The sequence below is a fragment of the Streptomyces sp. A2-16 genome, assembly GCF_018128905.1.
Taxonomy (GTDB): Bacteria; Actinomycetota; Actinomycetes; order Streptomycetales; family Streptomycetaceae; genus Streptomyces.
The window spans coordinates 1,310,781-1,368,092 of record NZ_CP063808.1 but is presented as its reverse complement, the minus strand read 5'-3'; the positions used below and the strand labels follow the sequence as shown (position 1 = coordinate 1,368,092).

Below are 57,312 nucleotides of genomic sequence, written 5' to 3'. Positions count from 1 at the left end.
ATCTGGACCAGCGGCGGCTCGTCCGTGGCGCACTTGTCCTGCGCCTTCCAGCACCGCGTGCGGAAGCGGCAGCCGGACGGCGGCAGGATCGGCGAGGGGACGTCACCGGAGAGCCGGATCCGCTCCCGGCTCGGCCCGACGCCCTCGATGTCGACCTCCGGGACCGCGGACAGCAGCGCGTGCGTGTACGGGTGCCGGGGCCGGTTGTAGATCGACTCCCGGTCGCCGACCTCGACCACCTTGCCGAGGTACATGACCGCGACCCGCTGCGAGAAGTGCCGTACGACGGCCAGGTCGTGGGCGATGAACAGGAACGCGATGCCCAGCTCGTCCTGGACCTTCTTGAGCAGGTTGACGACCTGCGCCTGGATCGACACGTCGAGCGCGGAGACCGGCTCGTCCGCCACGATCAGCTTCGGCTGGAGGGCCAGCGCACGGGCCACACCGATGCGCTGACGCTGACCGCCGGAGAACTCGTGCGGGAAGCGGTTGTAGTGCTCGGGGTTGAGGCCGACCAGCTCCAGGAGCTCGCGGACCCGCGTCTCCCGGCCGCCCGCGGGCTCGATCCCGTTGACCTCCATGGGCGACTTGATGATCGAGCCAACGGTCTGGCGCGGGTTCAGCGAGGAGTACGGGTCCTGGAAGATCATCTGGATCTCGGACCGCACCGGCGCCAGCTGACGGCGCGAGGCGTGCGTGATGTCCTGACCGGAGTACGTGATCTTGCCGGCGGTGGGCTCCAGGAGCCGCGTGATCAGCCGGCCCGTGGTCGACTTGCCGCAGCCGGACTCGCCGACCAGACCGACGCTCTCGCCGACGCCGACCGTCAGGTCGACCCCGTCGACGGCCTGGACGGCGCCGACCTTGCGTTTGATCGGGAAGCCGCCGTAGATCGGGAAGTGCTTGGTCAGGCCCTCGACCTTGAGGAGCTCCTCGGCCGACGTACCGGTGGAACCCTGCTGGGCGGGGAGTGTGAGGTTGTCGCTCATGTCTCGGATCTCCCTAGCGCAGCCGGGGCTGGATCTTGTCGATGAAGATGGACTGCTTCTGCTCGGCCGTCAGGTGGCACGCGGAGGCGCGCCCCTCGCCCAGCGGCGGACGGGAGTCGGTGCACAGCGTGCCCGGCACCTCGTCCTTGAAGGCGCACCGCGGGTGGAACGGGCAGCCGGAGGGCGGGTTGAGCAGCGAGGGCGGCGAGCCGGGGATCGGCTCGAGCGCCTCGTTGATGTCGCCGTCGAGGCGGGGCATGGAGCTCAGCAGACCCCAGGTGTAGGGGTGCTTGGGCGCGCCCAGGACCTCCCGGACGGAGCCGCGCTCCACGGCCCGGCCCGCGTACATCACCAGCAGGTCGTCGGCCATGTTGGAGATGACGCCGAGGTCGTGCGTGATGAAGATGATCGCGGAGCCGAACTCCTGCTGGAGGTCCTTGAGCAGGTCCAGGATCTGGGCCTGCACGGTGACGTCCAGCGCGGTGGTCGGCTCGTCGGCGATCAGCAGCTCGGGGTCGCACATCAGCGCCATGGCAATCATCGCGCGCTGGCGCATACCGCCGGAGAACTGGTGCGGGTAGTCGTCGAAGCGCGCCTTGGGCTGCGGGATGCCGACCTTCTCCAGAAGCTGGACGGCCCGGTCCTTGGCGTCCTTCTTGGAGGCGCCGCGGTGCTTCATGAACGGCTCGGACAGCTGGCGGCCCACCGTGTAGAACGGCGACAGCGCGGTCAGCGGGTCCTGGAAGATCATCGCCATCTTGTTGCCGCGGAGCTGCTCCAGCTCCCGCTCCGAGGCGGTGACGAGCTCCTTGCCGTCGAGGACGATCTCGCCGTCGACGGAGCTGCTGCGGGGGTTGTGCAGGCCCAGGATCGTCAGGTTGGTGACGGACTTGCCCGAGCCGGACTCGCCGACGATGCCCAGGGTCTTGCCGCGCTCGACGTCGAAGGAGAGGCCGTCGACCGCCTTGACGATGCCGTCCTCGGTGGAGAACTGCACCTTCAGATCACGCACCGAGAGGAAGCTCTCCGGACCGGTCGGGGCCGGCGCGTCCTCGGTCTTGGTCAGTGTGGTCACGGTGGTTCGTTCTTCCTAGGAGAGCCGGACGCGCGGGTCGATGTAGGCGTACGCGATGTCGGTGAGGATGTTGACGATCAGGATGAAGAAGGCACCGAACAGCATGACACCCATGGTGAGCGGCAGGTCCTTGTGGACCGCGCCGTCCACGGCGAGACGGCCGATCCCCTGGAGCGAGAAGGTCAGCTCGGTGACCACGGCGCCGCCGAGCATGGCGCTGATGTCGATACCGAGGACGGTGACGATGGGGATCATCGAACCGCGCCAGGCGTAGCGGAAGAAGACGTACCTGTTCGACATGCCCTTGGCGCGGGCGGTGCGGACGTGTTCCTCCGCGAGCTGCTCGATCATCGAGGAACGCGCCATACGCGTGTACTGCGCGGTGAAGATCGTGGCCATCACCAGCACCGGCAGCAGCATGCCGGTGAACCACTTCCAGGGGTCGTCGGTGATCGGGTGGTAGGCCGGGTTGTCCATCCAGCCCGTGCTGTAGACGAAGATCAGCAGGACGATGGGGCCGAGCACGTAGATCTGGAACGAACTGAGCACCATGGACACACCGGTGGCGACCTTGTCGATCAGGGTGCCGCGCCGGTAGGCGGCGATCATGCCGGCGCCCACACCGACGATGACGAAGACGACCGCACCGCCCGCGGTGAGCGTCAGGGTCGTCGGGAAGCGGTCCATGATGGTCGACCAGACCATGTCGCCCGAGTAGAACGACTGGCCGAGACAGGGCGCACTGCAGTGCCCGGTCGGGAAGTCACGGCCGACCACGATGCCGGACATGAAGTCCCAGAACTGCTGGTGGATCGGCAGGTTGAGGCCGAGTGCCTGCCGGATGTCCTCGAGTCTCGCGGGCGAGCAGTCCTTGCCACAGGCCAGGGAGGCGTAGTCGGAGGGCGCGGCGACGAACAGGAAGAACGTTGCGGCGCCGATGAGGAACAGGGTGACCAGGGCACCGACCGTGCGCCGGATGATGAACTGAAACATGGCGGGAGGGCTGCTCTCTGCGGAGACGGTGGAAGGTTTCACGGAGGTGCGGGGGTGCGCTCCGCCTGGTGCGCACCCCCGCGATCAGCCGTAGAGAGTTACGACTTCACGTACAGGCGGTTGATGTCGATGAGGCTGGACACCGAGCCGTAGCGGGCGCCACCGATGCTCGACCCGGAGAGCTGGAACTGCTTGGTGTACCAGAGCGGGGCGGCCGGGATGACCTTCTCCAGCAGGTAGTGCTGGGCTTCCTTCCAGGTCTTGGCAGCCGCGGTCGGGTCCTCGGCGAGCGCCTTCTTGATCAGGGCGTCGACCTTCGGGTCCTTGACGTGCGAGTAGTTCGGCGAACCGTCGGCCACCTGGGCACCGTCGTAGACGGGCGTGATGACCGTACCCGGCGACGGCCAGTCCTGGCCCCAGCCGGAGATGTACATGTCGTACGGGTTGTCGAGCTTGCCGATCTGCTCGTAGTAGCTCGCCGCGTCGATCTCCTTGGAGACGACGTTGAAGCCGACCTTGGTGAGGGCGTCCTCGATGGCGACCTTGCGCTTCTGGCCGTTCTCGCTGTTGGCGTAGGCGAAGACGACCTTCTTCTCGGCGGCCGGGACCGTCTTGAGGATCTCCTTGGCCTTCGCGATGTTGCCCTGCGGCGCCTTCAGGCGGCCGTACGGGTCGTAGCTCGCCTCGTAGCCCGGCAGGGTCGGGGCGAAGTAGTTCGGGGCCACGTCGCCGCCGTAGGCACCGCCCTCACCGGCGATGAGCGACTTCGAGTTGACCGCGTAGGTGATGGCCTGACGGACCTTGATGTCCTTCACGCGGTCCAGGTTGAACGTCAGCTGCATGACGTAGGGCTGGTAGCCCTTGACCGTGCGCTTGCTGACGGCCGCGTTGCCGATGACGTCCTGGATCTGCGTGGCCTCGACACCGCCGGTGAGCTGGATGGCGGTCTTGTCCTCGCCCTGGTCGGCGATCAGACGCTTGGTCTGGGTCGACTCGGTGATGCCGAACTGGAAGTCGAAGCCGTTCGGGTACTGGTGGCGGACGGAGTCCGTCTTCGGGTCCCAGTTCGTGTTCTTCTCGAGCACGAGCTCCTTGCCGACCTTGTACGAGGCGATCTTGTACGGGCCGGTGGCGACGGGAGCCTTGTCGTACTTCTCCTTGGTGTCCGTCTTCTCCGGGACGACGGCGTAGCCGGCCATGGCCAGCGTCTGCGGCAGGTCCGGGCGGGCCTGGTCGAAGTGGAAGATGACGGTCTTGTCGTCCGGGGTGTCCAGGACCGAGGCCGGCAGGTGCTTGCCGTCGAAACCGCCGCCCGGCAGGAGCTTGCGGTAGTCGGAGGCGTACTTGTCGCCGGCGAGCCACGTCTGGAGGTAGGGCGGGCCGTCGAAGATGAACTTCGCGAACTGGCGCTCGACGGTGTGGCGGATGTCGGCGGACGTGATCGCGGCGCCGTTGGCGTCCTTGATGCCGTCCTTCAGCTTGAAGGTCCAGGTCTTGCCGCCGTCGGAGGACTGACCGGAGTCGGTGGCGAGGTCACCGACGACCGAGACGTTGCCCTTGTCGTCCTCCTTGAACTGCGTCAGGCGACGGAAGAGCAGGTTGGCGACCTGGCCGGCGTCGGAGACGTAGATCTGGCCCGGGTCCAGGTGCGAGAGGCCCGCCTCCTGGTACACGTTGATCGTGCCACCGGCCTTGGCGCCGGGGACCTCCGCGGCAGGACCCGTCGAGCCCGCGGCGTCGGCGTACGTGACCGCCTTCGACTGGACCGAGGCCTGCTTCTGGTCCTTCTTCGAGTCGGCACCGGAGTCGCCGCCCTCGTTCTTGGAGCAGGCCGTGAGAGCCAGCGAACCGGCTGCGAGGGCGACGACGACTGCGCGCGCTCTGCGCGAGCTGATGGGCTTCATGAGGCGAATACCTACCTGTCGGTTGTTATCCATGAGTACTGCCTGACGCGGCTGGTAGGCCGACGCGGGGGCGGCAGCCACCCCCCACCAATGGACGAGTTACCGCCCGGACTTGGGGTCGAAGGCGTCCCGGACCGAGTCTCCGAGGAGGTTGAAGGCCAGAACGAAGATCACCAGCGCCGCACCGGGGAAGAAGAGGAACGCCGGGTCCTGCTCGGTGTACTGGGCAGCGGCGGCGAACAGTCGTCCCCAGTCCGGAGTCGGCTCGACGAACCCGACTCCGGCGAACGAAAGGAAGGCGATGGTGAGGATGGTGCTGGGCAGCGAGTACGTGAACTGCACCAGGATCGGCGTCACCACGTTCGGCAGGATCTCCTTGCGGACGATCCGCCACGGGGAGGCGCCGGAGACCTTGGCGGCCTCGACGAACTCCCGCTCCCGCAGGGACAGCACGGTGGAGCGCACGAGGCGCGCCATGCCCATCCAGCCCAGCAGCCACAGCACGATCAGCATCGCCAGTGCGCGGAAGTACGTGGGGGTCTCCTCCCGCGGGTCGACGAAGAACGCGGTGACCACGGGCATGAAGGCGATGAAGAACAGCTGCTGGGGGAAGGACAGGAAGAAGTCGGTGACGCGGCCGATCCAGTAGTCCGTACGACCGCCGAAGTAGCCGCCGATCAGACCGATGATCACGCCGGTGACCATCAGCAGGACCGTCACGCCGAGCGCCATGAACAACGACGTCCGCATGCCGTACACGAGCATGGCGAACAGGTCGCGGCCGTACTGCGGCTCCACACCGAACCAGTGGTCGCCCGAGACGCCGCCGAAGTAGCCGAGGGGGAGCCCGAACTCGTCCAGCACGGGCTTGTCGGCGTAGGTCGGGTCCTGTCCGTACAGCGTGTACGGGTCGGTCCCGCTGAGCTGGGTCAGCAGCGGCGCGGCCAGCGAGACCACGAAGTACAAAATCACTACCACGGCGCAGATGACACCGGTACGGTCACGCTTGAAGCGCTGCCACATCAACTGGCCGGGAGAACGACCCTCGAGCTTCTGCTCGGCCTTGACAGGCTCGGCGTTCGACTCGAGCTCGGGGTCCAAGGCGACTGGACTGGTCATGTGTGTACTTCCCCCGGGGGGTTGGAGAGTTGAGCGCAGCACAGATACCGGCAGGTTCTGTGGTTTGGGGGAACTTTCGCCAAAGTGTTCAACGCGCGTCAAGGGCGGAAGGCATAGGGATCTCCCTACCGACCATATTTTGAGGAAAAATTGCAAAGATTGACACCTGCGCGCGCTTGACACGTGAGATGACAGACCGTCAAAACGGACATATCGCAACGGATTTCTGTTCACATGTCCGAAACACGATGGACGGATTACCGATTACCGGACGGTATCGCATAGGTCACGGACAGGCTTCTTACCCGTCTGCCGAGGTCCCCTACACCGGCACGCCGAAGGCCCGGTTCTCCGTCACTCGGAGAACCGGGCTCACCGGCGTTCGGATCAGCCGTGCTTGGCGCGGCTCGCGGCGCGGGCGCGCTCGCGGGCGTCCAGGTTGACCTTGCGGATGCGCACGGCTTCCGGGGTCACCTCGACGCACTCGTCGTCGCGGCAGAACTCCAGGGACTGCTCCAGGGAGAGCTTGCGCGGCGGGACGATCGACTCGGACACATCGGCCGTGGACGACCGCATGTTGGTGAGCTTCTTCTCCTTGGTGATGTTGACGTCCATGTCGTCGGCACGGGAGTTCTCGCCGACGATCATGCCCTCGTACACCTCGGTGCCGGGCTCCACGAAGAGCACACCGCGCTCCTGGAGGTTGGTCATCGCGAAGGCGGTGACGGCACCGGAGCGGTCGGCGACCAGCGAGCCGTTGTTGCGGGTCTGCAGGGTGCCGAACCAGGGCTCGAAGCCCTCGTGGATGGAGTGCCCGATGCCGGTGCCGCGGGTCTGCGTCAGGAACTCGGTCCGGAAGCCGATGAGACCGCGGGACGGCACCACGAACTCCATGCGGACCCAGCCGGAGCCGTGGTTCGACATGTTGTCCATACGGCCCTTGCGGACACCCATGAGCTGCGTGACGGCGCCCATGTGCTCCTCGGGCACGTCGATGGTCATGCGCTCGACGGGCTCGTACACCTTGCCGTCGACGTCCTTGGTGACCACCTGGGGCTTGCCGATGGTCAGCTCGAAGCCCTCCCGGCGCATGGTCTCGACCAGGATGGCGAGCGCGAGCTCACCACGGCCCTGGACCTCCCAGGCGTCGGGGCGCTCGGTGTCCAGGACGCGCAGCGAGACGTTACCGATCAGCTCGCGGTCCAGACGGTCCTTGACCTGACGGGCCGTGACCTTGCGGTCCTTGACGGCCGCCTTGGCGTCGGCGCCCTTGCCGGTGCCGCCCCGGCCGACCAGCGGCGAGGTGTTGGTGCCGATGGTCATCGAGATCGCGGGCTCGTCGACCGTGATCAGCGGCAGCGGGATCGGGTTCTCGGTGTCCGCGAGGGTCTCGCCGATCATGATGTCGGGGATACCGGCGACCGCGCAGATGTCACCGGGGCCGGCCTTCTCGGCCGGCTTGCGGGTGAGCGCCTCGGTCATCATCAGCTCGGAGATCCGGACGTTGCTGATGGAGCCGTCACGCTTGATCCACGCGACCGTCTGGCCCTTGCGCAGCTCGCCCTGCTCGACGCGGAGCAGCGCGATGCGGCCGAGGAAGTTGTCGGCGTCCAGGTTGGTGACGTGCGCCTGGAGCGGGGCGGCCTCGTCGTAGGTCGGGGCCGGGATGTGCTCGAGGATCGTGGAGAAGAACGGCTCCAGGCTGGTGGAGTCCGCCGGGACCGTGCCGTTCTCCGGCTTGGTCAGCGAGGCGATGCCGTCACGGCCGCAGGCATAGACGATCGGGAACTCGATCTGCTCCTCGTCCGCGTCCAGGTCGAGGAAGAGGTCGTAGGTCTCGTTGACGACCTCGTCGATCCGGGAGTCCGGGCGGTCCGTCTTGTTGATGCACAGGATGACGGGCAGCCGCTGCTGGAGCGCCTTGCGCAGCACGAAGCGGGTCTGCGGGAGCGGGCCCTCGGAGGCGTCGACGAGGAGGACGACACCGTCCACCATCGACAGACCGCGCTCGACCTCGCCGCCGAAGTCGGCGTGACCGGGGGTGTCGATGATGTTGATGGTGATGACGTCCCCCCCGTCCTTGGGGTGGTACTTCACCGCCGTGTTCTTGGCGAGGATCGTGATGCCCTTCTCACGCTCCAGGTCGTTCGAGTCCATCATGCGGTCGTCGACGCCTTCGAGCTGGTGGGCGGCGAAGGCACCGGCCTGCTTCAGCATGCCGTCGACGATGGTCGTCTTGCCGTGGTCGACGTGGGCGACGATGGCTACGTTGCGGATGTCGTGGCGCGTGGCCATGAAGGCGTACTCCTGGAGTGTGAGGAAGGCCGACGCGTACGTCTGTGTTACGCGGACCCTGCCGGGCTGAACACGCCACGGCCTCACCCCATCGTACGGTGCCTCCCGGGCAGGGGCTCGCCGGGCTCAGTCGCGGGCGGGACGCGCGGGGGCCTTCTCGCCCTTCCTCAGGAAGCCCATGTCCTCGTAGAGGGGCGTCTGGAATCCGAAGGCACCGGCGTTCACCACGTCCTTCCTGACGGCCGTCAGCTGGGGCCGCTGGTACAGCGGGATGGACCCCGCGGCGGCCCAGATCCGGGAGTCCGCCTTGCGGATCAGGCTCCGGCTCCTGCCCTCGTCGAGCGTGCCGAGGGCCTGGTCGAAGAGCTGGTCCACCTGGTCCGTGCCGACCCGGGTGTAGTTCTGCTCGACGTTCAGCGACCCGTCGGCGGCCGGCACCGGCTTCGCGAAGATCGGTCGGGCGTCGGTGGCGGGGAACGCGGACGCGGGCCAGGAGTACAGCGCCAGGTCGTACTGCCCGGAGGCGATGTGGTCCTTGAAGTAGCTCTCGTCGGAGACCTTGGAGATCTCGGTCCGGATTCCGACCTTCTCCAGCATCGAGGAGATCCGCCCGGCCACCGTGTGCAGCGTCCGGGACCCCGGCCCCGAGGGCAGCACGAACCGCAGGGCGAGGGCCTTGCCGTTCTTGGCCAGCACCTTCGTCGCCGCCTCCGCCGGAGCCGCCGTGCCCTTGGGGGCGTAGGCCCCGGGCGCGCCGCCCTGCTTCAGCTTGTTCGCGTACTGCTTGCCGTCCTGGGCGAGATGGTGCGGGCCGTCCCGGCCCTCGCGGTGGTCCTTGGGGTCCTTGTCGTCGCTCTTGTCGTCGTCGCTCTTGTCGTCCTCGCCGACGACGTACGTCCCGTCGTCGCCGTTCTCCGACTCCCGGTCCCCGCGCTCGGAATCCCGCCCGGCCTTCTCGCCCTCGTCCTCACCCTCGTCGGAGTCCCGCCCGGCCTTCCGGCCCTCGGTCCCCGCCGCCTTCTCGCCCTTCTTCCGCTCCTTGTCGACCGGTCCGCCGGGCACCCAGCCGGCGTCCGCGAGGAGCGCCCGGGCCTCCTTGGCGTCCTGGCCGCCGAGCGCGCCGCTGTTGTCGGCGTAGGCGTCCTGGCCGGAGAGCGCGAGGTGGCTGCCGACGGGCACGGCGGGCAGACCGAGCGGGGAGAGGACCACGCCGGCCAGCGCCTTGCGGTCGATGGCGCGGGCCACGGCCCGGCGCACCCGCTCGTCGGCGAGCGGGCCCGAGGCACCGTTGAGGGCGAGCTGGGTGTAGACGGGCTCCAGGGACCTGCGGACCTCGAAGCCCTTCAGGGCCGTCTGCTCGCGCCGGTACGCGGCGACTGCTTTGCGCTCCTTCTCCCGGGCGCCGAGTTCCTCGTCGGCGGCCTCCTCGTCGTCCCCGTGGGCGACGGCCCAGGAGCGCAGCGCGTCGGCGGCGCCCAGGTTGCTGCCGGAGCCGTGGGCGGGGAGTCCGCCGGGGCCCGCGAGCGGGCTGCTGCCGGCCTTGGCGCCCGCGCGGGCGGCCGGACCGATGCGGTCGAGGGCCTCGGGGTCGATCTCGGCGAGCTCGATCTCGCCGGCGGCCAGCGCGGCGGTCCGCTCGTCGCGCGGTACGGCGCGCAGCACGATCTCGTTCAGCTTGGCGGGGTGGCCCCACCAGCGCGGATTGCGGTCGAGGACGACCTCCTCGTCCTTGCGGTCGACCTTCTTCAGCCGGAAGGGACCCGCCGTGACCTTGAGCTTCTTGCGCGCGGAGTCGTTGAAGGAGTCCGGGGTGCCCATGACGTCCTTCGGGTACAGCGGAGAGAACAGCGAGCGCCAGTCGGCGTACGGCTGCGCGAAGGTGACCCGGACCTCCAGGTCGTTGGCTCCGCGTTCGACCTTCTTGATGCGGTCGTAGCCGGCGTTGCGGGCGGTCCAGTACGCGGAGTCCTTGCCGGACAGGGCGCGCCACTGGGCGGCGAAGTCGGCGGCGCCGATCTCCCGGCCGTCGCTCCAGACGGCCTGCTGGTTCAGCTTGTACAGCACGACCTGCTCCGGCTCGGTCTCGACGACCTTGGCCGACTCCAGGTAGGCAGGGTTGACCTGCGGGCGTCCGTTCGCGTCGAGCCGGTACATCGACGGCAGGACCGCCTGGGCGACGGTCGTGGTGGTCGCGTCGGCGTCCGCCTGGAAGGTGTTCAGGGTCTCCGGTACGGCGTCCACGGCCCAGTGCAGGGTGCCGCCGTCGGCGATCCGGTCGCGGGCGGCGGGCGCGATGTCCTGCTCCGCGAGGGGCTTGCTCCTCTCGTCCCCGGAACTGCACCCGGCCAGCGCGGGCACCGCGAGTGCGCCCGCGGTGAGGAAGGCGACCGAGCGCATGACCGCGCGCAGTCCGACGCCGTCGTTGGACATCTCTGATTACCTCCGGGAGCCGCGGGCGTTATGATCACTTTTGGCGGTATATGGAGCTGATCACATGTATGCGGCCACTGAAGAGGAAAGGGTTCGGCAACGGACGGCGACACGGCGACAGCGGCCGGGAAGCCCACCCGTGCGGCGCAATCGACGGCGCACGAGGGGCGCGCACCGAGGCTCACGATCCGCCAATCGGTGCACGTCCCTTCACACCGGCAGGTGTGACGCGCAACACTCGCAGGCGCATGACCGTTCCCGTGCAGGGCAACCCGCCCACGGAAGTGAGGTCACGTCATGTCCGTGAACGACGAACTGGCATCGGCCCAGCGCGCGCTCGACGAAGTGCTCAGGTATGTCAAGCGCCTGGAGCAGCAGCTGGGCAGCGGCGGTCTGGAGATGCGCCGCGTCCGGATCGACGCCGACCGTCTGCGCGAGAGCCTCGCGCTGCTGAGGGAGACCGACCCGGCGCTCGCCAAGGCGCGCCGCCCGGACCTCGTCTCCATCTCCGACACCCCCTACGACAACACCCTGTGGACGGACTCGGACGACGAGGGCCTCGGCGCCCGCGACCGCAGGGCCCCCTGAACCCGACCGGAGTCAAGAGTTGGCCACTGGTACGGAACCCCCCGACACCGAATCCCATACCGCCCGCGGCGGCGTACGCACCGGTACGCGCGCCGCGATCGACGCCCCGCACCTGCGCACCGACCGCTGGTGGCTGGCACCGGCGGCCACCGCCGCCGGGCTGCTCGCCTTCATCGTGTACTCGACGTGGCGGGCCTTCGCCGACACGAACTACTACGCGGCCCCGTACGTCTCGCCGTTCTACTCCCCCTGTCTCGCCGAGCGCTGCGAGCCGATGCGGCACGGCCCGAACTGGGAGATCTTCGGCAGCTGGTGGGGCATCTCCCCCGCGATCATCATCCTGATCTTCCCGCTCGGCTTCCGCCTGACCTGCTACTACTACCGCAAGGCCTACTACCGGGGCTTCTGGGCGTCCCCGCCGGCCTGCGCGGTGGCCGAGCCGCACAAGAAGTACACCGGTGAGACCCGCTTCCCGCTGATCCTGCAGAACATCCACCGGTACTTCTTCTACGCCGCGATCGTGGTCGCCGGCATCCTGACCTATGACACCGTGCTCTCGTTCCGCGACGAGCACTACGAGTGGGGCCACATGGGCCTCGGCACCCTGGTGTTCCTGGTCAACATCGTGCTGATCTGGGCGTACACGATCTCGTGCCACTCCTGTCGGCACATCGTCGGCGGCAAGCTCAGGCACTTCTCCAAGCACCCCGTGCGCTACAAGGCCTGGCAGTTCGTCGGAAAGCTCAACGCCCGCCACATGCAGCTGGCCTGGGCGTCACTGGTGAGCGTGGCGCTCGCCGACTTCTACGTGTATCTGGTCGCCTCCGGCGCTTTCGACGATCCGCGCTTCTTCTAGAAAGGGAGGTGCCTTCTGATGTCCGTGGTCGACCGGCAGGAATGGGACGTCGTAGTAGTCGGCGCCGGAGGCGCCGGTCTGCGGGCCGCCATCGAGGCCCGCGAGCGCGGTGCCCGCACCGCCGTGATCTGCAAGTCCCTGTTCGGCAAGGCGCACACGGTGATGGCCGAGGGCGGCATCGCGGCCAGCATGGGCAACGCCAACTCGAACGACAACTGGCAGGTCCACTTCCGCGACACCATGCGCGGCGGGAAGTTCCTCAACCAGTGGCGGATGGCCGAACTGCACGCCCGGGAGGCCCCGGACCGGGTCTGGGAGCTGGAGACCTGGGGCGCCCTGTTCGACCGCACGAAGGACGGCCGGATCTCCCAGCGCAACTTCGGCGGCCACGAGTACCCGCGCCTCGCCCACGTCGGCGACCGCACCGGCCTCGAACTGATCCGCACCCTCCAGCAGAAGATCGTGTCCCTCCAGCAGGAGGACAAGAAGGAGACCGGTGACTACGAGTCGCGCCTGAAGGTCTATCAGGAGTGCACGGTCACCCGGGTGCTGAAGGACGGCTCGCGCGTGAGCGGCGTCTTCGCCTACGACCGTGAGACCGGCCGCTTCTTCGTCCTCGAAGCGCCTGCCGTGGTCATCGCGACCGGTGGCATCGGCAAGTCCTTCAAGGTCACGTCGAACTCGTGGGAGTACACCGGCGACGGCCACGCGCTGGCGCTGCTGGCCGGAGCTCCCCTGCTGAACATGGAGTTCGTGCAGTTCCATCCGACCGGCATGGTCTGGCCCCCGTCGGTGAAGGGCATCCTCGTCACCGAGTCGGTCCGCGGCGACGGCGGGGTGCTCAGGAACTCCGAGGGCAAGCGGTTCATGTTCGACTACATCCCCGACGTCTTCAAGGAGAAGTACGCCCAGTCGGAGGAGGAGGGCGACCGCTGGTACGAGGACCCGGACAACAACCGGCGTCCTCCCGAGCTGCTGCCGCGCGACGAGGTGGCCAGGGCCATCAACTCCGAGGTGAAGGCGGGCCGCGGCTCCCCGCACGGCGGAGTGTTCCTGGACGTGTCCACCCGTATGCCGGCGGAGGTCATCCGGCGCCGGCTCCCCTCCATGTACCACCAGTTCAAGGAGCTGGCCGACGTCGACATCACGGCCGAGCCGATGGAGGTCGGGCCGACCTGTCACTACGTGATGGGCGGTGTCGCGGTCGAGTCGGACACCGCCGAGGCACGCGGAGTGCCGGGACTGTTCGCGGCCGGTGAGGTCGCGGGCGGTATGCACGGCTCCAACCGGCTCGGCGGCAACTCTCTCTCCGACCTGCTGGTCTTCGGCCGCCGGGCGGGCTGGCACGCGGCGGAGTACGCGACCGCTCTCGCGGCGGCACGTCCGCCGGTGGACGAGACCCAGGTCGACGCGGCGGCGGCCGAGGCGCTGCGCCCGTTCTCCGCGGAGGGCGCGGAGCCCGCCGTAGGGCCTCCGGAGAACCCGTACACCCTGCACCAGGAACTTCAGCAGGCCATGAACGACCTGGTCGGCATCATCCGCCGCGAGGGCGAGATGGAACAGGCCCTGGAGAAGCTCGCGGACCTGCGGGTACGGGCCCGCCGGGCCGGGGTCGAGGGGCACCGGCAGTTCAACCCGGGCTGGCACCTCGCACTGGACCTGCGGAACATGCTGCTGGTCAGCGAGTGCGTGGCGCGGGCCGCGCTGGAGCGGACCGAGTCGCGCGGCGGGCACACCCGTGAGGACCATCCGGCGATGGACCGCAAGTGGCGCAACATCAACCTGCTGTGCCAACTGGCCGACCCGACGGGCGGGTTGGCGGCCACGGACCCGGTCCGCGGTCAGATCGACCTCACCCGTGAGACCACCGACCCCATCCGCGCCGACCTGCTCGCCCTCTTCGACAAGGAGGAGCTGGTCAAGTACCTCGCCGAAGAGGAGCTGTACGAATGAGCGGCTACACGGCCCACTTCAAGGTGTGGCGGGGTGATGTGAAGGGCGGCGACCTCGAGGACTTCAAGGTCGAGGTCAACGACGGCGAGGTGGTGCTGGACATCATCCACCGCCTCCAGGCCACCCAGGCGCCCGATCTCGCGGTCCGCTGGAACTGCAAGGCGGGCAAGTGCGGTTCGTGCTCGGCGGAGATCAACGGCCGCCCCCGGCTGATGTGCATGACCCGGATGTCGGTGTTCACGCCGGAGGAGACGATCACCGTCACCCCGCTGCGGGCCTTCCCGGTGATCCGGGACCTGGTCACGAACGTCGGCTTCAACTACCAGAAGGCGCGCGAGGTCCCGGCGTTCGTGCCGCCGCCGGATCTCGGGCCCGGCGAGTACCGGATGATGCAGGAGGACGTGGACCGCTCGCAGGAGTTCCGCAAGTGCATCGAGTGCTTCCTGTGCCAGGACACCTGCCATGTCGTGCGCGACCACGAGGAGAACAAGCCGGCCTTCGCGGGGCCCCGGTTCCTCATGCGGGTCGCGGAGCTGGACATGCATCCCCTGGACGCGGCGGAGGACTCCGGCCTGGACCGCAAGAAGACGGCCCAGGACGAGCACGGTCTCGGCTACTGCAACATCACCAAGTGCTGCACGGAGGTCTGCCCCGAGGGCATCAAGATCACGGACAACGCGCTGATCCCCTTGAAGGAACGGGCGGTCGACCGCAAGTACGACCCGCTGGTGTGGCTGGGGTCGAAGATCAGGAGGAGGTCTTCGTAGCCGGCCTGAAGGCCCGCCGCTGGACGTACAGTCCCACGAAGAACACGGCCATGCCGCCCATCGCGACCGGGAAGTGCCCCATGTCCGGTCCCTGGAGCGGGCCGACGAACAGGTACGTGCCGATCCCGGCCATGGCGACCAGGGTGCCGTAGCCCCACACACGGGGCCGCAGCACCTTGGCTCGTCCCGCGCCCGGCGCGATCCAGCCTGCGGTGATCGCGGCGAGGGAGAGTCCCGCCCCGACCGTGAGGACCAGCACCGCGAGAATCACCAGCGTCTCGTGCACATCGATCATCGTCGCACGAGCTCCAGCACCCTGACCAGGTTGTGTTCGGCGATCTCCCGCATCCACCCGGGGTTCGGGAAGTCACCCTCGATCAGGCGGAGGGGACCGGCGACCAGGGACATGTGCATGGCGAGGCGGTACAGCCGCATCCGGTCCTCGTCCAGCGTGCCGGCCGGGGCGCGCAGGGCGTCGTAGCGCTCCTGGAAACGGATCCGCAGGAAGACGTGCTCCCACTCCGCGTCGAAGTACATCAGGCCGTCGACGTCGATGAGGGCGGGCCGGCCGCGGTCGTCCAACAGGACGTGGTCGGGGCCGAGTTCGCCGTGGATGAGGGTGTGCCGCTCGCGGGGGCGGACGGCTGCCGCGAGCCGTCGTACGCTCGCTTCGAGCTCTTCGCGTACGGCGGCGATCCGGTCGTCGCGTAGGGCGGCCTGCTCGATGTGGCGCAGGGCGCCCTCGGTGACGCGCCGGGCCGCGGACGGCGACGACGAGGTGCCGCCGCCGTCGACGAGTCGGACCTTGCCGAAGGCGGGGCCCTCCTGCGCGTGCAGGGTCGCGAGCTCGGCGGCGAGCCGCTGCAGCGCCGCGCGCCCGGCGGCCGGGTCCCGCTCCAGGGCCTCCTCCAGAGTCCCGCCCCGCAGGTCCTCGACGACCACGGCGTCCGTCGCGGTGTCGGCGTACAGCAGACGCGGGGTGCGGACACCCGCCGCGACCAGGCGGTCGTGAGCGGCGGTGAAGACACCGGGACCGGTGCCGGCGGAGAAGGGGTCGCGGGGGTCGGAGGGACCGGCGTCCCAGTAGTCCTCGTCCGGGGACCAGACGTAGGCGACGACGGTGCTGTCGTCGTCGAGGGCCAGCCGGTAGACCCCCTTCTTGCTGCCGCCGCGGAGCCGGGTGACGCCGGTGAGGGCGCGGCCGGTCGCGGCGCGGGCGAGGGGGGCGAGGTCGTCGCGGGTGAGGTGTCTGCGGGTGGGGGTCATCCGGCAGATCGTCGCAGCGCGGCGCACCGGTTCGCAGGTGGTTTTCTAGCGGACCCAGTCCCTCTCGTACGCCGTCCAGTCCGCCTCCGTGGCCGCGAAGTCGACGTACAGCGCCACACCGAAGTTCACGCGGTCCGCGTCCGTGCGGGAGAGCCCGAGCCGGACGCCCCGGACGGCCGCCGGGACGGTCTCGGCGAAGGCCCAGTGGTCGAAGTTGTTCTCCCGGTAGAAGGGCAGGCCCATCAGCAGATCGGTGGACCGCGGGGTGACCTCCAGTGCCAGGGAGGTCTGCTGGGCGACATAGCCGCCGTACAGGCTGTCCAGCGGTGTGCTCGTGTCGTACGACATCACCGCGATCTGGTCGACCCGGCGCGCCACCTGGCCGAAGTAGGCCTGCGACCACCACTTGGGGTGCCCGGCGAGGGTGCCCGCGACGGAGTGCAGGGCGGGCAGCGGGTCGATCTGGTGGGCGGCGACCGAGAGCGGGACGCCGTGTTCGCGGGTGACCTGGTGGAGGGTGTCGAGGAGGTCGAGGTAGTTCCGGTCGCCGGAGTGCAGGGGTTCCAGGTCGACGTGGGCGCCGTCGAACCCGGCGGCGAGGATCTGCCGGGTGGACCGGACGACGGCGGCGCGGGTGTCGTTCTCGGCGAGGCGCATGCCGTCCGGGCTCTCGGTGGCGAGCCTGTCCCCGAGCCAGGCCTGCACACGGATTCCGGGGGCCGCCCGGTGCACGGCGCCGATCAGCCAACGCGCCTTCGGGTACGCCGACTCGGGCAGGGTCCCGTCGTGCTCCAGGGGTCCCGCGTGGACGTACAGGTCCCGGATGCCGGTGTTCCGCAGGCGGCGCGCGAAGGCGGTGACGTCGGCGTCCGTCCTGCGGCCGTCCACCCAGGCGTGCCCGAGCCAGATCGCGTCCTTGTCGCGGGTGAAGGTGCCGTCGGCCGGGTCGCCGGTGAAGTTGAGCCGCAGGGCGACGGCGGCGGTGAGGAGCGGCACGAGGACGACGAGCACGAGTCCGAGGGCACTGCGACGGATCCAGCGCCGCCGTCTCGGCTTCGGCGACGACGGCTCGTCCTTCTCCTCCACGGCACCCTCGTCGGCCTCCACGGCTTCCCCGTCGGCCTGCACGCTCTCCCCGTCCGACATCCGCTCCCCCGTCCCTCGCCGTACCCCCGCTCACCCCATCCCGCTCGCGCCCCCGCAATCCGGCCCATACGCTCCGAATTGTGACGTCATCCTTGATACGGGGCCGCCCTCGGCGGGGCCGCTCGCACATATCCGTGCGGGTGGCGCATGCCCTGCTGGGCGTGGTGGCCGGGGTCGTGTGGCTGGTGCTGCCGTGGATGACGATCAATGACGACGTTCCGGTTGCAGGGGCCCGGGTCAGCGCCGCCGCCCCCGCGGAGGCGGAGTCCTCCGGCGCCGATCTCGTCCTGCCGGTGGCCGCCCTGGTCGTGGTGGTGGTCCTCGCCGCCTACGGCTCGGTCCGCCGGATACGCCGCACCCGCAGCCGTACGACACCGGCGCGGCCCGGCACGACCCACGTCGGCGCCTACCCCGCCCCCGCCGCCACGCCCGCGCTCGCCGGCCTCGACGACCGTTCCCGGGCCGCGCTGGTCGACGCCGACAACCGTCTGCGCGCCTTCCGTGAGGAACTGCCCTTCGCCGAGGCCGGGTTCGGCGCCGGGGCGATGGCTCCCTTCCGGGAGGCGGCCGAGGCGGCGGAGGCCGAACTGGCGGCGGCCTGCGCGATACGGCGGCGATACGACGAGGGCGTACCGGAGGAGGCGGCCGCCCTCGCCGGAGTCGTGGGTCGCTGCGAGGAGGCCGGCCGGCTGCTGGCGACAGCGGCGGAGAACCTGCGCGCCCTGCGCGGCCTGGACCGGGACCCGTCCGGGGCCCTGGCGTCGGCGGAGAGCAGGTTCCGTGAGCTGACCGCCCGCACGGCCGAGGCGGAGACCGAGCCGGTCGCCGGCTCCGTCACCGGATACGTCGAGCTGGCCAAGGACAGCCTGGTCACCGCCACCGTCCAGCTCAACCGGACCCATCAGGCCACCGCCTCCGGCCGGCCGGACGAGGCGGCCGCGCACCTGCGGGCGGCGGAGACGGCGATCTCCCGGGCGGACGTGCTCGTGACGGCCGTGACCCGGCTGCGCGGGACCCGCGCCGAGGCCGCCCGGCTGATCCGGCCCGCCCTCACGGGCGCGGAGGCGGAACTGGCCCCCTTCCGCGACGGCACCGCGGACGAGGGCGGGACCCACGCCCGGCTCCTGCACGCCGACGCGGTCCTGGCCGCCGTACGGCAGGAGACGACGTCCGGGCACCCCTACGACCCGCTCGGTGTCCTGCGCCGGATCGTGCACGCGACCGCGCCCCTGGCGACCGGCCGGTCCGGCGCGCTCGCTGCGGCCGCGCGGCTGGTCGCCCTGGAGTCCTTGGCCGCGGCGGACGACTGCGTCACCGTCCACCGCGAGGCGGTGGGTGCCGCGCCCCGCGTCCTGCTGTCGAGGGCACGGTCGGCCGACGGTCCCGCACGGGCGGACGCCCTGGCCCGCGAGGCGCGTGACCTCGCCGAACAGGACGTGCGCCTGCGCGGGCACCCTGCCTAGAACAGGCTCAGCAGGGCCTCCGCCGGGTCCACCATGCCGCTCTCCCCGTCCGGCAGGGGCAGTTCGAACCACACCGTCTTGCCGCGCGGGGTGCGCCGGGAGCCCCATGCGGCGCTGAGGAGGCCGACCAGTTGCAGGCCCCGGCCGCCCTCGTCGGTGTCCCGGGCGCGACGGCGGCGGGGCTGGACCAGGCCGGAGTCCCAGACCTCGCAGACCAGGGTGCGGTCCAGGAGGAGCCGCAGCCGGATCTCACCCTCGCCGTACCGCAGGGCGTTGGTGACCAGCTCGCTGACCAGGAGTTCCGTGGTGTCGACCAGGGGCTCCAGGTCCCAGCTGAGCAGCCGGTCGCGGGCGTACTCCCGGGCCCGGCCCACGCTGCGGGGCTCGCGCGGGAGGGTCCAGTCGCCGACGGAGTCGGCGGGCAGGCCCTGGACACGTGCCATCAGGAGCGCGATGTCGTCCTCGCCGTGATGGGTGTCGAGGGTGTTGAGGACGTGGTCGCAGACGTCCTCCAGGGGGGCGGAGGGGTCGGTGAGCGCGCCGACGAACGCCTGGAGGCCCTCGTCCAGGGGGTGATCGCGGCTTTCGACCAGTCCATCCGTGTAGAGCGCGAGCAGGGCGCCTTCGGGCAGTTCGACCTCGACCTCCTCGAAGGGCTCGCCACCGACGCCGAGCGGCATGCCGGGCGGCACGTCGAGCATCATGGCGTCCTCGCCGGGTTCGACCAGCACGGGCGGCAGATGGCCCGCGTTGGCGAAGGTGCAGCGGCGGGTCACCGAGTCGTAGACGGCGTAGACGCAGGTCGCCAGGTACACCTCGGACAGGTCCGCCTCACGGGGGCGGCGGGCCGCGCGGGTGGCCTGCTGGACCCCGCCGGGGGCGCCGAGCCCGCGGGCGATCTCGTCCAACGCGGAGAGGACCTCGGCCGGTTCGAGGTCCAGGAGGGCCAGCGTCCGGACGGCGGAGCGCAGTTCACCCATCGCCACCGCCGCGCGCAGACCGCGGCCCATGACGTCCCCGACCACCAACGCGGTGCGGTGTCCGGGCAGTTCTATGACGTCGAACCAGTCGCCGCCGACCTCGCTGGGGCGGTCCGCGGAGGAGTCGCCGGGCAGATAGCGGCAGGCGATGTCCAGGCCCGCGGCGACCGGGTCGCCCGGGGGCAGCAGGGACCGCTGCAGTATCAACGCCCGCTCGTGCTCCCGCCGGTACAGACGCGCGTTGTCGATGCAGACGGCGGCCCGCGCGGCCAGTTCCACGGCGAGATCGCGGTCCCGGTCCCCGAACGGCTCACTGCCCTTGGTCCTGGCGAACTGCGCTAGTCCTACGACGGTGTCGTGGGCGACCATCGGCACCGCGAGCGTGGACTGCACGAGACCGCCCTCCTCGGCCGGGATGTACTGCGGACGGGCGGTGCGCAGCGCGTCCGCGCAGGGCGAGTTGAAGGGGTAGTGGTGGACCGCGCCGACCGAGACGGGGTCACCCGAGCCGATGAAGGGGGCGTCGGAGACCGCGCTGGCGAAGGCGACCCGGCGCAGTTCGGCGCTGCCGTCGGCGAGCCCCGGCGGGGTCTCGTCGCCGGCCAGGAGGCCCTGGTAGAGGTCGACGGTGGCCAGGTCGCAGAAGCCGGGGACGACCACGTCGAGGAGTTCCCGGGCCGTGGTCTCCAGGTCGAGCGAGTTCCCTATGCGGGCGCCGGCCTCGTTCAAGAGGGCGAGATTGCGCCGGGCGGCGGCGGCCTCACGGGCGGCGGCGCGGCGGGCGGTGATGTCCGTACCGAGCCAGGCGATCCCGATGGGCCGCCCGGAGCCGCTGCGCACCCGGTAGAGGTTGATGGACCAGTGGCGGCGCTCGTCGGAGCCCGGCAGAAAGCCCGTGACGTGCATGTCCGTGATGGAGTCGCCGGTCTCCAGGACCCGGCGCAGGGTCGCGCTGACCCGCTCGGCCTCGGGACGCGGCAGATAGTCGTGGACGCCCTTGCCGCGGTGGTCGTCCGGGCTGCCGCCGAAGAGGGAGGCGAAACGGTAGTTGACGCGACGGACCCGCAGATCGGGATCGATCAGAACAAACCCGAAGGGAGACTGACCGAAAATCGCCTGCGAGGCGGCGAGGTCGGTCTCGATGCTCCGGAGTGTGCGCACGTCGACGACGATGCAGACGGCGGCCTTCTCGCCCTCCTCGGTGCGCGTCGGCATGACGTAGACCTCGGCGAGGCCCTCCCGGCCGCACTCGCCCTCACCGGCCGCCGCGGGCACCCGGAAGGGGACCACACCGGTCCACTCGCGACCGTCCAGGATCTCCGCCATCTTGCGCTGGCCCTGTGCGCGCAGGTCCGGGTCGATGAACGCCTCGATGGGGTCCATGCCGACGGCGTGCCCGGCGGGGATGCCGAAGAGCTGCTCGGCGCGCAGGCTCCACTGGTCGACAAGGCCGTCGGGGCCTATGGAGAAGGACGCGACCTTGATGTAGTCGTAGATCGAACCGGGTGGACTGCTCTGCCACATGGCGTCACCGGACGGCCCGTCACCGTGACCGACGGGTACCACGGCGTCGCCCGCGGCCTCCGCCATCGCGCCGTCCGACGGGTCCTTCGACTCCGTGGCCTTCGCTGGTATCTCGCTCACGCGAACCGTCCCCTCCAGCTCACCGCGTCCGGTACCGGTCACCGGGGGCGGCTGCCCGCAGTATCCAGCACTACGGCGCCGCACAACACGGTGTTCACGATCACAGCACGATCCCGACGGTTTTCGGTCCGGGCTGCGACAACACTTCCAGTCTTCTAACCAGCGGACACGTCGTCGAATCACGTCTGCCGACAACCGCCACCGGCCTGAACCACTCGGTGGACAGGGGTTGGGGTGTCGTACAGGCGTTCTTCACCGCGATCAGGCCCCTTTCATACCGGTATCGAGAGTTCGAACCAGACCGTCTTGCCCGTGGCTCCGGGCCGGGTACCCCAACGGTCGGCAGCATTGGCGACCAGTTGCAGGCCGCGGCCGCTCTCGTCGTCCAGGTCGGCGACGCGTTCGCGGGGCGGGTCGGGCAGGGGGTCGGAGACCTCCACCCGGAGGATGCCGTCGGTCCCGGGACGGACCAGACGGACGCCGATGGGGCCGGTGGCGTGCCGCAGGGAGTTGGTCACCAGTTCACTGACCAGCAGGGCGGCGACGTCGGCGAGGCCGTCGAGGTTCCAGGCGGCCAGCCGGTCCCTGACAGCCGCGCGGGCAGCGCGAACGGCGCCCGGGTCCGCCGGGAACGTCCACTTGGCACAGTCGCCTTCGGTGTCGATCACGCCGATCACATCCCGGGCCAGCCCATGTCCGCTTTCGTGGGGTTAAGGGGCACATACCCGATATTGAGGGTGCAGTACCGCGCCGAATGGTGTAACAGGGGCGCCTAGGAGCTCGGGGGCACTCGCCGTCGTGCGGGTGCGGGTTCATGGGGGCCGGCCGGGCGGTCTCCCGCACCCGTGAAGGCCCTCAGCGCGCCGATGGCCTCCACGTCCTGGTCGAGCCAGTCCACCTCCCCGATCCGCTCGGGGGTCAGCCAGCGCAGTTCGTCGTGGTCCTGAAGGGGTTTGGGGTCCGGGGAGTCCGGGAGGAGGCGGGCCGTCCAGGCCTGGAGGACGTAAGGGGGCTTCAGGGGCCACTCACCGGGGACCCGCTCCAGCACCTCGGCCTCCACGCCCAGTTCCTCACGCAATTCCCGGGACAGGGCCTCCTGCGGGCTCTCGCCGTCCTCCACCTTGCCCCCGGGCAGCTCCCAACGGCCGGCCAGCGCAGGAGGCGCGCTGCGGCGGGCTGCGAGGAGGCGGTCGCCGTCATAGAGGGCGGCCGCCACCACCACGATCCGTTCCGTCATGCGGCGGAGCCTACGGGAGGCTCCGTCAGTCGGCGGAACTCGCGCCGTTGGGGCCGATGCGCTCGACCCAGTAGAGCTGTTTGTGGCCGCGGGCATCGAGGCTGTCGGCGATCTTCTGGGCCTCCGCCCTGGTCGCGTACCTGCCCACGCGGTAGCGATTGCCGTTGTCGTCCTGTCGTATGACGAGCCAGGGAAGAGTGATCGTGCCGTCGTTCACCGCGCCCCACCGCCCCTTCCCGACCTGCGTCGAGCCCCACCCGATAAGGAAACCGCAATCCGCATATGCCCGAGCCTACGCCCAACCTTTACGCAGCGAACACGCGTTTTCACAAAGAGGTACGCAACCAGCCAGGACGGACTCCTCCGACAGGGGGCGCGCGATTGTCGACGCGCCCCCGGTGGGCGGCCATGCCTCCGACCGGGAGCGCCCCGGAAACAGCAGTGTCGACCTGCGAGAACGGCCGAATTCGAACGGCGTTCGCCTGAGGGCCGGTTGAGCGCTCGCCCGGGGCAACTTCCCCGGGGCGCGCGCTACTTCACCGGAAGGTGGTACGCGACCTGGTAGCGGTCGGCCGGAATCACCACGTCTGCCGTCTCCACGGGGCGGCCCGAGGCGTAGTAGGTGCGGTGGACCACGAGGACGACATGCCCGGGGACACCGCCCAGGGCGAGGAGCTCCTCGGCGAGGCCGGGGCGGGCGCCCACCTCCTCGGTGACGTTGTCCACGACGACGTCGATGGCGGCCATGCGCTCGACCACGCCCATGCCGCCGAGGGGGCCCTCCTCGGGGAGCATCACGGGGGTGCGCCCGGTGACCGCGAGGGGCTCCCAGGAGGTGGAGAGCATGATGGGCTCACCGGCCTCCCGGAAGACGTACTTCGTGCACATCACCCGGTCCCCCGGCCGGATGGCGAGCCGCTCCGCGATGGCGACGGAGGCCTCGGTCTGCCTGCTGCTGGACTCCCAGGTGCCGCGCCCCTCCCCGTCGGCCTGCTCCTGCCGGTAGGGCGTGGCACCGGAGGCCGGGCGGTAGCCGGAGCGGGCGATACGGCGGGGCACGGGACGCTCGCGGACGTACGTCCCGGAGCCGGAGCGGCCCTCGACCAGACCCTCGGCCATCAGCACCTTGCGGGCCTCCAGCGCGACGGTGTCCGAGACGCCGTACTCCTCGCGGATTCTGGCCTGGGACGGCAGGCGGGTGTGCGGTGGCAGCGAACCGTCGACGATCTTCTTGCGGAGATCACCCGCGACGCGCAGGTACGCCGGCTGCTCACCGAATGTCACTGGCCGCTCCCATCAGGTTGTACAGACAGCAACAGCCTGGCAACCGTGGGTTGGGCCATGCAAGCAAAGGCCAGAGAATCACTCGATGTGATGACATGTTCCGGTGGCGGTCTTTACGCAGGCACTTTCTCCCCGCTATGGCCGCGATCACACATCGAGTTCGCCTCCAGTCGAGTCACCGCCCCCGTCGCCGTAGTCCTCGTCGTACGTCGGCCGCTTGGTGGCCAGCCCCAGAGCCTTGCGTGCGGTGACCGTGCTGGAGCCGTCGACGTAGGCGTAGCCCTTGTCGTAGTGGGTGTAGAAGGTGTCGATGTCGTCGTTCTCGGCCGCGGTGACCGCCTTCGCCCACTCGGCGCGCGCCTTCTCCAGGTCCTTGACCAGGGCCGCGACCGGCTTGTCGGCCTTGGCCGGCCAGGAGTGCGCGCGCAGCGCCCCGATCTGCCGGTCGAGGGTGCCGTGGACGTCCCGCGACCAGTCCTGGTAACCGGGCAGGTCGTCCTCGGGGTACTCCTCGGGCTCCTCCCACAGCACGGTGTCCATGGCGTTGAGCGACTTCAGAAGGGTGACCTGGTCCGCGTCGAGGGTGCTCTCGTCGGCGCGCAGCGAGCCGGTCAGGGTGGCCTTCTCGTCGGTGTTGCCGAAGATGCAGGTGACCTCGCGGTCGCCGAGGCGCCAGCTCTGCCGGGTCGGACCGAAGTAGTACACGTCCACGTCCTCGGGCAGCGCCCAGGTGTCCATGACGTAGGCGTCCCGCAGCGGGTAGCACTTCGCGTCGGCGGCGTCGGAGACCGCGCTGTCCCCGGGGAACGTGGAGCCGGTCATCCTGAACGCGCCGAACACCTCGCCCTCGTGCTCACCCGCGCAGGGCACCTCCTTGACGTCGTAGGTCAGCCCTTCGAGGGACTCCCCCGGCGCGACGAAGCACTGGCCCTTGACCACCGAGAAGGCCGTGCCCTCGGTCGCGCCCTTCTTGAACCCCTCCCACGCGTCGGAGAGCCCGCCGGTGGCGAGCACCAGCACCCACAGGGCGAGCCCCAGCGACGACAGGATCGACCCGGTGATCGCGAGCGCCTTGCCGGACTGGCCCTTCTTCCTGATCTGCACCAGCGCGATCACGCCGAGCAGCAGTCCCACGCCCGGGAAGCAGCACAGGACGCCGAGCACCAGGGAGGCGATGGCGAGGCCGTTGACGGAGGAGGGCCGGGCGTAAGGGCTGTAGCCCTGCCCCCAGGTCTGGTACGGCGGGCCATAGGGTTGCCCGTACGGCTGCCCGTACGGCTGCCCGTACGACTGCGGTCCCTGAGGCTGTCCGTAGGGCTGCGGTCCCGGTGCCGGCGGCCCGTACGGCGACTGTCCCTGCGGCGGCGGAGCGTACGGGTCCGGGGCCGGGGACGGCCCCTGGGCGGGGGCGGGCTGGTGGGGCCCAGGGGGCGGGGGTATGGACACGGGTACCGTGCTCCTGGTTCAGGCAGTGGCGGGGAACTGACGTACGACAGGGCGCATGGTATGCGCGGGGCGGGCGGGGTGGAATGCCGATCACGGGTGCGACGGCCCAGGTGGTGAACGGGCTCACGGCGCGGTGGGCGGGGGTGTCCTCCGGGGGGACCGTGTTCTCGGCCGCCGGGGTGTGGCCGCTGCTGGCCTTCCTGGCCGACGGGGCGCAGGGGGCGGCGCGGGCCGAGCTGGCGCGGGCCCTCGGGGTGCCCGCGGAGCAAGCGGCCGCGGCGGCAAGGGAGTTGCTCGCGGGACTGGCCGACGAGCGGGCGCTGGACTGTGCCCTCGGACTGTGGACCAGGCGGACGCTGGAGCTGCGCGAGGAGTGGGAGACCGGGCTGCCCGTCGACGCGCTCGGGGTCCTCACCGGCGATCCCGCCCTCGACCAGCGGGAGATGGACGCCTGGGCCGCGAAACGGACCGGCGGGCTGATCGCGCGGATGCCGGTGGAGGCGCGGGACGACACCGAGCTGGTGCTGGCGAGCGCGCTGGCCCTGCGGACCACGTGGCTGCGGCCCTTCGAGGTGCGTCCGGTACGGCCGTCCGCGGGCCCCTGGCAGGGCCGCACCCTGCGCGGGCTGCACCGGCTCAGCGTGCGGCTGGACCGGGTCGGGGTGGCGGCCGCGCCCGAGGGCCGGGTCACCGAGGTGCGGGTGCTCGGCGACCACGGCATCGACGTCCATCTGCTGCTCGGGGACGAGCACATGACGCCGGGTCAGGTGATGGCGGCGGGAACGGCCGCGCTCGACGACACCTGTCCGGTCGTACGGGGGTCGTTGCTTCCGTACGGGCCCGCGGGGCCGGGGCTGCGGGTCGAGGAGCGGCCCTGTGCCACCCCTCGGCAGCCGACGCTGGAGGTGACGACGGCGGCGTTCGAGGTGCGGGCGCACCACGATCTGCTGGAGCTGCACGGGCTGTTCGGGCTCACCGCGGCACGGGACGCGCGGCAGGGGCACTTCCCCGGCATCAGCGTCTCGCCGCTGACCGTCGGCTCCGCCCGGCAGTCCGTCCTGGCCCGCTTCGACGCACTCGGCTTCGAGGCGGCCGCGGTGACGGCGGTCGCGGCGGCGCCGGGCGCGGCGCCTGGCGGGGCCCCGCTCGGGTACACCTCGACCGTGGTCACGGCCGCCTTCGACCGCCCCTTCGGCTTCCTCGCCGTGCACCGCGAGACACGGCTGGCGCTGACGGCGGGGTGGGTGAAGGAACCGGCGGCGTTCGGCTGACCGGCCGTCAGCACCGGTCGTCAGCACCGGCCGTCAGCACGGGCCGTCAGCACGGGCCGTCAGCGCCGGTCGTCAGCGCCGCTTGTCCGTCATCAGTCGTCGAAGGCGGTGGCCCGAGTGCTCTTCTCCCAGGCGGCGACGTCGGCGCGCACGCCGTCGAGATGGTCGAGCACCGCGGTCACCGCGTCCTCGCCGAGGGGCAGCCGCAGCGGGGTCCGTTCGGCGTCGAGCGCGGCCCGGATCAGCGCGGCCGCCTTCGCCGGATCGCCGGCCTGGCTGCCGTCGCCGCCGGAGACGAACCCGCGGGTCTCGCTCACCTTGGCGTAGACCCCGCTGTCGGCGCTGACCCCCGCCCGGCCCGTCTCGAACAGCGAGGTGCGGAAGGCTCCCGGCTCCACGATCAGCACCTTGACACCGAACTCCCGCACCTCGTCGGCGAGCCCCTCGGACATGCCCTCCAGCGCGAACTTCGTCCCGCTGTACGCCGAGAATCCCGCGAAGGACAGCTGCCCGCCCATGCTGCTCATCTGCACGATCGCCCCCGACCGCCGCTCGCGCATGGAGGGCAGCACGGCCCTGGTGAGGGCCGCGGGACCCAGGACGTGCAGGTCGAACAGTTCGCGCAGTTCCTCGTCGGTGGTCTCCTCGAAGGCGCCGACATGGGTTCGGCCCGCGTTGTTGACCAGTACGTCGATCCGTCCGTGGCGGGCCAGCACGTCGCCCACCGCGGCCTGTGCGGCGGCCGAGTCGGTCACGTCCAGACGCAGCGCCTCCAGCTGGTCGGGGTGAGCGGCCACCAGGTCGTCCAGCGCCTCGGGCCTGCGGGCGGCACCGACCACGACATCGCCGTCGGCCAGCGCGGCCTCGGTGATGGCCCGCCCGAACCCGCTGCTCGCTCCCGTGATCAGCCACACCTTGTTCATGACACCTCGCCTCTCGGGTCTTCCCGGTGGTTCCACGCATCAGCCTGCTGCGGAAGTCGGTTGCCGGTCCAAGACCCACAGTGATAACCGATGGCTATGACGACGGATGTGCATGTACGGGACCTGCGCTATTTCCTGGCGGTGGCCGAGGAACTGCACTTCACGCGCGCGGCCGAGCGGCTGTACGTGTCGCAGCCCGCGCTGAGCAAGCAGATCCGGGCGCTGGAACGGCAGTTGGGCGTGGAGCTGTTCCGGCGGGACCGGCGGGGCGTGCTGCTCACGGAGGCGGGTGAGGCCCTGCTGCCGCACGCCCGGCAGGTGCTGGCTGCCTGGTCCGCGGCGGACACCGCGATGGCGACGGCCAGGGCGGCGGGGCGCGGCACGCTGGTGGTGGGCATGAGCACCAGCCCCGGCCGCGGCGGCCTGCTGCCGGCGATCCGGTCCCGCTTCACGGCCGCACATCCGGAGGCGGTCGTACGACTGCGGCAGGTGGGCTGGCAGGACCCCACCGCGGGCCTGGCGGACGGGGAGACGGAGGTCGCGTTCGTGTGGCTGCCGCTGCCCGACGAGGAGCGCTACGGGTGGACCCCGGTCGCCGAGGAACCCCGCCTGGTCGCCCTCCCCGACAGCCACCCCCTCGCCACCCGTGAGGAGGTGGACTTCGCCGACCTGGAGGACGAGCCGTTCCTCGCCCTGCCACCGAGCGCGGGCCCCCTGCGCGACTTCTGGCTCGCCCTCGACGAACGGTCCGGCCGCCCGCCCCGCATCGGCGCGGAGATCGCCGGCACGGAGGAGACCTACGAAGCCCTCGTCGCCGGCCTGGGCATCTGCCTCGTGGCCGCCGGCAACGCCCCGCTGATCACCCTGGGCGGCGTGGTCACCCGCCCGGTGCGCGGAATAGGCCCGAGCAGATACGTGCTGGCCTGGCGCAAGGAGGACGCGGGGCGGCCGCTGGTGCGGGGCTACGCGCGGGCGTGTCGGGCGGTGGGGGGCTGAGGGGCTGCATCCGTGCGGCTCACACGTTGAAGCGGAACTCCACCACGTCCCCGTCCTGCATGACGTAGTCCTTGCCCTCCATCCGCGCCTTGCCCTTCGCGCGGGCCTCGGCCACCGAGCCCGTCTCCACCAGGTCCTCGAAGGAGATGACCTCCGCCTTGATGAAGCCCTTCTGGAAGTCCGTGTGGATGACGCCGGCCGCTTCGGGGGCCGTCGCGCCCTTCTTGATGGTCCAGGCGCGGGATTCCTTGGGGCCTGCCGTGAGGTAGGTCTGGAGGCCGAGCGTGTTGAAGCCGACGCGGGCGAGGGTGGTGAGGCCGGGCTCCTCGGCGCCGACCGACTCCAGGAGCTCCAGGGCGTCCTCCTCGTCCAGCTCGGCGAGGTCCGCCTCCAGCTTCGCGTTCAGGAAGATCGCCTCGGCCGGGGCGACCAGGGCGCGCTGCTCGTCCTTGAAGCCGTCGTCGACCAGTTCGTCCTCGTCGACGTTGAAGACGTAGAGGAACGGCTTGGTCGTCAGGAGGTGCAGGTCGTGGAGGAGCTCCTCGTTGCCGGAGCCCTGGACGATGCCCGCCGAGAACAGCGTGTCGCCCTTCTCCAGGATCTCCTTCGCCGCCTCCACGGCCGCGACCTTCGGCGCGACGTCCTTCTTGATCCGCGACTCCTTCTGGAGGCGCGGCAGGACCTTCTCGATGGTCTGCAGGTCGGCGAGGATCAGCTCGGTGTTGATCGTCTCGATGTCGTCCTTGGGCGAGACCTTGCCGTCGACGTGTACGACGTTCTCGTCCTTGAAGGCACGGATGACCTGGCAGATCGCGTCCGACTCACGGATGTTCGCGAGGAACTTGTTGCCCAGGCCCTCACCCTCCGAGGCACCCTTCACGATGCCCGCGATGTCCACGAAGTCGACGGTCGCCGGGAGGATCTTCTGGGAGGAGAAGATCTCGGCCAGTTTCGCCAGCCTCGGGTCCGGGACACCGACCACGCCGACGTTCGGCTCGATCGTGGCGAACGGGTAGTTGGCCGCCAGCACGTCGTTCTTGGTCAGGGCGTTGAACAGGGTCGACTTGCCGACATTCGGCAGACCGACGATTCCGATCGTGAGCGACACGTTGCGACTTCCCGTACGTGAGAGGAGACGTGAGGAGACTGGCGGCCAGGGGGCCGATCCACCAGTCTACGGCGTGCCGTACCCCGCTTCGGCGGCCCTCTCGAACGCATGGCCAAGGTCTTTCCCACGGCGTGTCCGAGAGCCGATTCCGCACATAAACAGACCTAAGTTGGTCCAGTGGAGCAACACAGGACCCGCCCCCCGCACAACGGAACGCGACGACCGGCACCGGCAGCGCCACTGCCCGCGCAGGCCCGCGGCGAGCGCCGACCGCCGGTGGCCCGCCGTCCGCCACCGCCCGTGGTCCGGACGCTGCGACGGCTGCCCAACCCCCGGCTCACCGGGCTCGGCGGCGGTCTGTTCTGCACCGCGCTGATGTTCGTGCTCGGCTGTCTCGTCTCCCTGCTGTTCGGCCCGTGGCTGACGGCGTACGGCGTGCTGTTCGTGCCGGTCAGCGTGTTGACCGCGGTCTGGATGCGCCGGGGCGATCTGCTGACCGCCCCGATCATCGTCCCGATCGCCTTCGCCGTCGGACTCGTGCCCGTCGCCGACAGCAGCGGGGGCACCTCGGGCCGCCTGATGGGCCTGTTCACCGCGCTGGCCACGCAGGCCGGCTGGCTCTACGCCGGCACCCTGGCCGCCGGCCTCATCGCACTGGTCCGCCGGATCCGCCTGGTACGGCGCCGCTCACGCTGACATGGGCCGGCACCACACGGCCAGGCGGAGGGGCCGTGGGGCGCGAGGCCCATGGCCCGGGCCTCCTACTCCTGCGCCGCCCGCATCGCCGCGCCCACGATCCCCGCGTTGTTCTGCAGCTGCGCCGGGACGATCTCCGCCTGGATGCCCTCGATGTGGGGCAGGAACTTCTGGGCCTTGCGGCTGACGCCGCCGCCGATGATGAACAGCTCGGGCGAGAAGAGCATCTCGACATGGGCGAGGTACTTCTGGACCCGGCGCGCCCAGTGCTCCCAGGTGAGCTCCTCGTCCTCCCTGGCCTTGCTGGACGCCTTCTTCTCGGCGTCGTGGCCATGCAGCTCCAGGTGGCCGAGCTCGGTGTTGGGGACGAGGACGCCGTCGACGAAGACCGCGCTGCCGATGCCGGTGCCGAAGGTGAGCAGGATGACGGTGCCCTTGCGGTCCTTGCCCGCACCGAAGCTCACCTCGGCGACACCCGCCGCGTCCGCGTCGTTGACCACGGTCACCGGCAGGCCGCCGAGCCGCTCGCCGAACAACGCGCGCGCGTCGGTGTCGATCCAGCTCTTGTCGACATTGGCCGCGGTGCGGATGTGCGATCCGTCGGTGACCACGCCCGGGAAGGTGAGCCCGACCGGGCCGGTCCAGCCGAAGTGGTCCACGACCTGCTTCACCCCGTCGGCGACGCCGTCGGGCGTCGCCGGCTGCGGGGTGAGCACTTTGTGACGCTCCTGCGTCAGGTCGCCCTTGTCCAGGTCCACAGGGGCGCCCTTGATCCCGGATCCGCCGATGTCCAAGCCGAAGATCTGCATGGCCCTACGTTACGACGGACGACGGACAGTCACGCCTCGGAGGTCCCCTTGCGCTCCGCGACCAGCGCCGCGGCCTCCTCGCGCAGGTCCCGGCGCAGTTCCTTCGGCAGCGAGAAGGTGATGGACTCCTCGGCCGCCTTCACGAGCTCCACGTCGCCGTAGCCGCGCTGCGACAGCCACTCCAGGACCTCCTCGACGAGCACCTCCGGCACCGAGGCGCCCGAGGTCACGCCGACCGTGGTCACGCCCTCCAGCCAGGCCTCGTCGATCTCGCTCGCGAAGTCCACGAGGTATGCCTCGCGGGAGCCGGCCAGCTTGGCGACCTCGACGAGCCGCTTGGAGTTGGAGGAGTTTCGGGAGCCGACCACGATGACCAGCTCGGCCTCGGCGCCCATCTGCTTGACCGCGAGCTGGCGGTTCTGCGTGGCGTAGCAGATGTCGTCGCTGGGCGGGGAGATGAGCTGCGGGAACTTCTCCTTGAGGGCGTCGACGGTCTCCATGGTCTCGTCCACGCTCAGGGTCGTCTGGGAGAGCCACACGATCTTCGACGGGTCACGGACCTCGACCTTGGCGACATCGGCCGGGCCGTCGACGAGCTGGATGTGGTCGGGGGCCTCGCCGGAGGTGCCGATGACCTCCTCGTGGCCCTCGTGCCCGATCAGCAGGATGTCGTAGTCCTCGTTCGCGAACCGGACGGCTTCCTTGTGGACCTTGGTGACCAGCGGGCAGGTCGCGTCGATGGTGGCGAGCTTGCCGCGCGCGGCCTCGTCGTGGACGACGGGGGCGACGCCGTGGGCCGAGAACATGACGATGTTGCCCGGCGGGACCTCCTCCGTCCGTTCGACGAAGATGGCGCCCTTCTTCTCCAGGGTCTGTACGACGTACTTGTTGTGGACGATCTCGTGCCGGACGTACACCGGAGCGCCGTACTGCTCCAGGGCTTTCTCGACGGCGATCACGGCGCGGTCCACCCCCGCGCAGTAGCCACGGGGGGCGGCGAGCAGGACACGGCGGCCAGACGAAGCGGTCATGCGTCCCATCGTAAGGCCGCGTTCGGCCGGTCAAAGATCGCGTGCCGGTGACCTTCCCGGGGAGACTGACCGGGAGAAGTGAGGGACGGGACGGGCGAGGCACAGGCGGAGGCGCGATGTCCGGTACCGGCACGGCGGACCGTACGACCGAGGAGGCACCCGGCGACCTGCGGCGCAGCCTGGGCTTTCGGGACCTCGTCGTCTACGGACTGCTGTTCATCGCCCCCATGGCGCCGGTCGGCGTCTACGGCACGCTGGACGCCAAGTCGCACGGAGCGGTCGCCCTCGTCTATGTCGTCGCCACCGTGGCGATGGCGTTCACCGCATTCAGTTACGCGCAAATGGTGCGAGTCGTCCCCCGGGCGGGATCGGTGTTCGCCTACGCGCGCGCGGGGCTCGGCAGCAGGGCCGGGTTCGTCGCAGGGTGGATGGCGATGCTGGACTACCTCCTCATCCCCGCCGTGGCGTACCTGTTCTCCGGCATCGCCATGAACTCCCTGGTCCCGGAGGTCTCGCGCTGGGTGTGGACGGCGCTCGCGGTGGTCGTCACGACCCTGCTGAACCTGTGGGGCGTGCGGGCGGCGGCCCGGGTGGGCTTCCTGGTGCTGGCGATGGAGATCGTGGTCCTGCTGGTCTTCGTGGTGTCGGCGGTCGTCGTCCTCGCGCGGGACGGCGCCGAGCGCGGCTGGCTGTCGCCGCTGTCCGGGGACGGCACCCAGGGCGCGTTCGCGCTGTCGGCGGTGATCGGCGCGGTCTCGGTCGCCGTCCTGTCGTATCTGGGCTTCGACGCGATCGCCTCCTTCGCGGAGGAGGTCACCGGCGGTTCGGCGAAGGTCGCGCGCGCGGTGCTGTTCTGTCTGGCCCTGGCGGGCGTGCTGTTCGTGGCGCAGACCTATCTGGTGGCCCTGCTTGATCCGACGGCCTCGGCGCAGTACGCGGCGGACCCGGGCAGACAGGGGTCCGCGTTCTACGACACCGTGGACTCGGCGGTCGGCACCTGGCTGCACGATCTGGTGGCCGTCAGCAAGGCGATCGGCGCGGCCTTCGCCGCTCTCGCGGGACAGGCGGCGGCCGGGCGGCTGCTGTTCGCGATGGGCCGCGACCGACGGCTGCCCCGAGCGCTCGCGAGGACGGACGCGGGCGTGCCCAGGGTGGCTCTGCTGTGCGCGGCCGTCATCACCCTGGTCGCGGCGGTGTGGGCGGCGCGCCGGGACGACGGCATGGACCATCTGGTGTCCGTGGTCGACATCGGGGCCCTGACGGCCTTCACGCTGCTGCACGCGAGCGTGGTGGGCTGGTTCGCGGTCCGCAGGCGCGGTGGCCCGGTGATCTGGTGGCGGCACGTGCTGGTGCCGGTCGTCGGGGCGGCGATCACCGTGGCGGTGATCGTGGAGGCGTCGCGGGCGGCCCAGGTCGTCGGCGCGGTGTGGTTCGCCGTGGGGCTGGCGGTGCTGCTGGGTCAGCGGGGACGGCGGGAAGCCACCGGGTAGTTCACGACCGGTGACGGTGCGTTGTCGTACCCGGCCGTTACGCTCGCGGCATGGCTGTGAACTCGACCCCCGAAGCGCCCCTGCCCGTCGGCGAGGTGTCGCGCCTCATCGGCGGCTGGATCGACCGCCTCGGCGCCGTCTGGGTCGAGGGCCAGATCACCCAGCTCTCGCGGCGCCCGGGCGCCGGCGTGGTCTTCCTCACGCTGCGCGACCCGTCGTACGACATCTCGGTGAGCGTGACCTGCTTCCGCCAGGTCTTCGACGACGTCGCCGATGTCGTCAGCGAGGGCGCCCGGGTCGTTGTACTGGCGAAACCGGAGTGGTACGCGCCGCGTGGGCAGCTCTCGCTGCGGGCCACCGAGATAAGGCCGGTCGGGGTCGGTGAGCTGCTGGCACGCCTGGAGCAGCTGAAGAAGTCCCTCGCGGCGGAGGGGCTGTTCGCGGCGGAGCGCAAGAAGCCGCTGCCGTTCCTGCCGCAGCTGATCGGGCTGGTCTGCGGGCGCGCCTCGGCCGCCGAGCGGGACGTCCTGGAGAACGCCCGGCACCGCTGGCCCGCGGTCCGCTTCGAGGTGCGCAATGTGCCGGTGCAAGGTGTGCACGCGGTGCCGCAGGTCGTGCAGGCGGTCAAGGAGCTCGACGCGCTGGACGAGGTGGACGTGATCGTCGTGGCGCGCGGCGGGGGCAGCGTGGAGGACCTGCTGCCGTTCTCCGACGAGCAGTTGGTGCGGGCGGTCGCGTCCTGCCGCACGCCGGTGGTGTCGGCGATCGGCCACGAACCGGACACCCCGCTGCTCGACTACGTCGCCGACCTCAGGGCCTCCACGCCGACGGACGCGGCCAAGAAGGTCGTACCGGATGTCGGGGAGGAGTACGACCGGGTGCGGGCGCTCAGGGACCGCGCGCGGCGCTGTGTCGAGTCCTTCCTCCAGCGCGAGGAGCGGGGGCTGGCGCACGCGCTCGCGCGGCCGTCGATAGAGGATCCGCACCGGATGATCGACGAGCGCGCCGACCACGTGGCCTCCCTGACCGACCGTGGCCGCCGCACCCTGGGCCATCTGCTGGACCGCGCCGACTCCGAGCTGACGCACACGCACGCGCGCGTGGTGGCCCTCTCCCCCGCCGCGACCCTTCAGCGCGGGTACGCGGTGCTCCAGAAGGCCGACGGACATGTGGTGCGGGCGCCGGACGAGGTGGCGGCGGAGGAGACCCTCAGGGCGCGGGTCGCCGAGGGTGAGTTCACTGTCCGAGTCGATGCATAGGGTGGGCGGATGACCAGCAAGGTGGCGGAAGAGGCGCTCGGTTACGAGCAGGCGCGGGACGAACTGATCGAGGTCGTACGGCGGCTGGAGGCGGGCGGTACGACGCTCGAGGAGTCCCTCGCGCTCTGGGAGCGGGGCGAGGAGCTCGCCAAGGTGTGCCGGCGCTGGCTGGACGGGGCGCGGGCGCGACTGGACGCGGCGCTGGCCGAGGAGTCGGACGAGGGCGAGGGCGACTCCGAGTAGCCGCGGACGGCCGCGGGCCGCGCGCGAGGACCGGGTGATCTGTGAAGCGGATCACCACGCCCCGCTTTTTGTTGAAGGTTGAACTTCAGTCGCGTACCGTCAGGGGGGTCAACCGGTCCACGGTCCGTTTACGGGACCGACGTACATCCCGAGAAGGTTTCACCATGTCTCTCGTTCTTGACCCCGCCGCCCAGGACCTGCTGTTCCGCGAGGCCCGCACCGCGAACACCTTCACCGACGAGCCGGTGACCGACGAGCAGGTCCAGGCGATCTACGACCTGGTCAAGTACGGCCCGACCGCCTTCAACCAGAGCCCGCTGCGCATCACCCTGGTCCGCTCCGCCGAGGCCCGTGAGCGCCTGGTCCAGCACATGGCCGAGGGCAACCAGCCCAAGACCGCCACCGCCCCGCTGGTCGCGATCCTCTCCGCGGACAACGAGTTCCACGAGGAGCTGCCGGAGCTCTTCCCGCACTTCCCGCAGGCCAAGGACGTCTTCTTCAGCGAGCGCCCCGCCCGTGAGGGTGCCGCCGGGCTGAACGCCGCCCTGCAGGCCGCGTACTTCATCATCGGCGTCCGTGCCGCGGGCCTCGCCGCCGGCCCGATGACCGGTCTGGACTTCGAGGGCGTCCGCAAGGAGTTCCTGGACGACGACCACACCCCGCTGATGGTCGTCAACATCGGCAAGCCGGGCGACGACGCCTGGTTCCCGCGCTCCCCGCGACTGGCGTACGACGACGTGGTCACCACCGTCTGAGACGCGTGACACGGAAAAGGGCCCCCACCGGGTGGGGGCCCTTTCTCATGCCGTCACGCCGTCTTCAGCGCCGTGCCGTCAGTTCGGCGCCGTGCCGTCAGGCCGTCTTCAGCGACTTCGCCATCTCGGTCAGCTGGGCGAGCGATCCCGTGCCCGCGACCACCGTCGTCGCCCCGTCGCCCTGGTGCACGAGGGCGTCGTAGCGGCCGCCCGTGTACCGCGTCCAGGTGCGGCCGGCGATCTGCCGGGTCTCCTTGGTCGCCTCGCCGCCCTGGCTGGCCTCGTCGATGAACTCCGCGGGCTTCTGAGTCGACTGCTCGATCTGCACGTACTGATCGCCAGGGGCCTGGAAGCCCAGGTGCCAGGCGTCGAACTGGTCACCCCGGAAGCGCACCGAGGTCGCCTTCCAGCCGGCCGACAGGCCCTCGGGCGCGGCCACCGGGTAGGAGGCCGCGCGGCGGGCCGTGAGCAGCTCGACGCGATAGTCGACCGTCTTGATGTCCGGAGCGGAGTCGTCGTGCGGGATGAACACGTAGATGACCGCCGCCGCGATCCCGATCAGGCCCAGGGAGAGAATCATGTCCCGGACCGTCTTCTGCTTGCCGTTCGAACCTGCCACGCCCCCTATCGTCGCAGGTGCCCGGTCCGCTCATCCGTGGGGTCCCCTGCTCATTTTGTCGGACTGGCGATAGAGTCGACGGTCGAACCCTCATCCGGCCGTCGTCGTATCAGAAAGGTGCGCTCCGATGACCGAGCATCATCATCTGCCGTCCGAACTCGAAGTCCCCTCCGAGGCCCCCGACCGCAACCTCGCCCTGGAACTCGTCCGGGTGACCGAAGCCGCCGCGATGGCCGCGGGCCGCTGGGTCGGGCGGGGCGACAAGAACGGCGCCGACGGCGCCGCAGTGCGTGCCATGCGGTCCCTGGTCTCCACCGTGTCGATGAACGGCGTGGTCGTCATCGGCGAGGGCGAGAAGGACGAGGCCCCGATGCTCTTCAACGGGGAGCGCGTGGGCGACGGGACCGGCCCCGAGTGCGACATCGCCGTCGACCCGATCGACGGAACCACGCTGACGGCCAAGGGCATGCCGAACGCGATCGCGGTGCTGGCCGCGGCGGACCGGGGCTCGATGTTCGACCCGTCCGCCGTGTTCTACATGGACAAGCTGGTCACGGGGCCCGAGGCGGCGGACTTCGTCGACATCGACGCACCCGTCTCCGTGAACATCCGGCGGGTCGCCAAGGCCAAGCGGTCCACCCCCGAGGACGTGACCGTGGTCATCCTCGACCGGCCCCGGCACGAAGGCATCATCAAGGAGATCCGGGAGGCGGGCGCGCGGATCAAGCTGATCTCCGACGGCGACGTGGCGGGCTCGATCTACGCGCTGCGCGAGGGCACCGGCGTCGACATGCTGCTGGGCATCGGCGGCACGCCCGAGGGGATCATCTCGGCCTGTGCCGTGAAGTGCCTCGGCGGGACGATCCAGGGCAAGCTGTGGCCGAAGGACGACGAGGAGCGGGCGCGGGCGATCGACGCCGGGCACGACCTGGACCGGGTGCTCACGACCGACGACCTGGTGTCCGGGGAGAACGTGTTCTTCGTGGCCACCGGGATCACCGACGGCGAACTGCTGCGGGGCGTGCGGTACCGGTCGGAGACGGCGACGACCGACTCGATCGTGATGCGGTCGAAGTCGGGCACCGTGCGGCGGATCGACTCGGAGCACCGGCTGAGCAAGCTGCGGGCCTACAGCGCGATCGACTTCGATCGCGCCAAATAGCTGGGGGTACGGGTGCTCGCCCCTAGGTAGGCCCACTCGACCCGGTCAAGAAGGCGCCCCCGGTGCGGTGGGGGCGCCTTCTTGTACGGGTGCTCAGCCCGCCTGGGCTATGCGTGCCGCCCGCGCCGCCTTCTGCAGTTCCATGTCGCGGCGGCGCCTGCGGGCCAGAACGACCCGGCGCTCGGCCGCGGTGAGGCCGCCCCAGACGCCGTAGGGCTCGGGCTGGAGCAGGGCGTGTTCGCGGCACTCGACCATGACCGGACAGCGGGCACAGACGCGCTTCGCGGCCTCCTCGCGGGAGAGCCTGGCGGCGGTGGGTTCCTTGGACGGAGCGAAGAACAGGCCGGCCTCGTCGCGCCGGCACACCGCCTCGGTGTGCCATGGAGCGTCTTGGTCCCTGTCCCGCACTGGCACCCGCTGGGCCGGAACGGCAGCGACCTGCAGGGACGAATGCGGCGGTTGCAGCACGGTCTACTCCTGACGACGGCTTCGCGAGCGAGAGACGATGCAGCAAGCCCTACCCGCTGTGCGCGCGCCTATGCACTGAGTCCCGAACCGCTGGTTTCCGGGTGCTCGGGTGTCCTCGCGGGAGCCGGTCGAGGGCGGATCCGGGCGTCCGGGGCCCGCCCGGATTCACGACCGTCAACGATCCAGGTGTTTGCGCAAACTCCTGTCGACCTTGCGGTCCACCGCGCGCTGCACCCGGTCGAGGATGTCCGCGATGAACTTGCCGCGCCGGGGCTTCGCGTCCACGCTGCCCAGCACGGCCCAGCCGTCGACGTACACCACGGGTGCGTCCGGCTCCTCCGAGTCGAGTGTGTCCACCTGGAAGTCGCCGAGGACACCGACTCCCGAGCCGCGCAGCGAGATGTTCTCGGGGACCCGCACCTCGACGCTGCCGCAGACCGAGAACGCCTTGATGACGACCTGGCGGTACTCGAAGATCGCCTCGCTGAGGTCGATCTCGACGCTGCCGAAGATCGCGTAGGCGTGGATGCGGCGGCCCGCGCGCCAGCGGCCCTTGCGGACGGCGCCGCTGAAGACCGCCACCACGTTGTCGTCCGGGTCGTGGGGTATCGCGTCGGTGGGGCGATGGGGGGCCGGGGCCCAGGCCGGGGCGGCACGGCGCCCGTGGGCCGCCGGCAGGTCCCTTATGAAGACCTCCAGCTCGCCCACCGTCTTCGCGCTCAGCACCGCCTCGACCCGCTCGGCGTGCTCGTCCGCGGTGAGGCGGCCCTCGGCGAGGGCCTCGCGCAGGATGTCGGCGATACGGTCGCGGTCGGCGTCCGAGGCACGCAGGTCGGCGTCCGAGGCACGCGGGGCGGCCGCCGCGGGTGCGGGGCCCGGCTGCTGGTGAAGGTCGGGCTTCTGAAGGTCCACGGCAGCAGCGTACCGAAACGCGATAGATCGCGACTAGGCCTGTGGACAACTCTTGGTGAACCGACTGAGCCCTACCTCACAAGCTTCCGTCCTTGGACAGGTTCTAGGCTGGTGAGGCCCGCCAACGGCGGTGGGCCGCCGTCTTTCGAGTGAGGAATGGGCTGAGATGCCTGAGTTCGCATACACCGATCTGCTCCCCATGGGAGAGGACACCACCCCCTACCGGCTGGTGACCTCCGAGGGTGTCTCCACCTTCGAGGCCGACGGGCGGACCTTTCTCAAGGTGGAGCCCGAGGCGCTGCGCAAGCTCGCCGCGGAGGCCATCCACGACATCCAGCACTACCTGCGGCCCGCGCACCTCGCTCAGCTGCGACGGATCATCGACGACCCCGAGGCGTCGAGCAACGACAAGTTCGTGGCGCTGGACCTGCTGAAGAACGCGAACATCGCGGCGGCCGGTGTGCTGCCGATGTGCCAGGACACCGGTACGGCCATCGTGATGGGCAAGCGCGGGCAGAACGTGCTGACCGAGGGCGGTGACGAGGCGGCGCTGTCGAAGGGCATCTACGACGCGTACCTGAACCTCAACCTGCGCTACTCGCAGATGGCCCCGCTGACCATGTGGGACGAGAAGAACACCGGCTCCAACCTCCCCGCGCAGATCGAGCTGTACGCCACCGACGGCGGCGCGTACAAGTTCCTGTTCATGGCGAAGGGCGGCGGCTCGGCCAACAAGTCGTTCCTGTACCAGGAGACGAAGGCCGTCCTGAACGAGGCCTCCATGATGAAGTTCCTGGAGGAGAAGATCCGTTCGCTCGGTACGGCCGCCTGTCCGCCGTACCACCTGGCGATCGTCGTCGGCGGCACGTCCGCCGAGTACGCGCTGAAGACCGCCAAGTACGCCTCCGCGCACTACCTGGACGAGATCCCGGCCGAGGGTTCGGAGCTCGGGCACGGCTTCCGGGACAAGGAGCTGGAGGAGAAGGTCTTCGAGCTGACGCAGAAGATCGGGATCGGGGCGCAGTTCGGCGGCAAGTACTTCTGCCACGACGTGCGTGTCGTACGGCTGCCTCGGCACGGCGCGTCCTGCCCGGTCGCGATCGCCGTGTCCTGCTCGGCCGACCGCCAGGCCGTCGCGAAGATCACCGCGGAGGGTGTGTTCCTGGAGCAGCTGGAGACGGACCCGGCGCGGTTCCTGCCGGAGACGACGGACGAGCACCTGGACGAGTCCTCGGACGTCGTGCGGATCGATCTCAACCAGCCGATGGACGACATCCTCGCGGAGCTCACCAAGTACCCGGTGAAGACGCGGCTCTCGCTGACCGGTCCGCTCGTGGTCGCGCGTGACATCGCGCACGCCAAGATCAAGGAGCGGCTCGACGCGGGTGAGGAGATGCCGCAGTACCTGAAGGACCACCCCGTGTACTACGCGGGGCCGGCGAAGACGCCCGAGGGCTATGCGTCGGGCTCCTTCGGTCCGACCACGGCCGGCCGTATGGACTCCTACGTCGAGCAGTTCCAGGCGGCGGGCGGTTCCAAGGTGATGCTGGCCAAGGGCAACCGCAGCAAGCAGGTCACGGCCGCGTGCGACGCCCACGGCGGCTTCTACCTCGGCTCGATCGGCGGCCCGGCCGCCCGGCTCGCCCAGGACTGCATCAAGAAGGTCGAGGTCGTCGAGTACGAGGAGCTCGGCATGGAGGCGGTCTGGAAGATCGAGGTCGAGGACTTCCCGGCGTTCATCGTGGTCGACGACAAGGGCAACGACTTCTTCCAGGACCCGGCACCCGCGCCGACGTTCACGTCGATTCCGGTACGGGGACCTGGGCTGGCGTAACTCCTCGGGCACGGCGGGGACGCCCACTCGCCCCCGCCGCGCCATCCGGGGGGACTGCCACCCCTTCGCCCCCGGAACCACCTTCACGGGACTCCGCCCCGAATCCGGCACGGGGACCTGGGCTGGCGTGGGCCCTCGGGCACGGCGGGGAGGTCCTCTCACCCCGCCGCCCCATCCCAGAGGGGCTGCCACCCCTTCGCCCCCGGAACCCCCTTCGCGGGGCTCCGCCCCTGCACCCCACCGGGGCTCCGCCCCGAACACCGTCAAGACCTCGCCGCGAACCCCACCGGGGCTCCGCCCCTGCGCCCCGCCACGACTCCGCTCCGGACCCCGCCGGGCCTCTGCTCCCGCACCCCGGCAGAGGTCTGTCCCTGCGCACCGTCATGTCCTCACCTCTCCCCCCTCATGGTCCCGCCCCTCCACTCTGCGCAGGGCGACCCGGTAGCGAGCGCTGGGAGAGGCGGGCGTCGCGCCGGACTCGACGAGGGCGAAACGGACGACCGCCAGGGGATGCCATCACCTGCGCCACGCCAGAGGGTCCGTCCCCGGACCCCGCCACAACTCCGTACCCGCACCCGGCCGCCGGGGCCCGCCCGCGCACCCGGCCGGGGCCCGCCCCTCCACCCCGCCAGACCCTCGCCCTGCACCCCGTCAAGGCTGGGCTCCGCACCCCGTCAAGGCCCCGCCCCGACCCCGTCGGCCAACAGGGCCCCGTACCCGCCCGCCAGGTGGTTCCGGCTGGACCGGTGAGGTGACGGCGGAACATACGGGTCCCTCCGTTCGCTGTACCCGGTATGAGCGAATACCGCATCGAGCACGACTCCATGGGCGAGGTCCGGGTCCCGGTGGACGCCAAGTGGCGGGCGCAGACGCAGCGGGCCGTGGAGAACTTCCCCGTTTCCGGGCAGCGGATCGAGCGGGCGCACATCGAGGCGCTCGCGCGGATCAAGGGGGCGGCCGCAAAGGTGAACGCGCGGCTGAACGTACTCGACAAGGACGTCGCCGAGGCGATCCAGGAGGCGGCCGACGAGGTGGCCCGGGGCGAGTGGGACGCGCACTTCCCCGTCGACGTCTTCCAGACCGGCTCCGGTACCTCGTCGAACATGAACACCAACGAGGTCATCGCGACCCTGGCGACCGAGCGCCTCGGCCGTGCCGTGCACCCCAACGACCACGTCAACGCCTCCCAGTCGTCCAACGACGTCTTCCCCTCCTCCATCCACATCGCCGCCACCGCCGCCGTCACCCGCGACCTGATCCCGGCGCTCCAGCACCTCGCCGACGCCCTCGGCCGGAAGTCCGAGGAGTTCGCCGACGTCGTGAAGTCGGGGCGGACGCACCTCATGGACGCCACCCCGGTGACCCTGGGCCAGGAGTTCGGCGGGTACGCCGCCCAGATCAGGTACGGCGTCGAACGGCTCGAGGCCTCCCTGCCCCGGCTCGCAGAGCTGCCGCTGGGCGGCACCGCCGTCGGCACCGGCATCAACACCCCGCCCGGTTTCTCCGCCGCCGTCATCGAGGAGGTCGCCCGCACCACCGGGCTGCCGCTCACCGAGGCGAGGGACCACTTCGAGGCGCAGGGCGCGCGGGACGGGATCGTCGAGACCAGCGGGCAGCTGCGGACCATCGCGGTCGGGCTGACGAAGATCGCTAACGATCTGCGGTGGATGTCCTCCGGGCCCAGGACGGGGCTGGCCGAGATCTCGCTCCCGGACCTCCAGCCCGGCTCCTCGATCATGCCCGGCAAGGTCAACCCGGTGATCCCGGAGGCCGTCCTCATGGTCGCCGCCCAGGTGATCGGCAACGACGCCACCGTCGCGACCGCCGGCGCGGCCGGCAACTTCGAGCTCAACGTCATGCTGCCGGTCATCGCGAAGAACGTCCTGGAGTCGATCCGGCTGCTGGCCAACGTCTCCCGGCTGCTCGCCGACCGGACCGTCGACGGCATCGTCGCCCACCGCGAACGGGCCCGGGAGTACGCCGAGTCCTCCCCCTCCGTGGTCACCCCGCTCAACAAGTACATCGGGTACGAGGAGGCCGCGAAGGTCGCCAAGAAGTCGCTGGCCGAGCGGAAGACGATCCGCCAGGTCGTGCTGGAGAGCGGGTACGTCGAGCGCGGTGACCTGACGGAACAGCAGCTCGACGAGGCCCTGGATGTCCTGCGGATGACGCGGCCGTAACCTTTCCCTTCGCCGGCGTGAACCGTGACGCGCACCGCAGCGTCGTATGCCTATGGCACCTAATATCTGTGCATGGCAGACGGTGGAGCGGTGAGAGCGGTGGAAGCAGGCACGTCGGCGCGCTTCTGGGAGCCCGGGAGTCAGATCCTGTGGCGCTACCGGGAGAACGCGGGCGCGCAGTTCCACATCGCCCGCCCGGTCACCGTCGTGCGCGACGACGAGGACCTGCTCGCCGTCTGGCTGGCACCGGGCACCGAGTGTGTGAAGCCGGTGCTGGCCGACGGCACACCGGTGCACGCCGAGCCGCTGGAGTCCCGTTACACCAAGCCGCGTTCGGTGCAGCGGGACCGCTGGTTCGGCACCGGGGTGCTGAAGCTGGCACGGCCGGGGCTGCCGTGGTCGGTGTGGCTGTTCTGGGAGCCGGGCTGGCGGTTCAAGAACTGGTACGTGAACCTCGAGGAGCCGCTGACGCGTTGGGCCGGGGGTGTGGACTCCGAGGACCACTTCCTGGACATCACCGTGGATCCGGACCGCGATTGGCAGTGGCGGGACGAGGACGAGTTCGCGCAGGCCCAGCGGGACGGCCTGATGGGCCCGGACCTGGCCGAACAGGTCAGGGCGGCGGGGGTGTCCGCGGTGGAGGTGATCCGCGCCTGGGGCCCGCCGTTCTCGGACGGCTGGCCCGACTGGCGGCCCGATCCGTCCTGGACTGTCCCGCTCCTTCCGGAAGACTGGGACCGTACGCCCGCGCACTTGTCCTCATGAGACCCTTGATGCGCCCCCGGTCTGCAAACGTAGGATCGTCCTCCGCAAGAGCGCGCAGCGGCAACTTCCGGAGCGGGCACTGGGCTTGACCGATCGTCACCGAGGGGCGGCAGGACGTGAGCGTGGGGTACGAGGGCAACACCGGTACGGGCCGCGGAAGGTTGACCAAAAACGCAGGAACAGCCCCTGACCACGCGGGAATACCGTTCCTGGGACATGCATTCCGGGTATCGGGATTTCGGCGGGACCAACTGCGCGTACGGCGCGCAGCCCCGGACGGACGGATTCGACACGCGTGACGGAGCACCCGACCTCCTTCGAACGCCCCCAACCGGGCGTCGACCCCACGGACCCCCGCGGGGCGCTCCTGCGTTCCCCGGCGCCACCGCCCGCCCAGGGCGTCGAGGCGTCGACCGCTTTACCCGTCCAGGCCCGCTCCGGTGAGACCGCGCCCGAGACGGCACCCGTCGTCCAGGGCGGCCACAGCACGACCGGGAGGACCGGCAACCACAAGGACATGGGCATGAACCCGGCCGGTACCGGCCCCGAGCACTCCCAGCCGGCCGCCGCGGAGCAGGACACGCACCGCCCGCGGCCCGTTCCCGACGGCGTCCCGGTCCAGCCGGGCGGCGAGGACGAGCGGGTGCCCCAGAGCGGCGACGAACGCCGTAGCGGCCAGGGGCTGCCCCCGGGCCGGCCCACGCCCATGCGGCGGGACGGGGACCGGCTGCGTTTCGTGGGCGCGGCGACCCGTCGGATCGCGCGCGGCATCGATCTGGACGAGATCGTGATGGGGCTGTGCCGGGCGACCGTGCCGACCTTCTCGGACGCGATCCTCGTCTATCTGCGCGACCCGCTGCCCGTGGGCGACGAGCGGCCCACCGGCCCCCTGGTGCTCCGGCTGCGGCGCAGCGACCGCATCCCGCAGCAGGAGCGGGATCTGGAGGACGGCATCCTGCCGGTGCCGGTGCCGGAGAACCCGAGCGAGCTGGACGCGCTCGGCACCGAACTGTGCGAGGTGCAGCCTGGCAGCGCGCTCGCCGAGGTGCTGCGCGGGGTGCGCCCGGTCTTCACGGACACTCCCGCGGCCCACGCGGCGCTGCCGGAACTGCTCGGCGAGGGCTGCGAGTTCGCCGTGCCGTCGGGGCGTCGCGCGATTCTCGCCCCGCTGCGCGGCCGGCGCCGGGTGATCGGGGCCGCCCTGTTCCTGCGCCGCCCCGACCGCATCGCCTTCGACCCGGACGACCTGCTGGTCGCCGCCCAGCTCGCCACGCACAGCGCGCTGGGCATCGACAAGGCGGTCCTCTACGGCCGTGAGGCGTACATCGCCGACGAGCTCCAGCGCACCATGCTGCCCGAGACGCTCCCCCGCCCGACCGGCGTCCGGCTGGCCTCGCGCTATCTGCCGGCCGCCGAGACGGCCCGGGTGGGCGGTGACTGGTACGACGCGATCCCGCTGCCCGGCAGCCGTGTCGCGCTGGTCGTGGGTGACGTGATGGGGCACTCCATGACGTCCGCGGCGATCATGGGCCAGCTGCGCACGACCGCGCAGACCCTCGCCGGGCTCGACCTGCCCCCGCAGGAGGTGCTGCACCACCTCGACGAGCAGGCCCAGCGGCTCGGCACGGACCGTATGGCGACCTGCCTCTACGCGGTCTACGACCCGGTGTCGCACCGGATCACCATCGCCAACGCGGGTCATCCGCCGCCGGTGCTGCTGCATCTGGGCGGCCGCGCGGAGGTGCTGCGGGTGCCGCCGGGCGCGCCGATCGGTGTCGGGGGCGTGGACTTCGAGGCCGTGGAACTGGACGCGCCGGCCGGGGCGACGCTGCTGCTGTACACCGACGGGCTCGTCGAGTCGCGCCTGCGGGACGTGTGGACCGGCATAGAGCAGCTGCGGGAGAAGCTCGCCGCGACCGCGCAGCTGACCGGGCCGGATCATCCGCCGCCGCTGGAGGCACTGTGCGACGAGGTGCTCGACATGCTCGGTCCTGGCGACCGGGACGACGACATCGCGCTGCTCGCGGCCCGCTTCGACGGGATCGCGCCGAGTGATGTGGCGTACTGGTTCCTGGAGCCGGAGGACGCGGCCCCGGGGCGGGCACGGCGGCTCGCGCGGCGGGCGTTGTCGCGGTGGGGCATGGAGGATCTGACCGACTCCGTCGAGCTGTTGGTGAGTGAGGTCGTCACCAACGCGGTGCGGTACGCGACCCGGCCGGTGACGCTCCGGCTGCTGCGGACCGATGTGCTGCGGTGCGAGGTCGGGGACGACGTGCCGCAGCTGCCGCGGTTGCGGCAGGCCCGGGCCACCGACGAGGGCGGGCGGGGGCTGTATCTGGTCAACCGGCTCGCCCGGCGGTGGGGGGCCACTCGGCTGAGCACCGGCAAGGTGGTCTGGTTCGAGCTCAACAGGGGGTAGCGGCCCCAGGAACGACGAGAGGGGCGCCCGGCCTGTGCCGGGCGCCCCTCTCTCTGTGTCCGTCGCTACTGTTCGTCGTTCGGGTCGAACGGGTTCTCCGGTGCTGTCGGGGTGTTCTGCGGTGTCGTCGGCGGGGTCGTCGTCGGCGGAGTCGTCGTCGGGGTGTTGGACGGGGTCGACGGCGGAGTCGTCGTCGGCGTCTCCGACGGGGTTTCCGACGGCTTCTCCGTGGTCGGGGTCGACGACGGGGTGTTGGACGGGGTCGCCGAGGGGCTCGGGGTCCAGCTGGGCTGGACCGCGGCACCCTGGTCGGTGTCCAGGTCGAACTTGGTGTTCTTGCCCGCCACGCCGAAGGTGTAGGCCGCCCAGATCTGCGCCGGGAAGCCACCGCCGTTGACCCGGGGAAGGCCGGCGGTCTTGTACATCTTGCTCTGGCCGCGGGTCTTGTAGTCCTCGCCGAAGAGACCGACCGAGGTGACGAGGTCCGGGGTGAAGCCGGTGAACCAGGCCGACTTGTTGTCGTCGGAGGTACCGGTCTTGCCGGCGACCTTGCGGCCGTCGCGGGCCGGGTTCTCCGCCACGGACACCTCGGCCGTACCGTCGTCGACCACGCCGGTCAGCACCGAGGTGACCGTGTCGGCGGCCTCCCGGCTGATGACCTGGTCGCCGATCGGGTCGGGCATCTGGAACTCGGTGCCGCCCTGCTCCGCCGACTTGATGATGGTCGGCGTGACCTGCTTGCCGTGGTTGTCGAGGGTGGCGTAGACGCCGGCCATCTGGATCGGGCTCGCGCCCATGGTGCCCAGGGTGTAGGCGGGCAGCGGCTTGAGCTTGCCGGTGTCCATGCCGAGCTTGGTGGCGGTCGCCAGCACCTTGTCCATGCCGACGTCGACACCCATCTGCGCGAAGACGGAGTTGATGGACTGGTTCATCGCCGTCTGGACGGTGACCTGCTTGCCGTAGTCGTGGTCGTCCTCGTTCTCGGGGGCGAAGCCGACCTTGTCGCCGTTGCTGTCCACGACCTGGCGCTTGCTGGTGCCGTCGTAGATCGTGTTCGCGCCGATCGCCTTGCCGCTCTGCGTCTCGGAGCCGTTCTCCAGGGCGGCGGCGAGGATGACCGGCTTGAAGGTCGAGGCGGGCTGGTAGTCGGTGCGGTTGGCGTTGCTGATGTAGTGCTTGGTGTAGTCCGAACCGCCGTACAGGGCGACGATCTTCCCCGTCTTGGGGTCGACGGAGGCGGCACCCGCCTGGACGTTCTTGTCGACCGTGCGCTTCTTCGGGTCCAGCTTGCTGGTCAGCTGGGTCTTGACCGCCTTCTCCAGCTGGGCCTGCTTCTTCTTGTCGATGTTCAGGGTGATGGTCCACCCCGAGTTCTCGACCCGGGCCTCCGCCTCGTCCTGGGTGATGCCTTCCTTGGCCATCAGCTGCTTCTCCAGCTGCTGTTTGGCGAGCTTGATGAAGTAGCCCTTCTGGCCCTCCATGCCCGGGGCGGCCTTGGGCTCCTTGGGCACCGGGAACGTCATCTTGTCGCGCTCGGCCTTGCTCAGCCAGCCCTGCCCGACCATGTTGTCCAGGACGTAGTTCCAGCGCGCCTGCACGAGCTTCTTGCCGGTGTCGCTGGCGACCGCCCAGTCGTACTGGCTCGGCGCCTGGAGCAGCGCGGCGAGATAGGCGCCCTGCGCGACGGAGAGCTTCTTGGCGTCGACGCGGTAGTAGTCCTGGGCGGCGGCCTGGATGCCGTAGGCGCCGCGGCCGTAGTAGCTGGTGTTGATGTAGCCCGCGAGGATGTCGTCCTTGGACGTGGTGCGGTCGACCTTCAGCGAGATGACCAGTTCCTTCAGCTTGCGCGTGACGGTCTGGTCCTGGTCGAGGTAGTAGTTCTTGACGTACTGCTGGGTGATCGTGGAGCCACCCTGCTTGCCCTTGCCGGAGAGGGTGTTGATCAGACCGCGGGCGGTGCCCTTGAGGTCGATGCCCGCGTCCGTGTAGAAGGTCTTGTTCTCGGCCGCCACGAAGGTGCGCTGGACCGGCTTGGGCACCTCGGAGAGGTCGACGATCTCGCGGTTGGTGTCGCCCTCGCGGGCCATGACCGAGCCGTCGCTGTACTTGTAGATGTTGCTCTGTTCCTGCGCGGCCGCGTTGCCCTTGGGCACGTCGATCATCATGTACATCACGACGAAGGCGCCGATGCCGAGCAGGCAGAAGGCGAAGAAGGTGCCGAGGATCTTCTTCCAGGTGAAGAGCCGGCGTATGCCGCTCTTACCGTTCTTCGCGCCCTTCTTACCGCGGGCGGCGGCCTTGCGGGCCGCGGCCCTGCCGCCGGTCGCGATGCCCTCGCTCGGCGTCCCGGACGAGCGCGTGGGCGGCGCCGCGCGGCGACCACCGCGCTGACGTGCTCTTCTCTCTTCCGCTCGTCCCATGGGTCGACTCGCTCCGCTTCCTCATCGGCGGCCACACAGGTTCGTGGCTCAGGTCAGCTCAGAAAGCTAACACCGGTCTATATGACACAGGGCCTTCGGTCCGGTCTCGGGAGGGCGTGAGAATCAGCACCCGCCTCCTCGGAACCAGACCTCCGAGGGGGCTTCAAGGTTGCCGGGAAGGGGTAAAGTGATATCACTTAGCTAGAACCAAGATAGACCTTGAAACGGGGGGACCCTCCATGTCCGCACACGATTCCGTGCCCGCCACGGACACACCCGACATGCCCGCCCCGCGCGTGCGGGAGGTCGCCGCGCACAGCATCGGCGGCGCGCTCGCGCTGCTGCTGGGCCTGCTCGGGCTGCTGATCGCCGTCGTCCTGTTCGCCGCGAGCGGGGAGAGCCCCGGCTTCGCGGTCGGCGGTGCGCTCGTCCTGATCGCCGCGCTGATCTCGCTGCGCGGCCTGAACACGGTCGCGCCGGGCGAGGCCCGGGTCGTCCAGCTCTTCGGCCGCTACAAGGGCACGATCCGCCAGGACGGCCTGCGCTGGGTGAACCCCTTCACCTCCCGCACCAAGGTCTCCACCCGGGTCCGCAACCACGAGACCGCCGTCCTCAAGGTCAACGACGCCTACGGCAACCCGATCGAGCTGGCCGCGGTCGTGGTGTGGAAGGTCGAGGACACCGCACAGGCCACCTTCGAGGTGGACAACTTCGTGAAGTTCGTCGCCACCCAGACCGAGACGGCCGTACGGCACATCGCGATCGAGTACCCCTACGACGCCCACGACGAGGAAGGGCTCTCGCTGCGCGGCAACGCCGACGAGATCACCCAGAAGCTCGCCACCGAGCTGCACGCGCGCGTGGAGACGGCCGGCGTGCAGATCATCGAGTCCCGCTTCACCCACCTCGCCTACGCTCCCGAGATCGCCTCGGCGATGCTCCAGCGGCAGCAGGCCGGCGCGGTCGTCGCGGCCCGCCGCCAGATCGTGGAGGGCGCGGTCGGCATGGTCGAGGAGGCGCTCGCCCGCATCACCGAGCGGGACATCGTCGAGCTGGACGACGAGCGCAAGGCGGCGATGGTGTCCAACCTGATGGTGGTGCTGTGCGGCGACCGGGCCCCGCAGCCGGTCCTCAACACCGGGACGCTCTACCAGTGACGGCACCTTCCGCACCTTCTGAGGGCGGCCCCCCCGAGCGGCGGCCTCAGCAGCGCAAGCAGGTGCTGCTGAGGCTGGACCCGCTGGTGTACGAGGCGCTGGCGCGGTGGGCCGGGGACGAGCTGCGGTCGGCGAACGCGCAGATCGAGTTCCTGCTCCGCAGGGCCCTGAAGGAGGCCGGCCGGCTGCCCGGGGACACCGGGCCGCTGCCGCGCCGGGGACGGCCGCCCAAGGCCGCGGGAGAGGCCGAGGACGGCGGGGGCACTGGAGGCACTGGAGGCGCGTAGCAGAACCGTGACAATCGGCCCCCACCTGCGGCTCCTCACCCCCCGGACCCGTCTGCACACCCCATGTATACACGTGGGGTATACACCGCATGTACAGTCCTGTGCATGTCCATCGGTCACACCCTCCTGGGACTCCTGGAGTCCGGGCCCCGCCACGGCTACGACCTCAAGCGGGCCTTCGACGAGAAGTTCGGTCACGACCGGCCGCTGCACTACGGCCAGGTCTACTCGACCATGTCCCGACTGCTGAAGAACGGTCTCGTCGAAGTCGACGGGATCGAGCCCGGCGGCGGCCCCGAGCGCAAGCGGTACGCCATCACGGACGCCGGGATCACCGACGTGCAGCGGTGGCTCGCGACGCCGGAGAAGCCCGAGCCGTACCTTCAGTCCACGCTGTACACGAAGGTCGTCCTCGCGCTGCTCACCCACCGCGACGCCGGTGACATCCTCGACAACCAGCGCGCCGAGCATCTGCGGATGATGCGCATCCTCACCGACCGCAAGCGCAAGGGCGACCTCGCCGACCAGCTGATCTGCGACCACGCCCTGTTCCACCTGGAAGCCGACCTGCGCTGGCTGGAACTGACCGCCGCGCGTCTCGACAAGCTCGCGGAGGTGGTCAAGTGACCCCGGCCGGTTCCCTTCTCGTCGCCGACAAGCTGTGCAAGGCGTACGGTCCTACTGTCGCGCTCGACGGCGCCGAGTTCTCCATCCACCCCGGCGAGGTCGTCGCCGTGATGGGCCCGTCCGGGTCCGGCAAGTCGACCCTGCTGCACTGTCTGGCCGGGATCGTCACGCCCGACTCGGGCTCGATCCTGTACAACGGCCGCGAGATGGCGACGATGAGCGACGCCGAGCGCAGTGCGCTCAGGCGCTCCGAGTTCGGGTTCGTCTTCCAGTTCGGACAGCTGGTGCCCGAGCTGACCTGCGTGGAGAACGTGGCGCTGCCGCTGCGGCTGAACGGCACCTCCCGCAAGGAGGCCGAGAAGGCCGCGCTGGTGTGGATGGAGCGCCTGGAGGTCGACGACCTGCGCAAGAAGCGGCCCGGCGAGGTGTCCGGCGGTCAGGGGCAGCGGGTGGCCGTGGCCCGGTCCCTGGTGACGGGCCCGCGGGTGCTGTTCGCCGACGAGCCGACCGGCGCGCTCGACTCCCTCAACGGCGAACGGGTCATGGAACTGCTCACCGAGGCGGCCCGGTCCACCAACGCGGCCGTCGTCCTCGTCACCCACGAGGCACGGGTCGCCGCCTACTCCGACCGCGAGATCGTCGTACGGGACGGGAAGTCCCGGGACATGGAGCGGGTCGTATGAGCCTGCGCCAGTGGTCCAGAGACCTCGGCATGGGGGTCAAGTTCGCCTTCGCGGGCGGACGCGAGGGGTGGGTCCGGGCGCTGCTGACCGCGGTCGGTGTCGGGCTCGGGGTGGCGCTGCTGCTGTTGACCACCGCACTGCCGAACGCGCTGGCGGTCCGGCACCAGCGGGGCGACGCCCGCGCGGACACCAACTACGGGCAAGAGATGAAGAAGGCCGACAACACCCTGCTGTCGGGGAACGCGTCGACCACCTTCCGGGACATGGACGTCCGCGGCCGGGACCTGGAGCCCGAGGGCCCGAAGGCGCCCCTGCCGCCGGGGGTCGCGAAGTTCCCCGCGGTCGGCGACATGGTCGTCTCCCCCGCGCTGAAGAAACTGCTGGAGTCCCCCGACGGCAAGCTCCTGCGGGAGCGGCTGCCGAACCCGATCGTCGGGACGATCGGCGAGAGCGGGCTGATCGGCTCCCACGAACTCGCCTTCTACCGCGGGGCCGAGGGGCTCGCCGGCCAGGACATCAACGGCGCCGGGATCAGCCGGATCGACAAGTACGGGAACCCGAACCCGACCGAGTCGGAATCCGACCCGGTGCTGGTGCTGCTGGTCCTGGTCGTCTTCGTGGTGCTGCTGATGCCGGTCGCCGTGTTCATCACCGCGGCCGTGCGCTTCGGCGGCGAGCGGCGCGACCGGAGGCTCGCGGCGCTGCGGCTGGTGGGCGCCGACGGCCGCTCGACCCGGCGGATCGCCGCCGGCGAGGCGCTGGCGGGCTCGGTGCTCGGACTCGTCCTCGGCACCGTGTTCTTCCTGATCGGCCGTGAAGTGGCCGGTTCCGTCGAGGTGTTCGGGCAGAGCGTGTTCCCGAGCTATCTCAACCCCTCGCCGCTGCTGGCCCTGCTGGTCGCGGTCGCGGTGCCCGCGGCGGCCGTGCTGGTGACGCTGCTCGCGCTGCGGGGCGTGGTGATCGAGCCGCTCGGTGTGGTGCGGACGGCGAAGCCCGCACGGCGCAGGCTGTGGTGGCGGCTGCTGCTGCCGCTGGCCGGCCTCGGGATGCTCTACCCGATGGTCGGACAGGGCCGGGACGGCGGCGACTTCAACCAGTACCTCGTCACGGGCGGAGTGATACTGCTCCTGGTCGGCGTGACCGCGCTGCTGCCGTGGATCGTCGAGGCGGTCGTGGCCCGGCTGGGCGCGGGCGGACTGTCCTGGCAACTGGCCGTGCGCAGGCTGCAGTTGAGCAGCGGCACGGCGGCCCGGATGGTCAACGGCATCGCGGTCGCGGTGGCCGGGGCGATCGCGCTGCAGATGCTGTTCGCCGGCACCGAGAGCGACTACACGAAGGACACCGGCTACGACATCTCGCGGGCGCAGATGCAGGTGAGCGTCCCGAAGGGGCAGTCGCTCGCGGCGACCGCGAAGGAACTGGCCGAGACCAAGGGCGTCCGGCAGGTGTACGCGTTCGACGAGGGCTTCGTCAACGACGGGCCGGGCGACGACGCGAGCTGGGCCCGGGTGACCGTCGCGGACTGCACGTCCCTGCGCGAGGTGGCCAAGCTGACCTCCTGCCGCGACGGTGACGTCTTCGCCTCCCATGTCGCGCCGGAGGCGGGCGAGGGCGCCACCGACAGGCTGAACGCCGACGACGAGTCGACCGCGGCGGCCCGGCCCGGCAGGAAGCTCTGGTTCGACACCTCCGAGGACCCGGAGAAGCCCACCTCGGTCGTCTGGACGGTCCCGAAGGCCGTCAAGCAGGCGGAGTCCATCGCCGACCCCACGGGCTACCGGCGCGGAGGACTCCTGGTCACCCCGGGCGCCTTCCCCGCGAAGGCCGCGGCGGGTGTGCGCGGACAGATCTACCTGCGGCTCGACGACTCGCTGCCGGACGCGCGCGAGTACGTCCGCAACACGGCCGCCCGGATCGACCCCCACGAGGAGCCGATGACCTGGGTGTCCACCCAGAGCAACGACCGCTACGAGTCGATCCGCACCGGCCTGTTCGTGGGCGCCGCCTGTGTGCTGGCGCTGATCGGGGCGAGCCTGCTGGTCTCCCAGCTGGAACAGCTGCGGGAGCGCAAGAAGCTGCTGTCGGCGCTGGTCGCCTTCGGCACCAAGCGGCGCACCCTGAGCCTGTCGGTGCTGTGGCAGACGGCGATCCCGGTCGCGCTCGGGCTGCTGCTGGCGTCGGTGGTGGGGCTGACGCTGGGCGTGGTCCTGCTGAGGATGACGAGCACCTCGGTCCGGGTGGACTGGACGAGTGTGCTGTCGATGACGGGCGTCGGCGCGGGGGTCGTGCTCGCGGTGACGCTGCTGAGTCTGCCGCCGCTGCTGAGGCTGATGCGGCCGGACGGGCTGCGGACGGAGTAGCCGCCCGCAGCCGGGTGTCCGCTCAGAGGCTGTACTCCTTCACCACCCGCCGGACCTGGGCGAACAGCATGCCGACGTTGACCGACTTGCGGCACACCACGACGGCCACGACGTCCTGCTGTTCGACCAGCCGCACAAACAGGTGCGTGAGGTTCTCGCTGTTGACCAGGATCTCCTGGAAGAAGTGGTTGTCGCTGCTGATCCCGCGGCGCTCCTTGAAGACGTCCTCGATCATCACGACCGTGCGGCCCTGGAACAGGTCGAGAGTCGCCCCCGCCAGGAGGTCCAGGACCTCCGGGGGGTGGTTCTCGACCGTCTCGTAGGACAGCAGCATGCCGGTGGACATGTCGACCACGCCGGACGCGACGCAGTCGGGTGCATCGGTGCGAAGGGACTTGACCAGGCCCATCACCTGGTCGGAGAAACCTGGGGTCATACGCTTCGTCGCCATCCCTTCAGACTCCTTCTGGTGCTTTCTCGGTCGCCTTGTCGGTGAGGATCGAGCCGATCCGGTTCAGGGTCGGCTGCGTCGCCCGGTGCAGCTGGTCCACGTCCATGCCCTCGTCGCCGAGCACGACCATCAGGGCGGTGTCACCGACGGCGTAGAAGGCGGCGCAGCCGTGGCTGCCGTACGTCACCGTCCTGCGCAGCGTGCCGCGGGCGGTCGCCCCGGCGGTGCGCCGGGCGAGACCCAGGCCGGCCGCGGCGAGCGCGGCGAGCCCCTCCGGGTCGATCGAGTCGGCGGTGTCCGCGGCGATGAGCAGCCCGTCCGCGGCGGCCAGCGCGGTGTCCGTTATTCCGGTGACCTGTTCGCGCAGACAACGCATTTCGAGCGCCAGGGCTTGGTGATCCATATACTCAACTCCCCTGATTCTTGTCACATCTGATCGGCTTTTTCATTTGGGCGTTCCGTTTCGGAGTCGGAAGAGGCTGCCGGGTTTTCGGCGGGGCAGATCGGTTTTCGTCAGCGCCGGGGGCTGCTCCACGGGGGTGGGTGTGCGGGGCCGGAGTGCGTCGCCGTCGGGGAGGGAGCGGACCGCGACGGGTGCGGGCGGTCCGGCGCACACCAGCAGCCCTTCGTCGAGCATGCGCGCCACCTCGACCGTCACGGTGTAGACACCGCGCCCGACCCGGAAGGCGAGATCGCGGGCCGTACTGCGGCCGTCGGCGTGGGTGAGCAGCTCGCGCCGCAGAATGCTGGATCCGTGGTCCGTGCCCGCGGGCACGGGCCGTTCCCGGTCGGGGTGCACGGGGTGCGGCAGCGCGGCGAGCGCGGTGAGTCTGCGGATCGCCTCCTGGAGCAGCCTCAGCGGTGGTTCACCCAGCGGGACCTGCGCGAACGGCTCCGCGGTGGGCAGCCGTTCGCACTCCTCCACCCGACCCGCGGCCATCGCGAAGGCGGCGTCGTGCAGGGCGAGCGCGCACACCACCCGCAGTTGCGCGGCCCCCGCGTAGCCGTGGGCGATGAGCGCGGTGGCCGGCCAGCGCGAGCCGCCCGACTCCCGCACCAGCTCGGCCCACTGCTCGCCGCTGACCCGCCCGGAGCGCAGCAGCAGCGCCTCGGGTCCCGGGGCGCCGGGCGACTCCACGGCGACCACCCGGCCGTCCCCGAAGTGGAAGGTGCCGCCGGGTGTCCCGGTGATCCGCAGCTCCCCGGTGAAGCCGTCACGGCCGCACGCGGCCAGGGCCTGCGCCAGGTGTTCGTGGCCCGACATCACACCCCCCGCCGCCTCGCACATACGCCTGACGCGTAGCGCTGAGGAGGGAATGTGTATCAGTCCGGGCGCATATTCCGGGGGTGGGTTTCCTACCTGCCGCTAGTTGACGGAACTTGAATCGGCAGGCTGCTCAAAACAGTGCGTTCGGCGCTCATTTGACCGAATCCGAGGCAGGTTTTTCAGGGTCCGGAGGCGGTTCCGCCGCCCCCTCCTCGCCGGTGACGACCTCGTCCTCGTCCTCGTCCTCGGGGTGCGCCGACTGTTCCTCGGCGTACGCCTTGAGGTAGCTCACCACCGTGTTCGTCACCGCCACCAGCGGTACGGCCACCACGGCTCCGCCGATGCCGGCCACCATGCCGCCGGTCGCGACCGTGAGGACGACCGCGAGCGGGTGGACGCGCACCGCGCGGCCCAGGATGAACGGCTGCAGGATGTGGCCCTCGATCTGCTGGACGGCGAGGACCACCGCGAGGGTCATCACCGCCGTGAACACGCCCTGGGTGACCAGCGCGACCAGGACCGCCAGCGCGCCGGAGGCGACCGCGCCGACGAGCGGGATGAACGAGAACAGGAAGATGAAGACGGCCAGCGGCACGGCCATGGGCACCTTGAGGAAGTAGATGCCGATGCCGATGAAGACGGCGTCGATGAGGGCCACCAGGACCGTGCCGCGGACGTAGGCGGTCAGGGTGCGCCAGGCGCGCGGGCCCGCGCCGGCCACGGCGGGACGGGCGGCCGCGGGGACCAGCTTCAGCGTCCAGTTCCAGATGCGCCGGCCGTCGTAGAGCAGGAACAGGGTGGAGAAGAAGGTCAGCAGGATGCCGGTGAGCGCCTCCACGACCACCTGGACGCCCTCCAGGCCCGCCGAGGTGATCTGGTCGGTGTTGGCGCCGACCGCCTCCCGCAGGTTCTTGGCGATCTGGTTGATCTGCTTGTCGGTGACGTGGAAGGGGCTCTTCAGGAGCCAGTTGCGCAGATCGTCGATGCCGCTCTGGATCTGGTCGGAGAGGTCGTCGATGTTCTCCATGACCTGCCAGGTCACGAACCAGCCCATCAGCCCGATGATGACGAAGCCGAGGATCGCGGTGAGCGCCGTGGCGGGGCCGCGCGGGACGCCGTGACGCATCAGGCGGGCCACGGTCGGCTGAAGCAGTGCGGTGATGAGCAGGGAGACGACGAAGGCGAAGACGACGAGCTGGACGGAGCTGATGATCCGCATCAGCACCCACACGGTGCCCGCGAGGACCAGGAGCCGCCAGCCGGCCTCGGCGGCGACCCGTACGCCCCACGGCACGGCCTGCGCCGGGTCGGGGCGGGGAACCAGCACGACGGGCGGGCGGGAGGCGGTGCTCGCGGGTTTGCGCGGCTTGCGCGCGGGCTGCTCGGCCGCGTCGGCCTCGGCCTCCTCACGGGCCATCTCCGCGCGGCGCTCGTCCAACCGCTCTCCCACATCGGTCAGCCGGGCACCGACCCGACCGATCCACCCTGGCACTCGCGACATGATCCGTCCTCTTCCCCCGTCTCTCCCCACCACTCCTCCCTGGAGTCGTCCGGTCCGACCGTACATGGCAAAAGCCCCTCCCCCTAGGACGGGGAGGGGCTTCGCGAGGTTGAGAGCCGGGCGCTCAGTACCAGTGGTTGGCCTGCCAGAACGACCAGGCCTCACAGGGGCTGCCGTAGCGGCT

At 70.4% G+C, this 57,312-nt stretch carries 51 protein-coding genes (2 of these 51 running past the window's edge); 22 read left to right on the top strand and 29 right to left on the bottom strand.

Annotated elements, in window-relative coordinates:
* The 7 genes from IOD14_RS06410 to IOD14_RS06380 form a co-directional block, all read right to left on the bottom strand.
* Positions 1-989, bottom strand: partial view of a dipeptide ABC transporter ATP-binding protein gene (locus IOD14_RS06410; protein WP_123991455.1) — the 5' portion only. Its footprint begins 157 nt before the window's first position; 989 of the gene's 1,146 nt are visible here — the first part of the coding sequence; it begins with the start codon at positions 987-989; its stop codon lies off the left edge, out of view.
* Positions 990-1,002: 13 nt separating this feature from the next.
* Positions 1,003-2,064: an ABC transporter ATP-binding protein gene (locus tag IOD14_RS06405; protein ID WP_123991454.1), complete on the bottom strand. Its 1,062-nt coding sequence runs from the start codon at positions 2,062-2,064 to the stop codon at positions 1,003-1,005.
* Between the two features lie 15 nt (positions 2,065-2,079).
* Positions 2,080-3,057 (bottom strand): ABC transporter permease, encoded by a 978-nt coding sequence (locus tag IOD14_RS06400; protein WP_123991453.1) that lies wholly within the window; start codon positions 3,055-3,057, stop codon positions 2,080-2,082.
* A gap of 98 nt (positions 3,058-3,155) precedes the next feature.
* Positions 3,156-4,961: an ABC transporter substrate-binding protein gene (locus IOD14_RS06395; protein ID WP_123991452.1), complete on the bottom strand. Its 1,806-nt coding sequence runs from the start codon at positions 4,959-4,961 to the stop codon at positions 3,156-3,158.
* Between the two features lie 99 nt (positions 4,962-5,060).
* A complete protein-coding gene (locus tag IOD14_RS06390) occupies positions 5,061-6,080 on the bottom strand; it encodes an ABC transporter permease (RefSeq protein WP_212669850.1) in 1,020 nt (339 codons plus the stop codon).
* 387 nt (positions 6,081-6,467) lie between these two features.
* Positions 6,468-8,375 (bottom strand): translational GTPase TypA, encoded by a 1,908-nt coding sequence (typA, locus tag IOD14_RS06385; protein WP_123991451.1) that lies wholly within the window; start codon positions 8,373-8,375, stop codon positions 6,468-6,470.
* A 126-nt stretch (positions 8,376-8,501) separates the two neighbouring features.
* Positions 8,502-10,805, bottom strand: a complete 2,304-nt coding sequence (locus IOD14_RS06380; protein ID WP_123991450.1) for an ABC transporter family substrate-binding protein — start codon at positions 10,803-10,805, stop codon at positions 8,502-8,504.
* 297 nt (positions 10,806-11,102) lie between these two features.
* On the opposite strand from IOD14_RS06380, the gene IOD14_RS06375 reads away from it, so the two are divergent.
* The 4 genes from IOD14_RS06375 to IOD14_RS06360 are packed head-to-tail and all read left to right on the top strand — an operon-like array spanning position 11,103 to position 14,969.
* On the top strand, positions 11,103-11,393 hold the full coding sequence (locus IOD14_RS06375; protein WP_123991449.1) for a hypothetical protein: 291 nt from the start codon (positions 11,103-11,105) through the stop codon (positions 11,391-11,393).
* 19 nt (positions 11,394-11,412) lie between these two features.
* The gene (locus IOD14_RS06370; RefSeq protein WP_212669849.1) at positions 11,413-12,249 is read left to right on the top strand and encodes a hypothetical protein; all 837 of its coding nucleotides are present in this window, start codon (positions 11,413-11,415) and stop codon (positions 12,247-12,249) included.
* Positions 12,250-12,267: 18 nt separating this feature from the next.
* On the top strand, positions 12,268-14,202 hold the full coding sequence (locus IOD14_RS06365; protein ID WP_123991447.1) for a fumarate reductase/succinate dehydrogenase flavoprotein subunit: 1,935 nt from the start codon (positions 12,268-12,270) through the stop codon (positions 14,200-14,202).
* Positions 14,199-14,969, top strand: a complete 771-nt coding sequence (locus IOD14_RS06360) for a succinate dehydrogenase/fumarate reductase iron-sulfur subunit (protein ID WP_123991446.1) — start codon at positions 14,199-14,201, stop codon at positions 14,967-14,969. The genes IOD14_RS06365 and IOD14_RS06360 overlap by 4 nt, the downstream gene beginning before the upstream one ends.
* Here IOD14_RS06360 and IOD14_RS06355 read toward each other — a convergent pair.
* The 3 genes from IOD14_RS06355 to IOD14_RS06345 are packed head-to-tail and all read right to left on the bottom strand — an operon-like array spanning position 14,950 to position 17,381.
* Positions 14,950-15,264 carry a hypothetical protein gene (locus IOD14_RS06355; protein ID WP_123991445.1) on the bottom strand — a complete coding sequence of 105 codons (315 nt, stop codon included), beginning with the start codon at positions 15,262-15,264 and terminating at the stop codon, positions 14,950-14,952. The two genes, IOD14_RS06360 and IOD14_RS06355, sit on opposite strands and share 20 nt — an antisense overlap.
* Positions 15,261-16,235, bottom strand: a complete 975-nt coding sequence (locus IOD14_RS06350; RefSeq protein ID WP_212669848.1) for a phosphotransferase — start codon at positions 16,233-16,235, stop codon at positions 15,261-15,263. The genes IOD14_RS06355 and IOD14_RS06350 overlap by 4 nt, the downstream gene beginning before the upstream one ends.
* Before the next feature lie 45 nt (positions 16,236-16,280).
* Positions 16,281-17,381 (bottom strand): glycosyl hydrolase family 18 protein, encoded by a 1,101-nt coding sequence (locus tag IOD14_RS06345; protein ID WP_212669847.1) that lies wholly within the window; start codon positions 17,379-17,381, stop codon positions 16,281-16,283.
* Between the two features lie 80 nt (positions 17,382-17,461).
* Between IOD14_RS06345 and IOD14_RS06340 the strand changes: the two genes are divergently transcribed.
* Positions 17,462-18,844 carry a hypothetical protein gene (locus IOD14_RS06340; RefSeq protein ID WP_249125853.1) on the top strand — a complete coding sequence of 461 codons (1,383 nt, stop codon included), beginning with the start codon at positions 17,462-17,464 and terminating at the stop codon, positions 18,842-18,844.
* On the opposite strand, the gene IOD14_RS06335 is transcribed toward IOD14_RS06340, so the two are convergent.
* The 6 genes from IOD14_RS06335 to IOD14_RS06310 all read right to left on the bottom strand — a co-directional run bounded on the left by IOD14_RS06335 (position 18,841) and on the right by IOD14_RS06310 (position 25,435).
* Complete coding sequence (locus tag IOD14_RS06335) at positions 18,841-21,468, bottom strand: SpoIIE family protein phosphatase (RefSeq protein ID WP_123991443.1); 2,628 nt, start codon at positions 21,466-21,468, stop codon at positions 18,841-18,843. The genes IOD14_RS06340 and IOD14_RS06335 overlap by 4 nt on opposite strands.
* A 272-nt stretch (positions 21,469-21,740) precedes the next feature.
* Entirely contained in the window at positions 21,741-22,145 is a 405-nt protein-coding gene (locus IOD14_RS06330; protein ID WP_212669846.1) for an ATP-binding protein, read from the bottom strand.
* Positions 22,146-22,240: 95 nt separating this feature from the next.
* A complete protein-coding gene (locus tag IOD14_RS06325; RefSeq protein ID WP_123991441.1) occupies positions 22,241-22,705 on the bottom strand; it encodes a (deoxy)nucleoside triphosphate pyrophosphohydrolase in 465 nt (154 codons plus the stop codon).
* A 25-nt stretch (positions 22,706-22,730) separates the two neighbouring features.
* The gene (locus IOD14_RS06320; RefSeq protein ID WP_007384464.1) at positions 22,731-22,922 is read right to left on the bottom strand and encodes an SPOR domain-containing protein; all 192 of its coding nucleotides are present in this window, start codon (positions 22,920-22,922) and stop codon (positions 22,731-22,733) included.
* Positions 22,923-23,236: 314 nt separating this feature from the next.
* Positions 23,237-23,989, bottom strand: a complete 753-nt coding sequence (locus IOD14_RS06315; RefSeq protein WP_123991440.1) for a GntR family transcriptional regulator — start codon at positions 23,987-23,989, stop codon at positions 23,237-23,239.
* Positions 23,990-24,136: 147 nt separating this feature from the next.
* A complete protein-coding gene (locus IOD14_RS06310; RefSeq protein ID WP_212669845.1) occupies positions 24,137-25,435 on the bottom strand; it encodes a DUF4190 domain-containing protein in 1,299 nt (432 codons plus the stop codon).
* 83 nt (positions 25,436-25,518) lie between these two features.
* Between IOD14_RS06310 and IOD14_RS06305 the strand changes: the two genes are divergently transcribed.
* On the top strand, positions 25,519-26,706 hold the full coding sequence (locus tag IOD14_RS06305; RefSeq protein ID WP_212669844.1) for a serpin family protein: 1,188 nt from the start codon (positions 25,519-25,521) through the stop codon (positions 26,704-26,706).
* A gap of 92 nt (positions 26,707-26,798) precedes the next feature.
* Here the strand turns inward: IOD14_RS06305 and IOD14_RS06300 are convergent, their stop codons facing one another.
* Positions 26,799-27,629 (bottom strand): SDR family NAD(P)-dependent oxidoreductase, encoded by an 831-nt coding sequence (locus IOD14_RS06300; RefSeq protein WP_123991437.1) that lies wholly within the window; start codon positions 27,627-27,629, stop codon positions 26,799-26,801.
* A gap of 90 nt (positions 27,630-27,719) precedes the next feature.
* On the opposite strand from IOD14_RS06300, the gene IOD14_RS06295 reads away from it, so the two are divergent.
* Positions 27,720-28,625 carry a LysR substrate-binding domain-containing protein gene (locus tag IOD14_RS06295; protein ID WP_212669843.1) on the top strand — a complete coding sequence of 302 codons (906 nt, stop codon included), beginning with the start codon at positions 27,720-27,722 and terminating at the stop codon, positions 28,623-28,625.
* A gap of 19 nt (positions 28,626-28,644) precedes the next feature.
* Here the strand turns inward: IOD14_RS06295 and ychF are convergent, their stop codons facing one another.
* Positions 28,645-29,733 carry a redox-regulated ATPase YchF gene (ychF, locus tag IOD14_RS06290; RefSeq protein ID WP_123991435.1) on the bottom strand — a complete coding sequence of 363 codons (1,089 nt, stop codon included), beginning with the start codon at positions 29,731-29,733 and terminating at the stop codon, positions 28,645-28,647.
* A gap of 177 nt (positions 29,734-29,910) precedes the next feature.
* Here ychF and IOD14_RS06285 point away from each other — a divergent pair, with 177 nt between their 5' ends.
* On the top strand, positions 29,911-30,429 hold the full coding sequence (locus IOD14_RS06285) for a DUF6542 domain-containing protein (RefSeq protein WP_123991434.1): 519 nt from the start codon (positions 29,911-29,913) through the stop codon (positions 30,427-30,429).
* Positions 30,430-30,494: 65 nt separating this feature from the next.
* Here IOD14_RS06285 and ppgK read toward each other — a convergent pair whose 3' ends face one another.
* Positions 30,495-31,238 (bottom strand): polyphosphate--glucose phosphotransferase, encoded by a 744-nt coding sequence (gene ppgK / locus IOD14_RS06280; RefSeq protein ID WP_123991433.1) that lies wholly within the window; start codon positions 31,236-31,238, stop codon positions 30,495-30,497.
* Positions 31,239-31,267: 29 nt separating this feature from the next.
* A complete protein-coding gene (locus tag IOD14_RS06275) occupies positions 31,268-32,278 on the bottom strand; it encodes a 4-hydroxy-3-methylbut-2-enyl diphosphate reductase (protein WP_123991432.1) in 1,011 nt (336 codons plus the stop codon).
* Positions 32,279-32,385: 107 nt separating this feature from the next.
* Here IOD14_RS06275 and IOD14_RS06270 point away from each other — a divergent pair, with 107 nt between their 5' ends.
* The 4 genes from IOD14_RS06270 to IOD14_RS06255 all read left to right on the top strand — a co-directional run bounded on the left by IOD14_RS06270 (position 32,386) and on the right by IOD14_RS06255 (position 36,016).
* On the top strand, positions 32,386-33,759 hold the full coding sequence (locus IOD14_RS06270) for an APC family permease (RefSeq protein ID WP_123991431.1): 1,374 nt from the start codon (positions 32,386-32,388) through the stop codon (positions 33,757-33,759).
* A gap of 50 nt (positions 33,760-33,809) precedes the next feature.
* Complete coding sequence (gene xseA / locus IOD14_RS06265) at positions 33,810-35,018, top strand: exodeoxyribonuclease VII large subunit (protein ID WP_212669842.1); 1,209 nt, start codon at positions 33,810-33,812, stop codon at positions 35,016-35,018.
* A gap of 9 nt (positions 35,019-35,027) precedes the next feature.
* On the top strand, positions 35,028-35,261 hold the full coding sequence (locus IOD14_RS06260) for an exodeoxyribonuclease VII small subunit (protein ID WP_123991429.1): 234 nt from the start codon (positions 35,028-35,030) through the stop codon (positions 35,259-35,261).
* Between the two features lie 164 nt (positions 35,262-35,425).
* Positions 35,426-36,016 (top strand): malonic semialdehyde reductase, encoded by a 591-nt coding sequence (locus IOD14_RS06255; protein ID WP_123991428.1) that lies wholly within the window; start codon positions 35,426-35,428, stop codon positions 36,014-36,016.
* Positions 36,017-36,113: 97 nt separating this feature from the next.
* Here IOD14_RS06255 and IOD14_RS06250 read toward each other — a convergent pair whose 3' ends face one another.
* A complete protein-coding gene (locus tag IOD14_RS06250) occupies positions 36,114-36,635 on the bottom strand; it encodes a DUF4245 domain-containing protein (RefSeq protein WP_123991427.1) in 522 nt (173 codons plus the stop codon).
* Between the two features lie 127 nt (positions 36,636-36,762).
* On the opposite strand from IOD14_RS06250, the gene glpX reads away from it, so the two are divergent.
* Positions 36,763-37,797: a class II fructose-bisphosphatase gene (gene glpX / locus IOD14_RS06245; RefSeq protein ID WP_123991426.1), complete on the top strand. Its 1,035-nt coding sequence runs from the start codon at positions 36,763-36,765 to the stop codon at positions 37,795-37,797.
* Between the two features lie 93 nt (positions 37,798-37,890).
* On the opposite strand, the gene IOD14_RS06240 is transcribed toward glpX, so the two are convergent.
* Both IOD14_RS06240 and IOD14_RS06235 read right to left on the bottom strand, forming a co-directional pair.
* Entirely contained in the window at positions 37,891-38,265 is a 375-nt protein-coding gene (locus IOD14_RS06240) for a WhiB family transcriptional regulator (RefSeq protein WP_123991425.1), read from the bottom strand.
* A 174-nt stretch (positions 38,266-38,439) separates the two neighbouring features.
* Positions 38,440-39,177: a DUF1707 domain-containing protein gene (locus tag IOD14_RS06235; protein WP_123991424.1), complete on the bottom strand. Its 738-nt coding sequence runs from the start codon at positions 39,175-39,177 to the stop codon at positions 38,440-38,442.
* A 166-nt stretch (positions 39,178-39,343) separates the two neighbouring features.
* On the opposite strand from IOD14_RS06235, the gene IOD14_RS06230 reads away from it, so the two are divergent.
* From IOD14_RS06230 to IOD14_RS06215, 4 genes are all read left to right on the top strand, one after another.
* On the top strand, positions 39,344-41,011 hold the full coding sequence (locus IOD14_RS06230; RefSeq protein ID WP_212669841.1) for a fumarate hydratase: 1,668 nt from the start codon (positions 39,344-39,346) through the stop codon (positions 41,009-41,011).
* A 794-nt stretch (positions 41,012-41,805) separates the two neighbouring features.
* The gene (locus tag IOD14_RS06225) at positions 41,806-43,191 is read left to right on the top strand and encodes a class II fumarate hydratase (RefSeq protein ID WP_123991422.1); all 1,386 of its coding nucleotides are present in this window, start codon (positions 41,806-41,808) and stop codon (positions 43,189-43,191) included.
* Positions 43,192-43,263: 72 nt separating this feature from the next.
* Positions 43,264-43,956 carry a DUF402 domain-containing protein gene (locus IOD14_RS06220; RefSeq protein WP_174269223.1) on the top strand — a complete coding sequence of 231 codons (693 nt, stop codon included), beginning with the start codon at positions 43,264-43,266 and terminating at the stop codon, positions 43,954-43,956.
* Between the two features lie 295 nt (positions 43,957-44,251).
* Entirely contained in the window at positions 44,252-46,375 is a 2,124-nt protein-coding gene (locus tag IOD14_RS06215) for a SpoIIE family protein phosphatase (protein WP_212669840.1), read from the top strand.
* A gap of 65 nt (positions 46,376-46,440) precedes the next feature.
* On the opposite strand, the gene IOD14_RS06210 is transcribed toward IOD14_RS06215, so the two are convergent.
* Positions 46,441-48,795, bottom strand: coding sequence for a transglycosylase domain-containing protein (locus tag IOD14_RS06210; protein ID WP_212669839.1), 2,355 nt, complete (start codon positions 48,793-48,795; stop codon positions 46,441-46,443).
* A gap of 239 nt (positions 48,796-49,034) precedes the next feature.
* Here IOD14_RS06210 and IOD14_RS06205 point away from each other — a divergent pair, with 239 nt between their 5' ends.
* The 5 genes from IOD14_RS06205 (at position 49,035) to IOD14_RS06185 (ending at position 53,909) form a co-directional block, all read left to right on the top strand.
* Positions 49,035-49,952 (top strand): SPFH domain-containing protein, encoded by a 918-nt coding sequence (locus IOD14_RS06205; RefSeq protein ID WP_123991419.1) that lies wholly within the window; start codon positions 49,035-49,037, stop codon positions 49,950-49,952.
* Complete coding sequence (locus IOD14_RS06200; RefSeq protein ID WP_212669838.1) at positions 49,949-50,239, top strand: hypothetical protein; 291 nt, start codon at positions 49,949-49,951, stop codon at positions 50,237-50,239. The genes IOD14_RS06205 and IOD14_RS06200 overlap by 4 nt, the downstream gene beginning before the upstream one ends.
* A gap of 105 nt (positions 50,240-50,344) precedes the next feature.
* Positions 50,345-50,866, top strand: a complete 522-nt coding sequence (locus tag IOD14_RS06195; RefSeq protein ID WP_007384438.1) for a PadR family transcriptional regulator — start codon at positions 50,345-50,347, stop codon at positions 50,864-50,866.
* Positions 50,863-51,549 (top strand): ABC transporter ATP-binding protein, encoded by a 687-nt coding sequence (locus IOD14_RS06190; RefSeq protein WP_212669837.1) that lies wholly within the window; start codon positions 50,863-50,865, stop codon positions 51,547-51,549. Before IOD14_RS06195 ends, IOD14_RS06190 begins: the two co-directional genes overlap by 4 nt.
* A complete protein-coding gene (locus tag IOD14_RS06185; protein ID WP_123991416.1) occupies positions 51,546-53,909 on the top strand; it encodes an FtsX-like permease family protein in 2,364 nt (787 codons plus the stop codon). Before IOD14_RS06190 ends, IOD14_RS06185 begins: the two co-directional genes overlap by 4 nt.
* Before the next feature lie 22 nt (positions 53,910-53,931).
* On the opposite strand, the gene IOD14_RS06180 is transcribed toward IOD14_RS06185, so the two are convergent.
* From IOD14_RS06180 to IOD14_RS06160, 5 genes are all read right to left on the bottom strand, one after another.
* Positions 53,932-54,360 carry a hypothetical protein gene (locus tag IOD14_RS06180; RefSeq protein ID WP_123991415.1) on the bottom strand — a complete coding sequence of 143 codons (429 nt, stop codon included), beginning with the start codon at positions 54,358-54,360 and terminating at the stop codon, positions 53,932-53,934.
* Positions 54,361-54,364: 4 nt separating this feature from the next.
* Entirely contained in the window at positions 54,365-54,763 is a 399-nt protein-coding gene (locus tag IOD14_RS06175; RefSeq protein WP_174269222.1) for a roadblock/LC7 domain-containing protein, read from the bottom strand.
* 42 nt (positions 54,764-54,805) lie between these two features.
* On the bottom strand, positions 54,806-55,624 hold the full coding sequence (locus IOD14_RS06170) for a MarR family transcriptional regulator (RefSeq protein WP_249125852.1): 819 nt from the start codon (positions 55,622-55,624) through the stop codon (positions 54,806-54,808).
* A gap of 154 nt (positions 55,625-55,778) precedes the next feature.
* Complete coding sequence (locus IOD14_RS06165; RefSeq protein ID WP_212669836.1) at positions 55,779-57,128, bottom strand: AI-2E family transporter; 1,350 nt, start codon at positions 57,126-57,128, stop codon at positions 55,779-55,781.
* Between the two features lie 124 nt (positions 57,129-57,252).
* Positions 57,253-57,312 carry the 3' portion of a transglycosylase SLT domain-containing protein gene (locus tag IOD14_RS06160; protein ID WP_249125851.1) on the bottom strand. Its footprint extends 624 nt past the window's final position, so the window shows 60 of its 684 coding nt (coding positions 625-684); its start codon lies beyond the right edge, outside the window; its stop codon occupies positions 57,253-57,255.

Coding starts and splice junctions, on each gene's coding strand:
- IOD14_RS06255 (WP_123991428.1), top strand. CDS start 35,426: ATGTCTCTCGTTCTTGACCCCGCCGCCCAGGACCTGCTGTTCCGCGAG.
- IOD14_RS06225 (WP_123991422.1), top strand. CDS start 41,806: ATGAGCGAATACCGCATCGAGCACGACTCCATGGGCGAGGTCCGGGTC.
- IOD14_RS06365 (WP_123991447.1), top strand. CDS start 12,268: ATGTCCGTGGTCGACCGGCAGGAATGGGACGTCGTAGTAGTCGGCGCC.
- IOD14_RS06165 (WP_212669836.1), bottom strand. CDS start 57,128: ATGTCGCGAGTGCCAGGGTGGATCGGTCGGGTCGGTGCCCGGCTGACC.
- IOD14_RS06360 (WP_123991446.1), top strand. CDS start 14,199: ATGAGCGGCTACACGGCCCACTTCAAGGTGTGGCGGGGTGATGTGAAG.
- ppgK (WP_123991433.1), bottom strand. CDS start 31,238: ATGCAGATCTTCGGCTTGGACATCGGCGGATCCGGGATCAAGGGCGCC.
- IOD14_RS06345 (WP_212669847.1), bottom strand. CDS start 17,381: ATGTCGGACGGGGAGAGCGTGCAGGCCGACGGGGAAGCCGTGGAGGCC.
- IOD14_RS06380 (WP_123991450.1), bottom strand. CDS start 10,805: ATGTCCAACGACGGCGTCGGACTGCGCGCGGTCATGCGCTCGGTCGCC.
- IOD14_RS06295 (WP_212669843.1), top strand. CDS start 27,720: ATGGCTATGACGACGGATGTGCATGTACGGGACCTGCGCTATTTCCTG.
- IOD14_RS06325 (WP_123991441.1), bottom strand. CDS start 22,705: ATGACGGAACGGATCGTGGTGGTGGCGGCCGCCCTCTATGACGGCGAC.
- IOD14_RS06205 (WP_123991419.1), top strand. CDS start 49,035: ATGTCCGCACACGATTCCGTGCCCGCCACGGACACACCCGACATGCCC.
- typA (WP_123991451.1), bottom strand. CDS start 8,375: ATGGCCACGCGCCACGACATCCGCAACGTAGCCATCGTCGCCCACGTC.
- IOD14_RS06275 (WP_123991432.1), bottom strand. CDS start 32,278: ATGGGACGCATGACCGCTTCGTCTGGCCGCCGTGTCCTGCTCGCCGCC.
- IOD14_RS06305 (WP_212669844.1), top strand. CDS start 25,519: ATGCCGATCACGGGTGCGACGGCCCAGGTGGTGAACGGGCTCACGGCG.
- IOD14_RS06270 (WP_123991431.1), top strand. CDS start 32,386: ATGTCCGGTACCGGCACGGCGGACCGTACGACCGAGGAGGCACCCGGC.
- IOD14_RS06230 (WP_212669841.1), top strand. CDS start 39,344: ATGCCTGAGTTCGCATACACCGATCTGCTCCCCATGGGAGAGGACACC.
- IOD14_RS06355 (WP_123991445.1), bottom strand. CDS start 15,264: ATGATCGATGTGCACGAGACGCTGGTGATTCTCGCGGTGCTGGTCCTC.
- IOD14_RS06395 (WP_123991452.1), bottom strand. CDS start 4,961: ATGAAGCCCATCAGCTCGCGCAGAGCGCGCGCAGTCGTCGTCGCCCTC.
- IOD14_RS06390 (WP_212669850.1), bottom strand. CDS start 6,080: ATGACCAGTCCAGTCGCCTTGGACCCCGAGCTCGAGTCGAACGCCGAG.
- IOD14_RS06175 (WP_174269222.1), bottom strand. CDS start 54,763: ATGGATCACCAAGCCCTGGCGCTCGAAATGCGTTGTCTGCGCGAACAG.
- IOD14_RS06375 (WP_123991449.1), top strand. CDS start 11,103: ATGTCCGTGAACGACGAACTGGCATCGGCCCAGCGCGCGCTCGACGAA.
- IOD14_RS06400 (WP_123991453.1), bottom strand. CDS start 3,057: ATGTTTCAGTTCATCATCCGGCGCACGGTCGGTGCCCTGGTCACCCTG.
- glpX (WP_123991426.1), top strand. CDS start 36,763: ATGACCGAGCATCATCATCTGCCGTCCGAACTCGAAGTCCCCTCCGAG.
- IOD14_RS06180 (WP_123991415.1), bottom strand. CDS start 54,360: ATGGCGACGAAGCGTATGACCCCAGGTTTCTCCGACCAGGTGATGGGC.
- IOD14_RS06195 (WP_007384438.1), top strand. CDS start 50,345: ATGTCCATCGGTCACACCCTCCTGGGACTCCTGGAGTCCGGGCCCCGC.
- xseA (WP_212669842.1), top strand. CDS start 33,810: ATGGCTGTGAACTCGACCCCCGAAGCGCCCCTGCCCGTCGGCGAGGTG.
- IOD14_RS06350 (WP_212669848.1), bottom strand. CDS start 16,235: ATGACCCCCACCCGCAGACACCTCACCCGCGACGACCTCGCCCCCCTC.
- IOD14_RS06300 (WP_123991437.1), bottom strand. CDS start 27,629: ATGAACAAGGTGTGGCTGATCACGGGAGCGAGCAGCGGGTTCGGGCGG.
- IOD14_RS06220 (WP_174269223.1), top strand. CDS start 43,264: ATGGCAGACGGTGGAGCGGTGAGAGCGGTGGAAGCAGGCACGTCGGCG.
- IOD14_RS06185 (WP_123991416.1), top strand. CDS start 51,546: ATGAGCCTGCGCCAGTGGTCCAGAGACCTCGGCATGGGGGTCAAGTTC.
- IOD14_RS06210 (WP_212669839.1), bottom strand. CDS start 48,795: ATGGGACGAGCGGAAGAGAGAAGAGCACGTCAGCGCGGTGGTCGCCGC.
- IOD14_RS06170 (WP_249125852.1), bottom strand. CDS start 55,624: ATGTCGGGCCACGAACACCTGGCGCAGGCCCTGGCCGCGTGCGGCCGT.
- IOD14_RS06260 (WP_123991429.1), top strand. CDS start 35,028: ATGACCAGCAAGGTGGCGGAAGAGGCGCTCGGTTACGAGCAGGCGCGG.